53 protein-coding genes and 4 tRNA genes (2 of these 57 cut by a window edge) are annotated in these 57,671 nt (G+C 33.9%); 39 read left to right on the forward strand and 18 right to left on the reverse strand.

Annotation, left to right across the window (positions count from 1 at the left end; genetic code table 11):
- From murG to yfbR, 8 genes are all read left to right on the forward strand, one after another.
- Nucleotides 1-1,038: the 3' portion of an undecaprenyldiphospho-muramoylpentapeptide beta-N-acetylglucosaminyltransferase gene (gene murG / locus DKK70_RS03140; protein ID WP_110432694.1), read on the forward strand. Its footprint begins 15 nt before the window's first position; only the last 1,038 of its 1,053 coding nucleotides appear in the window; the start codon falls outside the window, past its left edge; it ends in the stop codon at nucleotides 1,036-1,038.
- 131 nt (nucleotides 1,039-1,169) lie between these two features.
- Nucleotides 1,170-2,618 (forward strand): UDP-N-acetylmuramate--L-alanine ligase, encoded by a 1,449-nt coding sequence (murC, locus tag DKK70_RS03145; RefSeq protein WP_110432695.1) that lies wholly within the window; start codon nucleotides 1,170-1,172, stop codon nucleotides 2,616-2,618.
- Between the two features lie 2 nt (nucleotides 2,619-2,620).
- The gene (locus DKK70_RS03150) at nucleotides 2,621-3,529 is read left to right on the forward strand and encodes a D-alanine--D-alanine ligase (protein ID WP_110432696.1); all 909 of its coding nucleotides are present in this window, start codon (nucleotides 2,621-2,623) and stop codon (nucleotides 3,527-3,529) included.
- A gap of 14 nt (nucleotides 3,530-3,543) precedes the next feature.
- Entirely contained in the window at nucleotides 3,544-4,377 is an 834-nt protein-coding gene (locus DKK70_RS03155) for an FtsQ-type POTRA domain-containing protein (protein ID WP_110432697.1), read from the forward strand.
- Between the two features lie 21 nt (nucleotides 4,378-4,398).
- Complete coding sequence (gene ftsA / locus DKK70_RS03160; RefSeq protein WP_110432698.1) at nucleotides 4,399-5,652, forward strand: cell division protein FtsA; 1,254 nt, start codon at nucleotides 4,399-4,401, stop codon at nucleotides 5,650-5,652.
- A 92-nt stretch (nucleotides 5,653-5,744) separates the two neighbouring features.
- A complete protein-coding gene (gene ftsZ / locus DKK70_RS03165) occupies nucleotides 5,745-6,878 on the forward strand; it encodes a cell division protein FtsZ (RefSeq protein ID WP_375334966.1) in 1,134 nt (377 codons plus the stop codon).
- 67 nt (nucleotides 6,879-6,945) lie between these two features.
- Nucleotides 6,946-7,860, forward strand: a complete 915-nt coding sequence (lpxC, locus tag DKK70_RS03170) for a UDP-3-O-acyl-N-acetylglucosamine deacetylase (protein ID WP_110432699.1) — start codon at nucleotides 6,946-6,948, stop codon at nucleotides 7,858-7,860.
- A gap of 80 nt (nucleotides 7,861-7,940) precedes the next feature.
- Entirely contained in the window at nucleotides 7,941-8,534 is a 594-nt protein-coding gene (gene yfbR, locus DKK70_RS03175) for a 5'-deoxynucleotidase (RefSeq protein WP_110432700.1), read from the forward strand.
- 78 nt (nucleotides 8,535-8,612) lie between these two features.
- Here the strand turns inward: yfbR and DKK70_RS03180 are convergent, their stop codons facing one another.
- The 7 genes from DKK70_RS03180 to DKK70_RS03210 all read right to left on the reverse strand — a co-directional run bounded on the left by DKK70_RS03180 (nucleotide 8,613) and on the right by DKK70_RS03210 (nucleotide 18,909).
- Nucleotides 8,613-9,284, reverse strand: a complete 672-nt coding sequence (locus tag DKK70_RS03180; protein WP_110432701.1) for a response regulator — start codon at nucleotides 9,282-9,284, stop codon at nucleotides 8,613-8,615.
- 4 nt (nucleotides 9,285-9,288) lie between these two features.
- Nucleotides 9,289-10,905: a DcuS/MalK family sensor histidine kinase gene (gene dcuS / locus DKK70_RS03185; RefSeq protein WP_181415896.1), complete on the reverse strand. Its 1,617-nt coding sequence runs from the start codon at nucleotides 10,903-10,905 to the stop codon at nucleotides 9,289-9,291.
- 119 nt (nucleotides 10,906-11,024) lie between these two features.
- Entirely contained in the window at nucleotides 11,025-12,182 is a 1,158-nt protein-coding gene (locus DKK70_RS03190; protein WP_110432703.1) for an NAD(P)-dependent malic enzyme, read from the reverse strand.
- Between the two features lie 111 nt (nucleotides 12,183-12,293).
- Nucleotides 12,294-13,589, reverse strand: coding sequence for a 2-hydroxycarboxylate transporter family protein (locus DKK70_RS03195; protein ID WP_110432704.1), 1,296 nt, complete (start codon nucleotides 13,587-13,589; stop codon nucleotides 12,294-12,296).
- 236 nt (nucleotides 13,590-13,825) lie between these two features.
- Nucleotides 13,826-16,270: an autotransporter family protein gene (locus DKK70_RS03200; protein ID WP_110432705.1), complete on the reverse strand. Its 2,445-nt coding sequence runs from the start codon at nucleotides 16,268-16,270 to the stop codon at nucleotides 13,826-13,828.
- A gap of 1,170 nt (nucleotides 16,271-17,440) precedes the next feature.
- Nucleotides 17,441-18,025: a hypothetical protein gene (locus tag DKK70_RS03205; protein WP_110432706.1), complete on the reverse strand. Its 585-nt coding sequence runs from the start codon at nucleotides 18,023-18,025 to the stop codon at nucleotides 17,441-17,443.
- Nucleotides 18,026-18,204: 179 nt separating this feature from the next.
- Entirely contained in the window at nucleotides 18,205-18,909 is a 705-nt protein-coding gene (locus DKK70_RS03210) for a lipopolysaccharide core heptose(II) kinase RfaY (protein ID WP_110432707.1), read from the reverse strand.
- Nucleotides 18,910-19,330: 421 nt separating this feature from the next.
- On the opposite strand from DKK70_RS03210, the gene DKK70_RS03220 reads away from it, so the two are divergent.
- The 9 genes from DKK70_RS03220 (at nucleotide 19,331) to DKK70_RS03260 (ending at nucleotide 27,299) form a co-directional block, all read left to right on the forward strand.
- Nucleotides 19,331-20,065: a GntR family transcriptional regulator gene (locus DKK70_RS03220; protein ID WP_110432708.1), complete on the forward strand. Its 735-nt coding sequence runs from the start codon at nucleotides 19,331-19,333 to the stop codon at nucleotides 20,063-20,065.
- 9 nt (nucleotides 20,066-20,074) lie between these two features.
- On the forward strand, nucleotides 20,075-20,923 hold the full coding sequence (locus DKK70_RS03225; RefSeq protein ID WP_110432709.1) for a class II aldolase: 849 nt from the start codon (nucleotides 20,075-20,077) through the stop codon (nucleotides 20,921-20,923).
- 22 nt (nucleotides 20,924-20,945) lie between these two features.
- Entirely contained in the window at nucleotides 20,946-21,404 is a 459-nt protein-coding gene (locus tag DKK70_RS03230; protein ID WP_110432710.1) for a PTS sugar transporter subunit IIA, read from the forward strand.
- Between the two features lie 11 nt (nucleotides 21,405-21,415).
- Nucleotides 21,416-21,703, forward strand: coding sequence for a PTS sugar transporter subunit IIB (locus DKK70_RS03235; protein WP_110432711.1), 288 nt, complete (start codon nucleotides 21,416-21,418; stop codon nucleotides 21,701-21,703).
- A 2-nt stretch (nucleotides 21,704-21,705) separates the two neighbouring features.
- Nucleotides 21,706-23,052 carry a PTS galactitol transporter subunit IIC gene (locus DKK70_RS03240; protein ID WP_110432712.1) on the forward strand — a complete coding sequence of 449 codons (1,347 nt, stop codon included), beginning with the start codon at nucleotides 21,706-21,708 and terminating at the stop codon, nucleotides 23,050-23,052.
- A gap of 200 nt (nucleotides 23,053-23,252) precedes the next feature.
- Nucleotides 23,253-24,761: an FGGY-family carbohydrate kinase gene (locus DKK70_RS03245; RefSeq protein ID WP_181415897.1), complete on the forward strand. Its 1,509-nt coding sequence runs from the start codon at nucleotides 23,253-23,255 to the stop codon at nucleotides 24,759-24,761.
- 1 nt (nucleotide 24,762) lies between these two features.
- A complete protein-coding gene (locus tag DKK70_RS03250) occupies nucleotides 24,763-25,797 on the forward strand; it encodes a zinc-dependent dehydrogenase (protein ID WP_110432714.1) in 1,035 nt (344 codons plus the stop codon).
- Nucleotides 25,798-26,256: 459 nt separating this feature from the next.
- On the forward strand, nucleotides 26,257-26,895 hold the full coding sequence (locus DKK70_RS03255) for a histidine phosphatase family protein (protein WP_110432715.1): 639 nt from the start codon (nucleotides 26,257-26,259) through the stop codon (nucleotides 26,893-26,895).
- A 95-nt stretch (nucleotides 26,896-26,990) separates the two neighbouring features.
- Complete coding sequence (locus DKK70_RS03260) at nucleotides 26,991-27,299, forward strand: GIY-YIG nuclease family protein (protein ID WP_110432716.1); 309 nt, start codon at nucleotides 26,991-26,993, stop codon at nucleotides 27,297-27,299.
- A gap of 11 nt (nucleotides 27,300-27,310) precedes the next feature.
- On the opposite strand, the gene DKK70_RS03265 is transcribed toward DKK70_RS03260, so the two are convergent.
- From DKK70_RS03265 to DKK70_RS03275, 3 genes are all read right to left on the reverse strand, one after another.
- A complete protein-coding gene (locus DKK70_RS03265) occupies nucleotides 27,311-28,297 on the reverse strand; it encodes a serine/threonine protein kinase (RefSeq protein WP_110432717.1) in 987 nt (328 codons plus the stop codon).
- A 9-nt stretch (nucleotides 28,298-28,306) separates the two neighbouring features.
- Nucleotides 28,307-28,909: a ribosome biogenesis GTP-binding protein YihA/YsxC gene (yihA, locus tag DKK70_RS03270; RefSeq protein WP_110423294.1), complete on the reverse strand. Its 603-nt coding sequence runs from the start codon at nucleotides 28,907-28,909 to the stop codon at nucleotides 28,307-28,309.
- A gap of 76 nt (nucleotides 28,910-28,985) precedes the next feature.
- Nucleotides 28,986-30,197 carry an aspartate aminotransferase family protein gene (locus DKK70_RS03275; protein WP_110432718.1) on the reverse strand — a complete coding sequence of 404 codons (1,212 nt, stop codon included), beginning with the start codon at nucleotides 30,195-30,197 and terminating at the stop codon, nucleotides 28,986-28,988.
- 199 nt (nucleotides 30,198-30,396) lie between these two features.
- Here DKK70_RS03275 and DKK70_RS03280 point away from each other — a divergent pair, with 199 nt between their 5' ends.
- From DKK70_RS03280 to pflA, 22 genes are all read left to right on the forward strand, one after another.
- Nucleotides 30,397-30,666 carry an oxidative damage protection protein gene (locus tag DKK70_RS03280; RefSeq protein WP_110432719.1) on the forward strand — a complete coding sequence of 90 codons (270 nt, stop codon included), beginning with the start codon at nucleotides 30,397-30,399 and terminating at the stop codon, nucleotides 30,664-30,666.
- Between the two features lie 9 nt (nucleotides 30,667-30,675).
- Nucleotides 30,676-31,746, forward strand: coding sequence for a membrane-bound lytic murein transglycosylase MltC (mltC, locus tag DKK70_RS03285; RefSeq protein WP_110432720.1), 1,071 nt, complete (start codon nucleotides 30,676-30,678; stop codon nucleotides 31,744-31,746).
- Nucleotides 31,747-31,945: 199 nt separating this feature from the next.
- Complete coding sequence (focA, locus tag DKK70_RS03290; RefSeq protein WP_034902976.1) at nucleotides 31,946-32,794, forward strand: formate transporter FocA; 849 nt, start codon at nucleotides 31,946-31,948, stop codon at nucleotides 32,792-32,794.
- A gap of 64 nt (nucleotides 32,795-32,858) precedes the next feature.
- Nucleotides 32,859-35,141: a formate C-acetyltransferase gene (gene pflB, locus DKK70_RS03295; protein WP_110432721.1), complete on the forward strand. Its 2,283-nt coding sequence runs from the start codon at nucleotides 32,859-32,861 to the stop codon at nucleotides 35,139-35,141.
- 469 nt (nucleotides 35,142-35,610) lie between these two features.
- Nucleotides 35,611-36,249, forward strand: coding sequence for a vWA domain-containing protein (locus tag DKK70_RS03300; protein ID WP_110432722.1), 639 nt, complete (start codon nucleotides 35,611-35,613; stop codon nucleotides 36,247-36,249).
- 35 nt (nucleotides 36,250-36,284) lie between these two features.
- On the forward strand, nucleotides 36,285-36,935 hold the full coding sequence (locus DKK70_RS03305; RefSeq protein ID WP_110432723.1) for a TerD family protein: 651 nt from the start codon (nucleotides 36,285-36,287) through the stop codon (nucleotides 36,933-36,935).
- The gene (locus DKK70_RS03310; protein ID WP_110432724.1) at nucleotides 36,935-37,573 is read left to right on the forward strand and encodes a vWA domain-containing protein; all 639 of its coding nucleotides are present in this window, start codon (nucleotides 36,935-36,937) and stop codon (nucleotides 37,571-37,573) included. The genes DKK70_RS03305 and DKK70_RS03310 overlap by 1 nt, the downstream gene beginning before the upstream one ends.
- Before the next feature lie 18 nt (nucleotides 37,574-37,591).
- Nucleotides 37,592-38,623 carry a TerY-C metal binding domain-containing protein gene (locus DKK70_RS03315; RefSeq protein ID WP_110432725.1) on the forward strand — a complete coding sequence of 344 codons (1,032 nt, stop codon included), beginning with the start codon at nucleotides 37,592-37,594 and terminating at the stop codon, nucleotides 38,621-38,623.
- A complete protein-coding gene (locus DKK70_RS03320; RefSeq protein ID WP_110432726.1) occupies nucleotides 38,623-40,143 on the forward strand; it encodes a PP2C family serine/threonine-protein phosphatase in 1,521 nt (506 codons plus the stop codon). Before DKK70_RS03315 ends, DKK70_RS03320 begins: the two co-directional genes overlap by 1 nt.
- Before the next feature lie 36 nt (nucleotides 40,144-40,179).
- Nucleotides 40,180-41,679, forward strand: a complete 1,500-nt coding sequence (locus tag DKK70_RS03325; RefSeq protein WP_110432727.1) for a helix-hairpin-helix domain-containing protein — start codon at nucleotides 40,180-40,182, stop codon at nucleotides 41,677-41,679.
- A gap of 97 nt (nucleotides 41,680-41,776) precedes the next feature.
- On the forward strand, nucleotides 41,777-42,376 hold the full coding sequence (locus DKK70_RS03330; protein WP_110432728.1) for an HAD family hydrolase: 600 nt from the start codon (nucleotides 41,777-41,779) through the stop codon (nucleotides 42,374-42,376).
- A gap of 61 nt (nucleotides 42,377-42,437) precedes the next feature.
- Entirely contained in the window at nucleotides 42,438-43,499 is a 1,062-nt protein-coding gene (locus DKK70_RS03335; RefSeq protein WP_110432729.1) for an ATP-grasp domain-containing protein, read from the forward strand.
- Nucleotides 43,496-44,617 (forward strand): phosphoribosyltransferase domain-containing protein, encoded by a 1,122-nt coding sequence (locus DKK70_RS03340; protein ID WP_110432730.1) that lies wholly within the window; start codon nucleotides 43,496-43,498, stop codon nucleotides 44,615-44,617. The genes DKK70_RS03335 and DKK70_RS03340 overlap by 4 nt, the downstream gene beginning before the upstream one ends.
- A 1-nt stretch (nucleotide 44,618) precedes the next feature.
- Complete coding sequence (locus DKK70_RS03345; RefSeq protein WP_110432834.1) at nucleotides 44,619-45,395, forward strand: hypothetical protein; 777 nt, start codon at nucleotides 44,619-44,621, stop codon at nucleotides 45,393-45,395.
- 2 nt (nucleotides 45,396-45,397) lie between these two features.
- The gene (locus DKK70_RS03350; protein WP_110432731.1) at nucleotides 45,398-46,480 is read left to right on the forward strand and encodes a cysteine protease StiP family protein; all 1,083 of its coding nucleotides are present in this window, start codon (nucleotides 45,398-45,400) and stop codon (nucleotides 46,478-46,480) included.
- Nucleotides 46,473-47,381, forward strand: a complete 909-nt coding sequence (locus tag DKK70_RS03355) for an HpcH/HpaI aldolase/citrate lyase family protein (protein ID WP_110432732.1) — start codon at nucleotides 46,473-46,475, stop codon at nucleotides 47,379-47,381. The genes DKK70_RS03350 and DKK70_RS03355 overlap by 8 nt, the downstream gene beginning before the upstream one ends.
- A 74-nt stretch (nucleotides 47,382-47,455) precedes the next feature.
- Nucleotides 47,456-48,058: a TerD family protein gene (locus DKK70_RS03360; protein ID WP_110432733.1), complete on the forward strand. Its 603-nt coding sequence runs from the start codon at nucleotides 47,456-47,458 to the stop codon at nucleotides 48,056-48,058.
- The gene (locus DKK70_RS03365; RefSeq protein ID WP_110432835.1) at nucleotides 48,058-49,248 is read left to right on the forward strand and encodes a TerD family protein; all 1,191 of its coding nucleotides are present in this window, start codon (nucleotides 48,058-48,060) and stop codon (nucleotides 49,246-49,248) included. Before DKK70_RS03360 ends, DKK70_RS03365 begins: the two co-directional genes overlap by 1 nt.
- A 150-nt stretch (nucleotides 49,249-49,398) precedes the next feature.
- Complete coding sequence (locus DKK70_RS03370; protein ID WP_110432734.1) at nucleotides 49,399-50,421, forward strand: TerC/Alx family metal homeostasis membrane protein; 1,023 nt, start codon at nucleotides 49,399-49,401, stop codon at nucleotides 50,419-50,421.
- Nucleotides 50,422-50,464: 43 nt separating this feature from the next.
- On the forward strand, nucleotides 50,465-51,043 hold the full coding sequence (locus tag DKK70_RS03375; protein ID WP_110432735.1) for a TerD family protein: 579 nt from the start codon (nucleotides 50,465-50,467) through the stop codon (nucleotides 51,041-51,043).
- Nucleotides 51,044-51,061: 18 nt separating this feature from the next.
- Nucleotides 51,062-51,637 carry a TerD family protein gene (locus DKK70_RS03380; RefSeq protein WP_110432736.1) on the forward strand — a complete coding sequence of 192 codons (576 nt, stop codon included), beginning with the start codon at nucleotides 51,062-51,064 and terminating at the stop codon, nucleotides 51,635-51,637.
- A 282-nt stretch (nucleotides 51,638-51,919) separates the two neighbouring features.
- Nucleotides 51,920-52,696: a pyruvate formate lyase 1-activating protein gene (pflA, locus tag DKK70_RS03385; RefSeq protein WP_219999672.1), complete on the forward strand. Its 777-nt coding sequence runs from the start codon at nucleotides 51,920-51,922 to the stop codon at nucleotides 52,694-52,696.
- Nucleotides 52,697-52,743: 47 nt separating this feature from the next.
- Here the strand turns inward: pflA and rarD are convergent, their stop codons facing one another.
- The 8 genes from rarD to alaS form a co-directional block, all read right to left on the reverse strand.
- Nucleotides 52,744-53,640, reverse strand: coding sequence for an EamA family transporter RarD (rarD, locus tag DKK70_RS03390; protein ID WP_110432737.1), 897 nt, complete (start codon nucleotides 53,638-53,640; stop codon nucleotides 52,744-52,746).
- Nucleotides 53,641-53,709: 69 nt separating this feature from the next.
- The gene (serS, locus tag DKK70_RS03395) at nucleotides 53,710-55,002 is read right to left on the reverse strand and encodes a serine--tRNA ligase (protein ID WP_110432738.1); all 1,293 of its coding nucleotides are present in this window, start codon (nucleotides 55,000-55,002) and stop codon (nucleotides 53,710-53,712) included.
- Nucleotides 55,003-56,431: 1,429 nt separating this feature from the next.
- Nucleotides 56,432-56,508: transfer RNA gene (locus DKK70_RS03400), tRNA-Arg, on the reverse strand.
- Nucleotides 56,509-56,526: 18 nt separating this feature from the next.
- A tRNA-Arg gene (locus DKK70_RS03405) sits at nucleotides 56,527-56,603 on the reverse strand.
- A 17-nt stretch (nucleotides 56,604-56,620) separates the two neighbouring features.
- Nucleotides 56,621-56,697, reverse strand: a tRNA-Arg gene (locus tag DKK70_RS03410).
- Nucleotides 56,698-56,715: 18 nt separating this feature from the next.
- Nucleotides 56,716-56,808: transfer RNA gene (locus DKK70_RS03415), tRNA-Ser, on the reverse strand.
- A gap of 123 nt (nucleotides 56,809-56,931) precedes the next feature.
- Nucleotides 56,932-57,132, reverse strand: coding sequence for a carbon storage regulator CsrA (csrA, locus tag DKK70_RS03420; RefSeq protein ID WP_110432739.1), 201 nt, complete (start codon nucleotides 57,130-57,132; stop codon nucleotides 56,932-56,934).
- A 141-nt stretch (nucleotides 57,133-57,273) separates the two neighbouring features.
- Nucleotides 57,274-57,671 carry the final stretch of an alanine--tRNA ligase gene (gene alaS, locus DKK70_RS03425; protein ID WP_110432740.1) on the reverse strand. It continues 2,236 nt past the right edge of the window, so only the last 398 of its 2,634 coding nucleotides appear in the window; its start codon lies off the right edge, out of view — the gene reads right to left on this strand; its stop codon occupies nucleotides 57,274-57,276.

The following is a 57,671-nucleotide window of genomic DNA, read 5'->3' on the forward strand; positions in this document are numbered from 1 at the left end:
GTTATGGCTGGCGGTACTGGTGGACATGTATTCCCGGGAATTGCCGTCGCACATTATTTAATGGAACAAGGTTGGCAAGTAAGGTGGCTAGGTACAGCTGATCGTATGGAAGCTCATCTAGTACCGGAAAATGGAATTGAGATAGATTTTATTCAAATATCAGGTCTACGTGGAAAAGGTAAACTAGCATTATTAAAAGCGCCTTATAAAATATTAAAAGCCGTTTTGCAAGCAAGAAAAATTTTAAAAGCTTATCGTCCCGATGTTGTGTTAGGTATGGGGGGATATGTTTCTGGACCAGGTGGTATCGCTGCTAAAAGTTTAGGTATCCCAGTTGTATTACATGAACAAAATGGCATTGCTGGATTAACCAACAAATATTTGGCTAAAATTGCGACAAAAGTATTACAAGCTTTTCCAACTGCATTTCCCAATGCTGAAGTGGTGGGAAACCCGGTACGTAGTGATTTATTAACAATTGAAGATCCGAGTGAAAGATTTAAAAATAGACAAGGTCCTATTCGAATATTAGTTATGGGCGGAAGTCAAGGAGCCAAAGTCATCAATACAGTTGTGCCTCGAGTAATTGCAAAATTGTCTGATAAGTTTGTTGTTTGGCATCAGACGGGTAAAGGAATGTTAGATGAGGTAGTCAAATCTTATCAGTTCTGTGATATGACAAAAAACCAAATCACAGAGTTTATTACTGATGTTAAAGAAGCTTATAATTGGGCTGATATCGTAATTTGTCGAAGTGGTGCGTTAACGGTAAGTGAAATAGAAGTTGTTGGTATTGGTGCTATTTTTGTGCCATTTATGCATAAAGATCGCCAGCAATTTTGGAATGCAAAATCTTTAGCTGATATTGATGCGGCTAAGATTATTGAACAACCTGATTTCAATGATGACTCTTTATTTCAATTACTTGCAAACTTAAGCCGTGAAGATTTAGTTGATATGGCGGTAAAAGCGAAAAGTTTATCAATTACAAATTCGACAGAAAGGGTGGCAGAAACGTTGATTTCAGTGGTAAAATAGCTAATTTTATTTATAATTTTAACTAATGTTCTGATTAAGTTTATAAGATTTAAAAATACAGTTATTTAATTGATAATTGTCTAATAACTTTTCAAGACCTAAACAAAAAATAACTAACTAGGGGTTTAAGAGTGAATACTAAGGAATTAGCAGAATTAAGAGCAATCATTCCAGAAATGAAACGTGTCAAGCATATCCATTTTGTGGGTATTGGTGGCGCAGGAATGGGTGGTATTGCCGAAGTTCTTGCTAATGAAGGATATCAAATTAGTGGATCAGATATTGCTGAAAATGCGGTAACTGAGCATTTAGAAACATTAGGTGCCAAGATAGTGATTGGGCATGCCGCTGAAAATATTCTTAGTGCAAGCGTGGTGGTTATCTCATCAGCGATTTCTCAAGATAACATTGAAGTTGTTGCCGCTAGAGAAGCTCGTATTCCTGTTATCCAACGGGCGGAAATGTTAGCTGAATTAATGCGTTTTCGCTATGGCATTGCTATTGCAGGAACTCATGGTAAAACCACGACCACAGCAATGGTTACCGCTATTTATGCAGAAGCAAAACTCGATCCAACTTTTGTTAACGGTGGTTTAGTTAAAGCAGCTGGAACACATGCTAGATTAGGCAGTAGCCGTTATTTTATTGCTGAAGCAGATGAAAGTGATGCCTCATTTTTACATTTGCAGCCAATGGTGTCGATAGTAACCAATATTGAACCTGACCATATGGATACCTATCAAGGAAGTGTTGAAAATCTCAAACAAACTTTCATCTCTTTTTTGCGTAATATTCCTTTTTATGGTTTGGCTATTATGTGTTATGACGATCCTATTAACCGTGAATTATTACCAGTTGTAGGTCGTAAAATTATTACTTATGGTTTTAGTGACGAAGCGGATGTTGTTATTAAAAATTACCGTCAAGAACGCGGTATAAGTTACTATACAGTTTGTCGACCTGATCGTGATGATTTAGAAATTGAATTAAATGCGCCAGGTAAACATAACGCATTAAATTCAGCCGCAGCAATTATAGCTGCAACTGAAGATGGTATTGATGATGAATCAATTATTCAAGCATTAGCAAAATTTGCTGGGACTAGTCGACGGTTCGACTTATTAGGTGTTTTTCCATATGGAAATAATCAAGATATTATGATGGTTGATGATTATGGACATCACCCAAGTGAAGTTAATGCTACGATTCAAGCAGCTAGAAATGGTTGGCCAGATCGACGTTTAGTTATGTTATTTCAACCGCATAGATATACGCGAACTCGGGATCTATTTGACGATTTTGCCCAAGTGCTTTCTCAAGTAGATGCGTTAGTTATGTTAGATGTCTATTCTGCTGGAGAACAACCTATTGCAGGTGCTGATAGTCGTTCACTTTGTCGTTCAATTCGAAATCGTGGCAAAGTTGATCCAATTTATGTTTCTGATTTAGATCTTTTACCTGAAATAATGAAAGAAGTATTACAAGGTGGGGATTTGTTGTTAACCCAAGGTGCTGGAAGTGTTGGTCGAGTAGCTCGTCAACTAGCCAGTAACCCATTATTTTCAAAAGAGGTTTTATAATAATGATTGATAAGGTTGCTGTATTATATGGTGGGACCTCAGCTGAAAGAGAAGTGTCCCTAAAATCAGGTCAAGCGGTTCTTGCTGGATTGCAAGCAAATGGTATCGATGCGCATCTTATTGATACTAAAGATCATTGTATAACCAATTTGAAGCAAGAAGGGTTTACTAAAGCTTTCATTATTTTGCATGGTCGAGGTGGTGAAGATGGCATAACGCAAGCGATTTTAACTTATCAAAACATTCCTTATACCGGTAGCGATGTTTTGTCATCAGCATTAACCATGGATAAGTTAAAAACAAAATTAGTTTGGAAATCACTAGGTTTACCCGTTGCTGATTATGTTACGGTTGATAAATCGCAAGCAATTAATATTGATAATATTGTTACACAGCTTGGATTACCGTTATTTGTTAAGCCGAGTCATGAAGGCTCAAGTGTTGGTATGACACGAGTTGATAAGGCTGAAGAATTAAAAGATGCAATTGATATTGCGTTCAAATATGATAATAACGTAATGATTGAATCATTCTTAGCTGGCGCCGAATTTACGGTTGCGATTGTTGGTGAAGAAGTTTTACCTGCAATTTACATTAAACCCGCTACCAATTTTTATGACTATGATGCAAAGTATCTATCAGATAAAACCCAATACTTCTGTCCAAGTGGATTATCTGATGAGAAAGAACAAGAAATTCGTAAACTAGCTTTGGATGCTTATAAAGCAGTTGGTTGTCGAGGATGGGGTAGAGTAGATATTATGTTTGATGAGAATCAAAAGCCATATTTACTTGAAGTAAACACGGCTCCTGGCATGACAGATCATAGTTTAGTGCCGATGGCGGCTAAAGAGTATGGATGGTCATTTAGTGAATTAGTTAAACGTATTTTACAATTAGCAACCGTTTAATTGGCTCTGTTTTTATGAAAAAAGTACAACAAGCAGCACATAAACGAGAGAATCAGAAAAAAAGGAAGCTGCTTGTTTTTCATAATTTAGAACAAATAATAGGTTTTTTGTTCTTTATTATCATTATTAGTATTAGTGTTTGGACAATAAATTGCGTTAAAAATTGGCTGGAAGATCCAGATCAAATGGTTTTATCACAATTAACCTTTAGTGGGGATCATGCATTTACAACCGAAGGTGATCTTAGGCAAGCGATTTTAGGATTAGGTTTGCCAAATACCTATATAGGACAAAATGTTGATGATATTCAGCAAGAAATTATGCGATACCCTTGGATTAAACAAGCAAGTGTACGTAAACAGTGGCCAGACAGATTAATTGTTTATATAGAGGAATATAAACCTGCATTTTACTGGAATGACTTATATTTACTTGATGAAGCTGGAAATGTATTTAGTGTACCATTTGATCGTTTGGGTGAGTTGCAATTACCAAGAATTTATGGACCTGAAGGTAAAGCGAAATCAATGTTGGAAATGTATGCTAAGTTAGATGCAATTTCTAAAAAGTTAGCTAATAATAAGTTTGCATCAGAAATTAAAGTTGCAATAGCTGATGATCGTAATGCTTGGCAATTGATGATTAAACAATGCACAGCTGATTTGTGTTCTGAAAGTCAGGATATAAAATTGATAATTGGCACTGAAAACATAGAACAACATTATTACCAATTTATCAAATTATTCCCTGAAATTCTTTCAAGAATGCCAGCTGATGAAAAAATAACGGCTGCTGATTTACGGTATGAAAACGGTATCTCAGTGCAACGCGAAAAAATATCGCAATGAGGAATAAATAAAGGCTGAAGTATGAAAACAACAGAGAAAAAATTAGTTGTTGGACTTGAAGTGGGCACATCCAAAGTCCTCGCCCTCGTTGGTGAAGTACTTCCTGATGGTGTGGTCAATATTATTGGTGTTGGACATTGTCCATCAAAAGGTGTTGATAAAGGTGGGGTAAATGACCTTGAATCCGTCGTTAAATCAATACAACGAGCCATAGACCAAGCTGAATTAATGGCTGATTGCCAAATATCTTCTGTTTATTTAAGCCTGTCTGGTAAACATATTCGCTGTCAAAATGAAATTGGTATGGTGCCAATCGCTGATGAAGAAGTGACAGAAGAAGATGTTGAAAATGTTGTGCATACAGCTAAGTCAGTTCGTATTTTAGATGAACATCGTATTTTACATGTCATCGCGCAAGAATATTCAATTGATCTTCAAGAAGGCATTAAAAACCCGATTGGATTATCTGGTGTAAGAATGAAAGCTAAAGTTCATTTGGTCACCTGTCATAATGATATGGCAAGAAATATAGTGAAAGCCGTTGAACGTTGTGGTTTAAAAGTTGATCAACTTATTTTTTCTGGGTTGGCATCGAGTTATGCGGTATTGACTGATGATGAAAAAGAATTAGGGGTTTGTGTTATTGATATTGGTGGCGGAACAATGGATGTCACGGTTTATACCGGTGGTGCATTACGTCATTCTGTTGTTATTCCTTATGCTGGCAATGTCGTCACTAGTGATATTGCTTACGCATTTGGTGCCCCGCCAATGGATGCAGAAAATATTAAAATTCGTTATGGATGTGCTGTTGGTTCACTCGTTGGTAAAGATGAAGTCATTGATGTACCTAGTGTTGGTGGACGCCCATCTCGTTCATTGCAACGGCAAACTTTGGTTGATGTGATTGAACCACGTTATTCAGAACTTTTATCATTAGTGCAAAAAGAGTTACTAATGTTACAAGATGAACTTAAGAAGCAAAATTTTAAATATCAATTGGCAGCAGGGATTGTTTTAACCGGTGGAGCTGCGCAAATTAAAGGCATGGTTGAATGTGCTGAAAAAGTATTTCAAAATCAAGTACGTATTGGCTATCCTTTGAATATTTCAGGATTAACTGATTATGTACAAAAGCCATATTGTTCAACAACCGTGGGGTTATTGCATTATGGTAAAGAAAGTTTATTAAATGATGATAATAAAAATAGTAATAAATCATCTTTTAAAGGGATAGCTAAAAAATTCACCAGTTGGTTTAAAAAAGAATTTTAGCTATTATATCTGATAACTTCGTAGACATTGTAGCTTGATATCTGTACAATGTCCTAAGATCTTAAATTTGGAGATAAGTTATGTTTGAGCCTATGGTTGCAGATGATGAGCCAGCAGCAGTCATTAAAGTTATTGGTGTCGGTGGCGGCGGCGGTAATGCTGTTGAGCATATGATTGCTGAACATATTGAAGGCGTTGAGTTTTTTGCAGCAAATACTGATGCACAAGCATTAAAAAGAATAAAAGTTAGTCAAACTATCCAAATCGGTAATAATATCACCAAGGGACTTGGTGCCGGAGCTAATCCAGAAGTTGGGAGAAATTCAGCAGAAGAAGATCGTGATGTTATTCGTAGTGCGATTGAAGGTGCCGACATGGTTTTCATTGCAGCCGGAATGGGTGGTGGAACAGGAACCGGTGCAGCCCCAGTTGTAGCAGAAATAGCAAAAGAACTTGGTATTTTAACTGTTGCTGTTGTTACCAAGCCTTTTGGATTTGAAGGTAAAAAACGTATGGCTTTCGCTGAGCAAGGTATTGCTGAGCTTGCTAAACATGTTGACTCTCTTATCACAATCCCAAATGACAAATTATTAAAAGTATTAGGTCGTGGTGTTAAACTATTAGATGCATTTGCTGCAGCTAATGGTGTTTTAAAAGGTGCTGTACAAGGTATCGCAGAATTAATTACTAAACCCGGTCACATCAACGTTGACTTTGCGGACGTTAGAACGGTAATGTCTGAGATGGGATATGCGATGATGGGTTCTGGTCGTGCAAGTGGTGATAATCGTGCCGAAGAGGCTGCTGAAATGGCAATTTCAAGCCCATTACTTGAAGACATTGATCTATCTGGTGCACGTGGGGTTTTAGTTAATGTCACAGCTGGACTTGATCTTGGGTTAGAAGAATTTGAAACGGTTGGTAGCACGGTTAGAGCTTTTGCTTCTGATAATGCAACAGTGGTTGTTGGTACGACATTTGATCCTGACATGTCAGATGAAATTCGTGTTACAGTGGTTGCTACTGGTATCGGTATGGATAAACGTCCTGAAGTTAAAATTACTAAACCAGCAGCACAACATGGTTCATTATTTGGCCAAACAAATCATATACCACCACAACAAGAAGAGCCAATGCCTAAAGTGGTTAATGAACCAGCAGTTTCGCCATTAGAAGAACATAAAATTTTAGATATTCCTGCTTTTATTCGTAAGCAGGCTAATTAGTATTGAACTTATTTGATTTTTTATTGTCTAATAGGTAATAGAAGCAAATAATAAAAGTAGGTGCAAAGTGAAACAGAGAACCTTAAAAAAGACAATTCAAGCAACTGGTGTCGGCTTACATACTGGCAAAAAAGTTACTTTGACATTACGTCCTGCGCCAGAGAACACAGGTGTTATTTATCGTCGTACAGATTTAAATCCGTATGTTGATTTTCCTGTAGATGCTAAATCAGTGCGTGATACAATGCTTTGTACCTGTTTGGTTAATGAAGAAAATGTTCGCATTTCCACTGTTGAACATATCAACTCAGCATTAGCAGGGCTTGGTATTGATAATATTATTATTGAAGTAAATGCGCCCGAAATTCCAATCATGGATGGTAGTGCTAGCCCATTCGTCTACTTATTGTTAGATGCTGGTATTACTGAACAAAATGCACTGAAAAAATTTTTACGAGTTAAAGAAACAGTTCGTGTTGAAAATGGTGATAAATGGGCAGAAGTAAGACCATATAGTGGTTTTCGTTTAGATTTCACTATTGACTTTCGTCATCCAGCTATTGATAACAGTTCACAACGTTATCAATTGGATTTTTCTTCTGAGTCTTTTATTCGTCAAATTAGCCGAGCAAGAACTTTTGGTTTTATGCGTGATATTGAAGCGTTGCAATCCAAAGGTTTATGTTTAGGTGGAAGTTTAGATTGTGCAATAGTGGTTGACGATTATAAAGTTCTTAATGAAGATGGTCTTCGTTTTGAAGATGAATTTGTACGTCATAAAATGCTAGACACCATCGGTGACTTATACATGAGTGGTCACAATATGATTGGTGAAGTAGTTTGTTATAAATCAGGTCATGCTTTAAATAACCAGCTATTGCAAGCGTTACTCGCTAAACAAGATGCATGGGAATATGTAACCTTTGATGAAGAACAAAATGTTCCAGTTGCTTTAGGCACAAGACAACTTGTTTTAGCATAAGTAATTAAAATCGTATAGTCAATTTACTAACGCTTCCGCAACGGAGGCGTTTTTTATTTTGTAATTAATGAGATAATCATATGAATAACAGTCATTTTTTTGCTCACTTATCGCGGTTAAAATTGATTAATCGTTGGCCTTTAATGCGTAATGTGAGAACAGAAAACGTTTCAGAGCATAGTCTACAAGTTGCTTTTGTTGCCCATGCTTTAGCGATTATCAAAAACAAACGATTTAATGGTAATGTTAATCCTGAACGTATTGCATTATTGGCGATGTATCATGATGCATCTGAAGTATTAACCGGAGATTTACCGACACCAACTAAATATTACAATCCACAAATCACCTGTGAATATAAAAAGATTGAAAAAATCGCTCAGCATAAACTAATTAATATGTTGCCAATAGAGTTGCAAGATGATTTTAAAATACTAATTGATGACGATTATTATGATGAAACTGAAAAAAGTATTGTAAAACAAGCGGATGCACTGTGTGCTTATCTTAAAACAATTGAAGAACTTAGTGCTGGTAACAATGAGTTTAAACTGGCGGAACAACGTTTGAAAAAAACGTTGTCAGAACGAAATACCCCAGAAATGGATTACTTTTTAGAAATATTTGTACCAAGTTTCAGTTTATCTTTAGATGAAATAACGCTAGATAAATAGTTTTAACCCTAACGTGTTTACCTACTACAATATTTAAATAATTTGTAATAAGATAGATAACTAACTAATTAATATTAATTATTTTTGGTAAATATAACGCTTTACTGGACGACCAATTGGTAGATAAGTTAAATGGCTTTCTATTTCACCTAACTCTTCTAAATAATCCAGATACTTCTTAACCGATATCCGAGATAAGGGAATTAATTCAATAATATCGCTCATCGAAAAATCTTGTTGATAGTTGACAATAACATTACGTACCGATTGTAAAGTTTGCGCATCGATACCTTTTGGTAATCGATTTGCAGTATTAAAATTCTTAGTAAAAATACGATCATCTAATTGATTTTGATTAAGTATTTCAGCAGATGATAACAGTCTAATTCGTTCTTGATAGGAAATTAAAGCGGTGCGAAATCTCTCAAAAGTAAAGGGTTTAACAATATAATCAATGACTCCCAAACGTAATGCTGTTTGGATGTCATTGGTATTACATGCAGCGGTCACCATAATGATATCTATTTTAGGGTAACTAATCCGAATATATTTTAGCAGATCAAGACCATTCAGTTTTGGCATGAAAACATCAAGCAACAACAGATCTATATGGTTATCATGAATAAAATGCAGTGCTTGCTCTCCATTAGTAACCGTTGCCGCTAAATTAAAGCCGGTAAGTTTCTGTAAATATTTTTTATTGAGCTCCGCTACCATTGGATCATCTTCAACAATTAATACTTCTACCATATGACTATTTCTTCCTATAGATCTCTTTTAGTGGTAATAATACCTTAAAGCAAGTCCCTCTTTTATTATCAGAATCACATAATTGAATATGTCCATCTAACTCATCAATACTAGCTAACACTAAATATAGCCCAAATCCTCGATTATCCCCTTTCGTTGAATAACCTTTTTGAAAAATATACTGAATATCGTTTTCAGAAATACCTTCACCATTATCATTAATTTCAATTTCAAAATTGGTATTATCAATGACTAAACTTACTTTGATCTGTTTATCATCCAAAAATTGAACTGCATCAAGACCATTATCAATTAAATTACCAAGTATTGTCACTAAACTATGGGTCACCGATGTATCTATTATTGGCGCTAAAATACCATCAATGTTAAATGTTAAGGTTACATTTAGTTCTCGTGCTCGGCTAAATTTGCTATTTAAAAATCCTGCAATAATCGGATCTTTGATATATTGACTAACCAGTTTAGATTCAGCTTGTTGATTACCGATAATTTCTTCAAGATAATCAATTAATTCTAATTTATTATCATTAAAAGCTAAACCATAAATAACATGTAATTTGTTATTAAATTCATGAGATTGTGAACGTAAAGCATCTGCATAACGATTAACCCCAGTTAAATTTTCAGCCAATTTACGAACTTCAGTCATATCTCTAAACGAAGCAATCGCACCAACTAAAGCATCATTAACGAATAACGGAGTTCGATTGGTTAGTATCACTACCCCATTGATATTTTGTTCACAATCATATTCTGCATTACCACTTATCATCACTTCGTATAATCGAGTATTGGGAATAAAGTCACCAACAGGTAAACCAATAATAGTTTGTTTATCTTTTTGGATGCGTAAAATTCTAATCGCTTCATCGTTGATCTGAGTGATTAAACCCTCTCGATTGATGACCACTATTCCTTCTTTTACCGTTCGAATAATGGCATTTCGCTCAGCAAACAGTTGTGCCATCTGAATAGGTTCAAGACCGTATAAAATTTTCTTTATATTACGGGATAATAAATAAGCTAAAAGAATGGCAATTGATAATAAAGCAAATAAGGATAACCAAATCGGCTGGCTTGTTCTTGATGCTAAATGATTAATTTTTTGCAAGGTCTGACCAACCAAAACGGCACCAATTTGTTGATTTTTATCATTCATAATTGGCTTAAATGCCCGAACAGAATCTCCTAAGGTTCCCTTGGCAATTGAAGTATAGGATTCACCCTTTAACGCGCGTTGTTCATCGCCTCCGACAATAGTTTGACCGATTTTCTGTTCATCAGGATGTGAATATCTTACGCCTTGCATATTGAATATCACAATAAAATCGGTTTGCGTTAAAGCTCTGGATTGTTCTGTGGTTGCCTGGATGGCGGCGATATTTCTCGGCGTAGGGTTCTGTATCGCTTCAATAATACTTTGTGATGTCGAGATAATATTAGCAATATTCTCGACGCGTTGGCGAGAATTGATAAGATACTCATTATTCACCACATGAACAATATAAATATTTTGAGCAATAACCGAAAGTATAAACACCAAGCAAATTAAGCTTATCAACTTAACTTTGAGAGGTAATTTGTTAAATAAATATCTCATTATCATTCGTTGTATAAAAAGCGATCACTTAACTATCATAACTGATTAGTCAAGAAAACCTACTAATAAATTTCGTATTAGTAGGTTTTTAGCTAATTTAATCGATTTTTAAACACTCATTATTGTTTAGCTGCATTTTTTACACTTTCGGCAACTACCTTAGCTACATTAGGTTCGAAAGCGTTCGGTAATATACAATCAACCGATAGTTTTTCAGGTGTAATAATGTTGGCTAACCCTTTGGCCGCCGCAAGTTGCATGGCTAATGTGATATTTTTTGCTCTAGCATCTAATGCCCCTCTAAATATGCCGGGAAATGCTAAGACATTATTAATTTGATTTGGATAATCACTGCGTCCCGTCCCGACAATATAAGCACCAGCTGCTTTAGCCTCATCTGGAAATATTTCTGGTGTCGGATTTGCCATAGCAAAAATAATCGATTTTTCCGCCATCGTTTTAACCCAATCCGCTTTCAATACTCCCGGAGCCGATACACCAATAAATACATCAGCGCCGTTAACTGCATCTTGTAAAGTACCTTTTTGTCTATCCTTATTGGTTCTTTTCGCCATAGCTAAATGGTGTGGAGGTAAAGAAAGATCATCTTCGGATAATATACCAATTTTATCGACAATTTTAAGATCGGTAACGCCAGCAGCTAATAACATATCGGCGATCGCTAAACCAGCAGCACCGCCGCCATTAATCACTACCTTGACCGATTCTATCGACTTACCAGCAACTTTAAGAGCATTATATAGCGCTGCTAATACCACTATTGCTGTACCATGTTGATCATCGTGAAATACCGGAATATCTAATAGCTCTTGCAATCGTTTTTCAATTTCAAAACATCTTGGTGCACTGATATCCTCTAGATTGATACCGCCAAATGAAGGTGCTAATGCTGCAATATGTTTGACTAGCTCATCTGGATCTTGAGTATTAATTGATAAAGGAATGGCGTCCACATTAGCAAATTGTTTGAATAAAATTGCCTTGCCTTCCATGACAGGAATAGCTGCTTCTGGTCCAATATTTCCTAATCCCAAAACAGCAGAACCATCCGTGATAACCGCAACTAAATTGCGTTTACTGGTATATTCATAAACTGACTCAGGATTTTTAGCAATTTCAGTGCACACCGCAGCAACACCAGGTGTATAAGCAACACTAAGATCTGCCATTGAATTAACCGGCACTTTCGAATGAGTTTCAAATTTACCGTGCATTTGTTTACTAATTGCTAACGCTTTCTCTTGTACTGTTGTCATAATGCTTACCTTTTTAAATATTTAATCTATGTTTGGATATTTTGTGATACTAAATCAATATCTATCTCAAACGGTTTATCAAACGGTTAATTGATGCTATTTTGTATAAAATTACATATGCAAATAACGCATTAGTGCGGTGGTACCTATTACCATTAAAGCTCCGCCTAATCGTGTTGCAACTTGGGCAAAAGGCATTAAGTTCATTCTATTGGCGGTAGAAAGGATTGCGACGTCACCAGTTCCCCCCATACCACTTTGGCAAGATGAAATAATCGATGCCTCAACAGGATACATTTTTAAGAAGAAGCTACAGACAAATCCAGTCATCGAAACGGTGAAAACAATCGCAATAATGGTAATAAAATATGGGATAGTTAATACTTTAACCACACTTTCTAAATCGATGTAAAGCAGACCTAAACCAGCCATTAATGGGAAGGTAAAATTGCCGGAAATAAATTTGTACCATTGTTGGCTACCGCGTTCGACGCTCGCTGGTAATAGACGAAAATATTTAACCACCGCAGTTGCAATAATCATTAAAACCGGACCAGGAAAATGAGTTACTTTTTCTAAAATCATGCCGAAAATAAATAGCGTCGCTAAAATCATTACTGCGCCACTCATTGCTCTTGCATCAAGTGGTGTCTTATCATCTTTTAACGCTTCAGCTAAACCATCAAACTCAATTTTTACTAACTGACCATGACCACTCAAGTGAGGTTTAACTTCACCAATTCGGCTCATAATTGCTGTAAAAGTGATTGCAAAAAAGTTACCTACCACAGTTGCAGGAATTAATGCACTAACGAAAGTATTATAATCTTGATTAAGGATGTTGCTATAAGCATTGGAGAGCTGTAAAACACCTTCACCAATTCCTCCCGCCATTACCGGTGAAACCGTATAAAAGAAGGCGTGCTCCCAATCATCCCCAAAAGCGACAGCAACAGAGACACCAACTAATGCAGCTAAGCACATTCCTAATAACATTGGTATCATCATTCGAATAAAGCCTTGAACTAGAATGACTCGATGCATACCAAGAATGCTACCGCACACTAAACTGGCGATATAAAAGAGTAAAAAGTTAGAATCCTTCATTAGCATCTTGGCTGCTGATAAGGTATTTTCATCAAAAACACGGTAGTAAACCAATAATGAAGGAACAATAAGTGATAATATCGCAGGGGCGCCAAATTTTTTGAAAAATGGAATATTCTGCCCGAGAGTTCCTAAAAACCAACCTAAAGGCAATATCACTGCAAAACCACCAATTAGGGTTTTAGGTAGCATATCTAATTGGGCAGCAATAATAACGATAATGGAACAAACTAGAAATAGGGGAAGGGGGAGTGAACCTATATAAATTTTGTTTTCTTTTATATCTTGGAGCATGCTCATAACTAAACCTCTTTATGTTTTTTTATAGTACATATGCAGTATAGTTATGCAGTTAGAAATCAGAAGAATAAGAAAGTTAACTAACTGATTTTGTAATTAATGTAAGCAATAATCAGAAATTTATATAAATTATTTATTTAATTTGAAAGGTTTTAAAAATTTAAATATTAGAAAAAGATTATGAAGAACATTTAGGTGTAAATAAATATCACCTAAATGTTTATTAGTAATAAATATTAGAATGTTATATTAGCTGTAGCACCAATGTAATTAGTATTCCTTTTACTTTGACCAACATATTGATAGTCAAGATTTAAATCAATAATATTGTATTTATATTTAATGCCTGTACCCAAACTAAACTGATTTTTTGTGCGATTAGGAGCATAACTTTCCATTTTAGACAATCCATTAATTCCATTAATCTTGATGTCACTATCAAACTTATTTCGGTTAAAGTTGAATGTATAGCCTACGTTACCCGTTAAAACTAGCTGATTATCTTTATTATTTAAAATAAAATAATCTGAGGTTAAATTCATAGGCATTAAAAGAGCAGAATTAGATGCTTGTCCATATTTAACTAACTTTAAATTATTATAGCTAGCATTATGGGCACTATTTTCAGTGTGAATATAAGTTAATCCTACACTTGGTGTTATTACCAAATCTTCAATGTTTTGCCAATTATAGCCAACTGTTCCACCCAAATTCCAAGTTTTACTATGAAATTTTTCTTTTATTTTATAATAGTTATCATTTGTACTTAGATGATTTTTCCCATAATTATAACCAGCATAAGTGGATGTAAAAATATTCGTCGGAAATTTGTAGTTTGAATATAATTGAATTTGATATTGTTTGATATCCGAATCATTAGATGATGCAGCTTTATCTTTATATTCTCCTGTAGAATAACCAATAGCTGTACCAATTAAAAAATCTTCTTTTATAGCTTTATCAAATCCCATAATAAAGCCATTAGATGAATATTTATATCCTGAAATGCCATGATTACTGTCAGTATTTTCGTGATAACGCGTTAGATTTATCCATAACTCGTTATCCATATTTTGTGATTGATTAAATTGGCGAATTCTTTTATCTAAAGTTGCTTTAGTATAATTAACAGAATTAAGGGCTATTTCGGTTAAATGTAAACCATGATTATTATTATAAAGCCCAGCTATATTTCGATTAAAATTAAACGAAGTACCATTCGATTCAACGGCTAAATTACCTCTGGCTATATTACTTAAAATTTGCCAGTTCAAATCACCTGCTTTTGATTTATCTGAGCTTGTATTTCCATTTTGAGTTGGATTATATAATGACTCATAAGCTACTTTACTTAAATTTTCAGCAAAATGTTTAGCGACATTTTTTGAATTGGTGCCGATTTGCTGATAATAACGCGAAATTTGCCTTGTTGTCGCGGCTTTGGCATTTTGGGAATCAGCAAAATTGGTCACATTACTTGCATTAACAAAAATTAAATCGTTACCGGATTGCTTGAAATTTAAATCACCATAGATATTTTGAATAAGTGCTTTAGTTTCAGATTCGTTTATATTGGCAATTTTTAAGCTGTTATTTGCTGATAATACGACGGCATTTAAATCAGTCGACGTATATTGTAAGCTTTTTAATAAAAAATCATCAGTAGCAGAAAATCGAGCTATTGATGATACATTAATCTTATCACCCTTTATTATATTGGGTTGTTTATTATCAGCGACACCAAAACTTATAGTGCCATCAACATTTAGCTGTGAGGTATTGTTCGTTTGATCACTTATAAACAAAGAACCTTTTGATGATTCTAATGTAGCATTTTTACCAACATTTAATTGTCCGTCAGAGGCAAGTTTAATATATCCATTACCTCGGCTCGCACTTAAAATAGCTTGATCAACCACATCAAAATTACCACCATGACTGACATCAACAGTGCCTTCACGCATCACAATCATTTTTCCCGTTTTACCAATTAAAACAGAAGATCGGTTTTTATCATCATTGGTTGTTGCTAATACCGTTCTAGCACCAATAATTTCAATGTCACCACCTGTTAGATTAAATGTACGAGTAGTTAAGCGAGCTGGTGCTGATGCGGTACCTGCTAGATGGTTATCGCCACTACGAATGTTAGTATCACCATCTACGGTCACAGTGGTTTCTCCTGAGGTATTTTGACCAGTTCTCATGACATTACCTGCTAATATCATCAGTCCGCCTCTTTTTTTATCGGCACTCAACTCGACATTAATATCGCCTGTAACATGAACGTTGATATCATGATCAATAGGATCAAATGGAAAATCTTCATGTAAACCTAAGTATTGGGTAAAAAATTTAGTATCGAATTTTCCTATCCATGTATCATTATAAATTTGAAAATTCCCTAATATATTCATATTGATATCACCTTTAGAAAGTGAAGGTGATTGCGTTGCTGTTTTACCACCAAAACCAAGATGAAAAGAACCTTCACTATTAACGGTTAACCCATTGTTGGCATTAATCGTTACTGGCGCGGTACTAGTATTTGTTAAGAAGTAACGGTCATTAACATGATTAAAAGGTAAGGCTAGATCTGAGGATATCTCTTGATTGACGGCTTGCACATAATTGATGCTACAAACACTAATGAGTAATGATGTGATTAATTTAAGTTTCATAGTTTTAGAAAGATTTTATTAAATTGTAAAGATAGTGATAATATACCATCAAGAATGATAATCAATACTATGTTCAATTTTTAATGCAAAATAAGCATAAATCACTAAGATTATTCAGGTCTATCAATGAGTAACTTTTTATTTAATCTGATATTATTTGTTTCATTAATAGCTCCATAATAAAAAATAGATTCACACTTATAAATTAACGAAATATTGTAAATTCATTTAGTTTCATCTGAATCTTAGTGTATCTTTTAGATAGTAGTATGCTGACAGTAAAATTATTCTAAAAAGGGATTTTCTGGGAAAGTTCTTAGGAGGATCCGTGATATGAAAAATTTTTTCATACTTTTGCGTCCCTTCATAAATAAGTTTATCTAAGCTAACAAAGCTTATTGAGCAATACCTTCTCAATTCTTCCACTACCATTATCAATAATATGGAGTTAGTGTTTTCACACTTGATAGGATTAATAAACAATTAAACAATATAAAATTTTGTTTCAGTATTGGAAATTGATTAAACAACACTCTAATTTTTATTAATGTCGCGTTTTGCCATTGTCATTTGATTCAATCAATTGATTGCCATTTATAGTCGGTATAATTTTAAAAATACCTAAATTTCGAAGAGTTTTATCCGCTATCTGTTGGTAATTTTTTAAAGCTCCCTTTGTGTGAATAAATCAATTTTTAATCTTAGATGTGTTTTATCAATTTTCTCAAATGTTTCTTCAGAACCGGTAAAGCAAGAGTTACCCTAATTATCAAAGTATTTTGAGATAAACGTACCATCAGCATTAACCTTTAAAGAATTACCATAAATATATCTCGTTCCAACTGCATTTTGTGTAGTCTTTTAAAATTAGAAATTGATGACTCAAATAAATTTACTTTATCAGTTATCAGTTGATTAATTTTCCAAAAGTCTTTTTAGCAAAAATGACCGACGCTATTTGCTGTAAAGCGAGTAAATGGAAACAATAGTAAAAAAGGATTTTTTTGATGGTTATTTTTTATGCTTTATGGATAAACGATCTTACTTAATATCTAATATTAGATAAGTAACATAATAAAATTTTACTCAGATTTAAAAGTTAATAAAATTTCATACGAGCTCTAGATTTAAAAAACGTTTCTCAATTTTTTATTGAGAAGCGGGATTTTATTAACGTAATAAGCAGGCTTGAATTTTATCCACTTCGTTATTAAGCGCTTCAATAACTAAATCTGGGTGGACTCTTTCTATGGTTTTTACATTTTCAAAACCCTCATTGCTAAAAGATCCAGTATTCTGCTGAGCTTGTTTGATATTGCTAAATAAATAACGGATATTATTGGCATTGCGGGTTGTAGTTAAAGTATAACTGACAAAATATTTAGATTGAGACTGATAACTAGTAACAGCATTGGCAACAATGTTATTGCCTTCAACTAATTTGATGGTTTCTCCACCATTGATAGTAATTGCCTGTTGGGTTGGCATATTATAATACGGCCACCATGCAGAACCTAAATAGTTTTCACTGTTCAAAACTACTGGGCTATTATCAAGTTCTTGTGCTATACAGAGTGATAATGAAGAACGAAGTAAGGTAATAGGACGAGAAGTGCTGTATTTATTTATAATATCTTCACCCGAAGAGTTTTGCGCGATCTCCACACCTTGTGTTTGATAGATTGACAGCATTTTGTGAGAAGCACAACTAGTTAACAACGTGACTAGTACAGTAAAACCAATTAACTTTCTCATAACTCATCCTTATTCGTTAGATTAGTTCAATTCTATATGGTTATACAAGGATTTACTAGTATTTAGAAGAGAAGGGTTTAAATATTTTAAACTATCAAAAAACAGACTATTTATTACATTAGATTAATTATGGTTTTGCAGGAAAACGAGAGAAGTTTGTCCTTCTCTCGTTTTCATTATTAATCCTCTTTGCCACGAATTTTTCGAGATAATCGTTTAAACCCGTGAGTGAATTTTTTAATGGCCATTGCCATAACCGGTACTTTTATCTTAATACCAAAACGTTCGCGTAATTCGATGGCATCATTAGCTTTAGTTAGCCAAATGAAACCAGAGTTGGTTAAGTCGATAGCTTTGATTTTACCTTCAGGTGTTAAAATAAAATTACCACCATGAACATCGTTAGAAACTAGATTATAGCTATGTAACTTCTCAATGCAGTCTTTTATCTGTTCACCATAGGTTTTCATCTCTTCCCATTTTAAAGAGCGGCCTTCAATAAAATTGAAAATCATATAATGGCGTTTAGTCACTTTATCAAATGCAACCAGATAAAGTTCATAAGCAATATCACATTTGTCTAAAGCGATTTTGGCTAACTTATGAATTAAATTGAAATAAAAATCACCTGTAAGTTTGGCAATCAAACGACGCTCTAAGCGGTGTTCAACTCCGCCATCAATTTTAAAAATGAATTTGCTTTGACCGTGATCGATTAAATAGGTATATCGCTCAATTCTATCACTTGGATCGAGTAATTCATGATGGCCTTCTTCTGCCAAAAATTGGTCAAAAAGGTCTAGATAATTGATTTCATCGTTTTCAACGTAGGAAAATTTCATGTTGCCACGTTCAATTTCAATAATTTTTGCAAAGTTATTCAAATTTTGTCGTCCTAAGATAGATCAAAAAAATTAAGTTATCTTAAACATTATCCCCATTAAAGTAAATCCATCAACCCTATTAAAATAAACAACAAAGCTTTATCTAGTGGTAGTTTTTAACAATAGTTATTTTTAAATTAATCATAGATGGATTTATAACTTGCGATTTTAAGTTATAAATATTTCATTAATAAATTTAACCACTACTTTTTAATTGCAAGATCACATTATTTCTTCAATAATTACATGTTCTTATTGAATAAGAATTATAGAAAAAACCTTAATTTATCCAAGTTCAGCAGACAACCATAAGATATAAAATTGTGATACTTCTCACAATTTTAGTAATTCATAGATGTATATAGTTGTACATAGTTGTCTATGGATGTATATTTAACTTAACCAATATTTGAGGTAACAAATGCATATAAATAAATTTTCTAGCACACCACTGTATGTACAAGTGAAAGAATGGATCAGAAATCAGATATACCGAAAAGATTTAAAGTCTGGAGATAGAATTCCTTCTGAAAATGAAATTATGAATATTCTCTCTGTTAGTCGTGGCACGGTTAGAAAAGCAGTTGAATTACTTATTAATGAATCAGTCTTGGAACAGATTCAAGGTAAAGGGACATATGTGAAAGCTGAAAATATATCTTATCAATTAGGTTATGGTTTACAGTCATTTGCAGAATCACTAGAAATGCAACATGTTAAATTCACTACAGAAGTGATTACCAGACGAGTTGAGAAAGCCAATGAATATATTAGCGGCAAATTACAAATCCCAGTTAATTCTAATATTTTTTATATGGAACGAGTACGAAGTGTTAATGGCGAAAAAATTATGTTTATTGAAAATAGAATCAATTTGTCTTTATGTCCTGAAATAGAACATGTCGATTTTACAAAACATAGTTTATTTAATGAATTAGAGCGGATTACTCAAAAGAAAATTGATCACTCGGAATGTCGTTATTCAGCTCGAGTGGTAGGCAAAGAACGGGCAGATATATTAAATATTAGTGATATATCTCCAGTTCTTCATTTAGAACAATTAGTTTTCTTTGATGATGGTCATCCAATCGAATTTGGAAATGTCTGGTTAAAGTCAAATGTTAACTACTTGGGGACAACACTAAGACGAAAGTAGGAGTAAGTTATGGCATTAGTCAATGGGTATACTTTAATAGGTGAAGCTAAAAAACAGAAAACTTTAGCGGGAGCATTTAATACGACAAATTTGGAAACAACATTAGCCATATTAGATGCAATTGAGGAAAGTAATATTCCAAGTATGGTTCAAATTGCACCAACAAACATTGTGTTATCTGGCTACAAATATATTGTTGATATGGTACGAAATCGAGCTAGTACGATGAAAACACCATTTTGTTTACATTTAGATCATGGAAAAACCTTTGAAGATGTTAAACAAGCAGTTGAAGCCGGCTTCACTTCAATTATGATTGATGGTTCTCACTTGCCTTTTGAAGAAAATATTCAATTGACGAAAAAAGTTGTCGACTTTTGTGGCGGATACAATATTCCTGTCGAAGCTGAATTAGGAGCAATAACTGGAAAAGAAGATGATGAAGTTAATGAAGCAGATCGCAAAACCGATCCTAATCAAGTTCAAGAATTTGTCAAAAGAACAGGATGTGCAACTTTAGCTGTTTCTGTTGGTAATGTCCATGGGTTTGAACAACAGCCAAAAATTGATTTTGATCTGTTAGGTAAACTCTCTGAAATTTCGCCAGTATCGCTTGTTATTCATGGTGGTTCGGGAATAGATGATAAAACTTTACAAAAAATTAGCCAATACAACGTAGTTAAACTCAATATAGGTGGCGATCTACGCAGAGCTTATATTAGTTCAATTGGTAAACAATATGTTGCTAATAATAATGAATACAATCTGATTAAAGTTTTGCTTAAAGCAAAAGGTGATGTTCAACAAGTTGTTTATAACAAAATCCTATCTATGAATTTATTAAATATCCATCGATAAAATAACAATATAGGTGGTAATTATGGAATTAGAGCAATTGGATAACAATATTATATTTTTAAACCAAGAATTCGCAAGTCGTGAAGAGATGTTTAAATTTATAAGTCATGAATTATTAAAAAATAATTATGTGACCGAACAATATTTAGAAAAAGTTATTCAAAGGGAAAACAACCATCCAACAGGATTCAAATTGAAAACACTAAATGTTGCCATGCCGCATGTAGATTGTGAATTTGTTAGAAAAAATGGCATGTTTATCTTAACCAGTAAAAAAGGAATTATTTTCAAAAATGCCGAAACTGATGAAGACTTGTCTATCAACATAGTTTTTGGACTATTACTTAAGGAATCAGACACGCATTTAACTTTTTTGATGAAATTGGCATCATCATTTGGCAATGATTCGATCTTGCAAAAAATAGTTGAAAGTAATAACAAAATTGAAATCAAAAATATCTTAAAAGATATTTTGAAATAAGGAGATGTATTATGAAAAAAAGAGTTATTTTTGCCTGTACTAGTGGTATTGCCACTTCAACTATTGCTACAGAAAAAGTTAAAAATTATTGCGCGCAACATGGTATTGAAGTTGAAAATATTCAATCTGATGTTGCAACCGTGCAATCTCAAGATGGAATGGCTGATTTAATCATTGTGACATCTAAAGTCTCTTATAAATTGGAGAAAACACCGATTATTAATGGTGTACCTTTGATTACAACTATAGGTGAAGAGGACCTTTTAGAAGAAATCGTTAGGATCCTAAAAGGAGATTGATCATGGCTGATAAATTACTTGAAATTGTTCAATACATATTAGGTTTCGGGCCTACAGTGATGTTACCTGTTGTGATATTTCTTATGGCGATTTGCTTAGGTGTTAAAGTCGGTAGGGCAATTCGTTCATCTTTAACGATAGGTATGGGATTTGTCGGTATTTTTGTTATTTTCGATTTATTAGGCACCAGTCTTGGTAGTGCAACAACTGATTTAGTTGAACATGCTGGAATTCATTTACCTGTTATTGATCTTGGTTGGCCTCCATTAGCTGCAATTGCATGGGCATCGCCAATTGCTCCATTTGTTATTCCAATGACGATTATCATCAATATTGTGATGTTAACACTCAACTGGACTAAAACAGTTGACATTGATCTATGGAATTTCTGGCACTTTACTTTTGTCGGAGCTTTAGTGTATAGCAGTACTGGTAGTTTTATGTATGGATTAATTATCGCTGGAGTAACAGCCGTAATTACCTTTGTTCTGGCCGATTGGTGTGCGCCGATGATTCAAAAATATTTTGAGCTTCCGGGTATTTCACTACCGACGCTATCATCTGTGATTTTCTTTCCTATTGGTGTTTTAGGTAATCTTATTTTAAATAAAATTCCGGGATTACAGAAATTACATGCTGATCCTGAAACCATTCAAAAAAGATTTGGTATTTTTGGTGAGCCAATGATGATTGGTTTTGTTATCGGTGCCACAATTGGTATTGCTGCTGGTTATGATATTAAAGGTATTTTAAATCTAGCCATTAATTTAGGTGCTGTGATGTTAATTATGCCAAGAATGGTCAAATTATTGATGGAAGGTTTACTACCTTTATCTGATGCCGTTAAGCAATTTTTAAATAAAAAATTCCCTAATAGAAAAAATCTCTATATAGGTTTAGATATTGCAGTTGCTGTTGGACACCCATCTGTATTATCTACTGCGTTGTTACTTATCCCTGTAGGATTAATTTTATCAATTGTTTTACCTGGAAATCGATTATTACCTTTAGGTGATTTAACCAATATTTGGGTGCCTATTTCGATGGTAGTATTAGCTTGCCGAGGTAATATTGTTAGATCATTTATAATTGGTATACCTTGCTTAATTGTGAATCTTTATGTTGCATCTTCAGTAGCGCCAATTATTACTAATATTGCAAGAAGTATTAATTTTCCGGTTAAAACTGATGGTGAATTTTCAAGCCTCTTAGATGGTGGTAATCCGTACCGCTTTTGGGCAGTAAAAGTGTTTGAAGGAAATTATATCGCCTTAGCATTAATTCCAATTATCTTTATTACTTGCTTCCTTTTATATCGTCATACTAAAAAAACATGGGATATAACCTAGAAAAAAGAGCGCGCTCAATATAATTAACCCTATTTATGAAATGAAATAATCTGATAGCTGCTGTTATCTAGATAAGGATAAAACTATCAAAAAATTGGTTACCAAAAAAATAACCATATGAATAAATAGAATTTTATTTGAGGGCGCTTTGGGTTTGTTTAAGTATGATAATTAAAAGAAAAGTAAATAAGGAGGTTTATATGTACTCGATCGGCATTGATATCGGTACAACAAATTGTAAGTTATGCGTTTTTGAATTGCTATCATTAAAACTGATTGATAGCTACTCTTTTGCGACACCAAAAATTAATAGCAAATATGGTTATGACTTTGATATTGAAGCATTATATAGTCAACTGGAACAGGGGCTTATTCAAACCATAAACTCTCTTTCATATGCAGAAAAAGTCAAAAATATCGTAATTGCAAGTGTTGGTGAGTCAGGTGTACTTATCAATCAAGAAGGTGAGGTTGTTGGTCCTTGTATCACTTGGTATGACACTCGAACACAGAAAAATTTAGCAGATATTAATCAGAAATTTTCTGATGAAGAACTTTATTCTATTACTGGTATTCCTATTCATAGTAATTATAGTTTGACTAAAATTTTATGGATTAGAGAAAACTGTAATATCAATTTGCAACAAGTTAAATGGTTATGCATTGCGGAATATATTGCATATAAATTAACAAATCAAAAGCGAGCAGAGTGTTCATTAGCTTCGCGAACGCTTGCTTATGATTTAAAAAATCATTGTTGGTCTGAAAAAATTCAATCGGCTTTTGCTATCAATCATCTATTTGCTGATTTTACTCAATCTGGCAAAAATATAGAAGTGTTAACCTCAACTATATCCACTAAACTGAATTGTAATCAGCCTATTTTTGTTGCTATAGGTGGACATGATCACATGTGTGGTTCAATTGCTGCTGAATTAAAACCTGGTGAAATTCTAAACTCAACAGGTACAACTGAAGGACTCCTTTTATTACTTGAAAAAGTAAATTTCAATAAATCGTTTTTAACTAGTCAGTTATCGTTTGGCAAATATGTTAAAGATGATTTATACACTCTTTATGCATCACTTCCTTCTGCTGGATATAGCATAGAATGGTTCAAGCGCACTTTTTCGGTAACCGATGAAAATTTTGATTTATTAATTGAATCGCTTTTAAACAAACTTGACGACATAAATTATATTAAAAATAGTCTGAATATATTTATACCACATCTACGCGGAAGTGGTCCACCGAAACGAAATATTGACTCGAAAGGATTGTGGTATGGTTTGGGGGAAAACTCGACTTTAGCTGATATTTTATTAAGTATTTTTCAAGGATTATGCTTTGAATTAAAAAATACACTTATAACTATTGAGCAATTAACCGTAACTCATCACCCCATTATAAAAGTAATTGGTGCTGCAGCTAAAAATCCACTCTGGTTACAGCTCAAAGCAGATATTCTTGGTAGGGAAATACTATCTTGTAATATTAAAGAAGCGGTTTGTAAAGGTGGTGTAATGTTAGCAGGGTATGAAAATCATTATCTAGATAAAAATGCGCATATTCAATTTGATAACCCAATAGCCCGCTATATACCCAATCCTAAAATGACGGAATATTATCATCAAATATTTGCCGATTATTACCAACCATTTTTTGAGTTTAAGACCAGTTTAGAGTTTAAATTAAAAAAGGATAATTAAGATGAAAGCATCTGTATGTTATAAAAAAAATGATCTTAGAACCGAAGATCTTCCTACTCCCGAAATTTCTGATAATGAAGTATTAATTAAAATGCTTGCATGTGGTTTATGTGGAACGGATATACAAAAAATAAGGGGGGATTCGGTAACTAAACCTACTGTTCTTGGTCATGAGGTTGTAGGTCAAATCGTAAAAAAGGGCAAAAATATCAATAATTACCAGTTAGGCGATAGAGTAATCACAGCAATACATGTACCTTGCTTTACATGTCATTATTGTAACAAAGGCCATTATACAATTTGTGAGCAATTTAGAACAAATAATATCGATCCCGGTGGTTTTGCTGAATTTATTCGTATTCCTGAATTACATTTAAAGCATCTCACTCATAAAGTTTCAGATAATGTAACCGATGAAGAAGCGACATTGATTGAACCTATTGCTTGTTGTTTGCACGGTTTAAAACAAGCTGATATTAGGCCAGATGATAGTGTACTCATTATGGGGGTAGGGACGATAGGAATATTACATGCTCAATTGGCAAAAATAAAAGGAGCTAATAAAGTTATTGTTAGTGATATGTCAGAATATAAATTACAAAAAGCACTTAAAGTTGGCTGTGATTATGCAATTAATATAACCGAAAAAGATATTATTAGTGAAGTAAATCAGATAACTAATGGACAAGGTGTAGATGTAATTGTTATAGCTGCTGGCGTCTCCTCTTTAGTTTCTGATGCCGTTAATATGGTAAGAAGAGCTGGTCGAATAATTGTATTTTCTGGTTTTGATAAAAATAAATTAGTAACCCTTGATGCAAGTCGTTTCTTCAAAGATGAAATCTCAATAATTGGCACATATTCAGTTACACCTTATGAGTTTCCAGAGGCATTGGATCTTCTTGAAAAAAGAAAACTCAATACTGATGAGATGATAACGCATGTATTTCCATTAGATAAATTAAGTGAAGCAATAGATTTATCAACAGACCCTAAACAATCAGTTTTAAAAGTGATTATTAAGTCTGAAATATAATAATACAAAGCGATTTTCAATTGTTACCTAAGTTCTATAGTTAGTAGAGTAAAATTTAAAGTGAGGTGTTAATTATGAAAAAAATATCAATTAGTTTAATTTTAATCGTGTTAATTGTTAATTTTTTCTCAATTAGTTATGACTTATATTTAAATTTTACTCAATTTCAATTTGATCTATTTTCTACGTTACTTTATATAAGTCTTTTATCTTTTATTAGTTTGCTTATCTTTTTTATTGTGACCAAAAATATTAAGACACCTATCTATTTGTCTTTTTATTTTATCTTATGTCTCATTACTACTATTGTTGAAATTGTTTATTTGTCTTCCTATAAAGTGGGAACCAAAATAAATATGGTTTATTTTCTGATCTATTTTTCACTATTTATATATGTAACTAAATCGATACATATAAAAAAGTATTTCACCGATCAGTAAAATTAGAGGTTATAGTCTTATGTTGAAAAATTTGAGTATCTATTTTGTACGCCATGGAGAAACAGAATTCAATCAATTACAACTTTTTCAAGGTTCATCCGATTCACCACTAACAGCAAAAGGAATAAAACAAGCCAAACAAACAGGAATTGCTTTGAAAAATATAGATTTTAATTTTGCTTATTCGAGTCCACAAAAAAGAGCAGTTGATACCGCTAACTATATTATTGCTAATCGCAATATTAATTTAGATTTTCATGATGGATTAAGAGAAATTAGTTTTGGTAATTGGGAACAAAAATTTGTACCCGATTATTATTCCAATGAAGATTTTATCAATTTCGAACAGAATGCCCAAAAATATTCTACATTAGATAATAAAGGTGAAAGTTTTAAAGAGCTACTTGATCGCTCAACTCGTGTAATAGCGGACATAGTTGAACAACATTATCATGGCAATATCCTTGTTGTTTCACATGGTTCATTATTAAGACAGCTTATATATGTTATTACAGGAGGCGCATGGCAAGATCATCTAGAAAAAACGACTATATTAGGTAATTCAAGTATTAGTATCGTAAATTATCAACAAACTGATTTTGATGCACCAGGCATTTTTAGTATCGAAGTATTAAATCAGATAGATCATTTAAATTAGTGTGAGATTTTTCTTGATTAAGATAGTGAATTATCTCATTGTAGAAAAAATTAATACTATTATCCGGTTAGTTTATTGGATTAACATCAATTTTTATGGAAAACAACAATTCAATATGGTTCTTATATATCATCCGAACCGCCAAACAATCATTGTATACCGGCATTACTACTGATGTAACTCGTCGTTTACATCAACATCAGATGGGGAAAGGAGCGAAACATTTAAAAGGACACAAGGATCTTACTGTTGTTTACCAGCTGAGTGTAGGGCAGAGATCTACCGCCTTGAAGTTAGAGTATCGTATCAAGCAGTTATCTAAAATTCAGAAAGAAAAGCTTGTTTTATTATCGCCGAATTTAGATGAGTTATTCACTTTTTTGAATCTAAAAAAGATTGAATAATATGTTAAGTTTTACATTATTGATATTAACTTTAATGCTGGCGCTTTAATTGCTTCAATTTGTTGGTTAAATTGTTTTAACTGTTGTTGCCAAAAGTCAATATCAGTCAACCAAGGGAAGGCACGAGGAAAAGCCGGATCTTGCCAACGTTGAATAATCCATGCCAGATGGTGCACGATTCGCATTGCTCGTAATGGTTCGATTAATTTCAATTGGTTATTATCAAATAAGAAAAATTCTTCGTAAAGTTCAATAAAACTCGTTAACTGAATTTGTTGTTGGTGGTGATCACCATTTAGGAGCATCCAGATATCTTGAATTGCAGGACCGTTTCTCGCGTCATCAAAGTCAACCATGATGGCTTTATCCCGCCATAAAATATTTCCGGGATGACAATCGGCATGTAGTCGAATTGGTTGCCAATCGTTATGCCAATGTTGTTCAACAGTTTTAATTAAATCACGGAGGATGATGTTAAGATCTGTTTGGATTTTATTCGGTATGATGGCGTTAGATAACAAAATTTCTTGAGGTTGGTAAAGATATTCTTGCAAACCTATGGTTGGACGATGTTCAAAAGGTTGTTTTGCGCCAATTTGATGAATTCGACCAAGCATAGTTGCAACTGAATCAAATTGCTCTAAATTATCGGTTTCATATTGTCTTGCGCCAACACTTGGAAATAATGCAAAGAGATAGCCTTGATATTCATGCACACTACTGTTGTTAATTATCAGTGGTGCAATAACTGAGATATCTGCCTGTGATAATTGTTGAGTAAATTGATGCTCTTCAATAATTTGTGATCTATTCCAGCGATGTGGCCGATAATATTTAACGACATAACGAGTGCGATTTTCGTCGGAAAATTGATATACGCGGTTTTCATAACTATTTAACGCGGTGAGGCCTGAATCAACGTTGATACCGATAGTTGCTAAACTATTAAAAATGAGTTCAGGTGTTAAAGTTTGAAAAGAAAATGCACTGTTATTCATTATGTTCCTTTATTGTTGGCTAAACCATTCATCTAATTTTTGTTTTAGAGCTTCTAAACCTACACGTTTTGGTGATGAGAATGGTGCAACCGTTATATCGCCTTGAAATGGTAAGATGGCTTCTTTAACCATATTCACTTGTTTTTTTTGGGCGCCGGAAGCCAGTTTATCTGCTTTTGTTAATAGCAGCATTACCGGGATATTGACCGACACTGCCCACTCAATCATTTGTTGATCTAAATCTTTTAGAGGATGTCGAATATCCATCAATACGACCAAACCTTTTAGACTCTCTCGTTTTTGCAAATATTCACCAAGAGACTTTTGCCATTTGCGTTTGATCGCTTCTGGTACTTGGGCATAACCATAGCCCGGTAAATCAACTAAGCGGCAGTTTTCTGCAACTTCAAATAAGTTTATTAGTTGAGTTCTTCCCGGTGTTTTGCTGGTTCTTGCTAACGCTTTTTGGTTAGTTAACGTATTGAGTGCACTTGATTTTCCTGCATTTGATCGTCCAGCAAATGCAATTTCAACGCCGGTATCTACTGGTAAATGAGTAATGTCTGGAGCACTTAAAATGAAATGCGTTTTCGCATAATTTAATGGTCGAATGTCGGTCATAAACAATATCCTTTAAGTGCATTAACGGCACTTAATCACTTAAAATGCCGTTACTGTATAGAAAAACTTAGGAATTGACAACTTTTTCGACTGCGGTACTAAGTCGGTTCATTCCCTCTTTTATTTCGTCTTCAGATATGATTAGTGAAGGGGTAAAACGTAGTACATTTGGCCCAGCATTTAGTATCATTACTTTACACTCAGAAGCCACATTTAAAAACTCGCGAGCCTTACTATGGAATTTTGGTTGTAATTCAGCACCTAAAAGTAATCCTTTACCTCGATATTCTCGAAATACTTTGAATTTATCATTAATACTTTCAAGTTGTTCAATAAAGATTGCCCGACGTTTTTCTACGCCTTGAATTACCTCAGGTGTGTTGATAATATCAAAAGCCTCACAACCAACAGCACAAGCTAATGGGTTACCGCCATAAGTTGTACCGTGGACACCCGGATGCATGACTGATGCAATCTCATTGGTTGTTAGCATTGCGCTAATTGGGAAGCCGCCGCCAAGTGCTTTGGCGGAAGTTAAAATATCAGGCACAACATCATATTGTTGATAAGTGTACAAACTACCTGTTCGTCCCATACCACACTGCACTTCGTCAAAAACTAATAAGGCGTTATATTGATCGCAAAGTGCTCTTACACCTTTTAAAAATTCTGGTGTTGCTGATGTTAATCCACCTTCTCCTTGTACAGGCTCTAACACCACGGCACAAGTATGATCATCCATTACCGCTTTAACGGCATTTAAATCATTAAAAGGGACATGAATAATATCAGCCGGCTTAGGTCCAAAACCATCGGAATATTTAGCTTGCCCGCCAACGGAAACGGTAAAAAAGGTGCGACCGTGAAAAGATTGATAAAATGCGATAATTTTAGTTTTATAGGGACTATATTTTTCAGCCGCATAGTATCTTGCTAATTTAAAAGCGGCTTCATTTGCTTCAGCTCCTGAATTGGCAAAGAAAACACGATCAGCGAAGGTATTATCGATAATTTTTTTGGCAAGGCGTAAAGCTGGTTCATTGGTAAAAACATTACTGACATGCCATAATTGTTCACTTTGTTGGTGTAAAGCATTAATTAATCTAGGGTGGCAATGACCAAGGGCATTAACCGCTATTCCCCCAGCAAAATCGATATATTCGTTACCATCTTGATCCCATACTCGACTACCTTTTCCTTTCACCGGTATAAATTTAGCTGGTGAGTAAACCGGGAGAATGACTTTATCAAACAGTTCTCTTGTTATTTCTGGCTGCATTATTCAATCCTTATATTAACCAACAGTCATGATATATTTTATGTTATTTGCGAAGATAGTAAAGTAAATATTTATTCATAATTATTGAATTTATATTCACTTAAAGTGATAAATATTTTATATATTTTACTCTTTTTTGTAATTATTTTCGGGTATAATTGGCAACTAATTAATAATTGTTAATAAAGTAGGAATAAATATGAGTCGTATTATTTATTGCCATTTTCTAAAAGAAGAGTCCCAAGGTCTAGATTATCAGCTTTATCCAGGAGAGCTAGGTAAGCGTATTTATAATGAAATTTCTAAGTTAGCTTGGCAAGAGTGGCTTAAAAAACAAACAATGTTAATTAATGAAAATAAGTTTAATATGATGAATTTAGAACATCGTAAAAAAATTGAAAATGAGATGGTTAAGTTTTTGTTTGAAGGTGAAGATGTGGTGATCGATGGGTATAAACCTGAAAATTGAGAGCTAACAATGAAAACCAATTTTAAAATCCTTGCATTACTCATTTCAGTAAGTTTATTAACAGCCTGTCCCGGCTCAAATAACAGAAAAACTGACAAAGATTATTATGTAAAAGACACCAACGCGTTTAATATTTTAATCAGTCAGTATGCTAATAATATAGAGGAAATCTGGGGACCTAAAGAGGTCCTTATTGCTGGACCAAAAGATTATGTTCAGTATGAGGATAATTTACAAACTCGAGTGCATATCAACTTTGTTTCAGGGATAATCACCATTGAGACACTATCTGATACGCCTATTGAAAATTTGAAAGAAGCGATTGTTTCAACATTGCTCATGCCTGAACCGGTTGACATCATAAGGCGAGATAAAATAAGCCAGAATTTATCCGAAGAGCCTTTTTTATATAATCAGGTTCTAGACCAAGAAAGACAACCAATCCGTTGGAGTGGTAGGGCGAATAGTTTTGCTGATTATTTACTGGCCAATAATTTGAACGTTCGTTCATCTGGATCGCATAATATTACTTATGTTGAAATTAAACTTGTTGCAAATCATATTAACCAGCGAGCAAGAAAATTCTTACCTTTAGTTACCGAAGCGGCAAATCGTTACTCCATTGATGAACGATTAATTTTAGCGATTATCGAAGTTGAATCGGCATTCAACCCTTATGCTGTTAGTCGTACCGATTCGTTAGGATTGATGCAAGTACAACAACATACCTCCGGGCGTGATGTCTTCATATTTCGAGGAAAATCGGGAGAACCAAGTCGACAATTTCTACTCGATCCTCGTAATAATGTTGATATAGGAACCGCTTATTTATCCCTACTGAAAACTAAGTATTTAGCTGGCATCAAAAATCCAATCTCATTACGCTATGCAATGATCACTTCCTATAATGGTGGTGCAGGTAGTGTATTGCGGACGTTTTCAGATGATCGAAATGAAGCCATTAAAATTATTAATTCAATGACACCGCAACAAGTTTACCGAAAATTAGTGACTTCACATGTTTCTCAAGAGTCACGCAACTATTTGGTGAAAGTCAGTAATCTTTTAGGTAATCACTAATAATTAAATTAATGATCAATAGCCACTTTTCTAACCTAAAGTAAAATGTTCAAAAGTGGCTAATTTATAGACGACGCAAATAATCAGTAATTAATGTTTTTTTAGTTTTCAAGTTTTTTAATAAAAAAAACGTGATCTACGTTAATTTTGGAGTATACTATGCGCCTCATAAAAGCATAGTTTTTTTGAGGATGTCAACTTGAGTAATGATAAGCTTGTGGACTCGTTTTCTCCCGCACAAATGACCCAAATCGCCGAAGAACTTGGCAATTATAAAGTTAATAAACACCCTAGTAGTACTATCTTATCTGCTATTCTTGCAGGTGTTTTTATCTCCATCGCCTTCGTATTCTATATTACTGCAACCACTGGTACAGCAACCGTTGCTTTTGGACTTGCTAAACTAGTTGGCGGTATCTGTTTCTCGCTTGGTTTGATGCTTGTTGTTTGTTGTGGAACGGATCTATTTACTTCAACCATTTTAACTATTTTACCTAAAATGACGCATAGAATAAGTTGGGTAAAAATGTTTCGTAACTGGATTTTTGTCTATATTGGTAACTTTATTGGTGCTATACTGTTTGTAGCAATTATTTGGTTTTCTGGGCAATATATGGTTGCCAATGGTTTGTGGGGATTAAATGTCTTACAAACTGCAGATCATAAATTACACCATACTTTCATCGAAGCGGTGTTCCTTGGTTTATTAGCTAATTTAATGGTGTGTTTAGCGGCTTGGATGAGTTATGCAGGTCGCAGTTTACTCGATAAAATGCTAATTATGGTGTTACCTGTGGCAATGTTTGTCGCCAGTGGTTTTGAACATAGCATTGCAAATATGTTTATGATTCCTATGGGAATTGTAATTAATAATTTTGCGTCACCTGAGTTTTGGGCTGCTGTCGGGGTCGCTCCTGATACCTTTAAGGCACTAACAGTTGAGCATTTTATTGTAAATAATTTAATTCCTGTTACTATCGGGAATATTTTAGGGGGCTTATTAGTCGCCGTTCCTAATTGGGCTTTACATTTACGTAAGCCACATTGATTTTATAATATTTACCCTTATGTAAGAGTAGATAGATATTTTTGTAAACCTGAGGTTAATAACTATGAGTAATTTAAATGAAGTACAAGCAAAGGCTTGGAAAGGATTTAAAGAGGGTGATTGGCAAAATAATGTCAATGTTCGCGATTTCATTCAAAAAAATTACACACCTTATGAGGGTGATGAATCTTTCTTAGCTGGCGCTACAGAAGCAACCACTAAATTGTGGGATAAAGTGATGGAAGGTATCAAATTTGAAAACTCCACTCATACGCCAGTTGATTTTGATACAAGTGTAATCTCTACTATCACTGCTCATGATGCAGGTTATATCGAAAAGGATTTAGAGAAGATTGTCGGTTTACAAACTGAAAAACCATTAAAACGTGCAATTATCCCGTTTGGTGGTATCAAAATGATCGAAAATTCTTGTAAAGCTTACGATAGAACTTTAGATCCATTAGTTAAAAAAATCTTTACTGAATATCGTAAAACTCACAACCAAGGTGTATTTGATATTTATACTCCAGATATTCTACGTTGTCGTAAATCAGGTGTAATCACTGGTCTTCCTGATGCTTATGGTCGTGGTCGTATCATTGGTGACTACCGTCGTGTTGCGCTTTACGGTATCGATTACTTAATGCAAGATAAATTTGCACAATTCACTTCATTACAAGCTGACTTTGAAAATGGCGTTGATTTACCAATGACTATGCAACGTCGTGAAGAAATTGCTGAACAACATCGTGCACTAGGTCAAATTAAAGAAATGGCAGCGAAATATGGTTTCGATATTTCAGCACCAGCAACTACTGCACAAGAAGCTGTTCAATGGACCTATTTTGGTTATTTAGCTGCGGTTAAATCTCAAAATGGTGCGGCGATGTCTCTTGGTCGTACTTCTACTTTCTTTGATATCTATTTCCAACGTGATTTAGCAGCTGGTTTAATTACCGAAAAAGAAGCGCAAGAAATTGTTGACCACTTCGTTATGAAATTACGTATGGTTCGTTTCTTACGTACTCCTGAATATGATGAATTATTCTCAGGTGACCCAATTTGGGCAACAGAATCTATTGCCGGTATGGGTGTTGACGGACGTACACTTGTTACTAAAACATCTTTCCGTTTCTTAAATACTCTATATACAATGGGTCCTTCTCCAGAACCAAATATGACAATTCTTTGGTCTGAACAATTACCTTCTGGATTTAAAGAATTTGCATCTAAAGTATCTATCGATACTTCATCTTTACAATATGAAAATGATGACTTGATGCGTCCTGATTTCAATAACGATGACTATGCTATTGCATGTTGTGTAAGTCCAATGATTGTTGGTAAACAAATGCAATTCTTTGGTGCTCGTGCAAACCTTGCTAAAACTCTTCTATACGCAATCAATGGCGGTGTGGATGAGAAATTAAAAATGCAAGTTGGTCCTAAAGAAGATCCAATTACTGACGAATATCTTGATTTTGACAAAGTGTTCGCTCGTTTAGATCACTTCATGGATTGGTTAGCAAAACAATATGTGACTGCATTAAATGCAATTCACTATATGCACGATAAATATAGTTATGAAGCATCATTAATGGCGCTACATGACCGTGATATTATTCGTACTATGGCTTGTGGTATTGCTGGTCTTTCTGTTGCAGCTGACTCATTATCTGCAATTAAATATGCGAAAGTAAAAACTATTCGTGATGAAGATGGTTTAGCCGTTGACTTCGAAATCGAAGGTGAATATCCACAATTTGGTAACAATGATCCACGTGTTGATGATATTGCAGTTGATTTAGTTGAACGTTTCATGAAGAAAATTCAAAAACTTAAAACTTATCGTAATGCAATTCCTACTCAATCTGTGTTAACGATTACTTCAAACGTAGTATATGGTAAGAAAACAGGTAACACTCCAGACGGACGCCGTGCTGGTGCGCCATTTGGACCTGGTGCTAACCCGATGCACGGACGTGACCAAAAAGGTGCGGTTGCTTCATTAACTTCTGTAGCTAAATTACCATTTGCTTATGCGAAAGATGGTATTTCATATACTTTCTCAATCGTTCCTAATGCATTAGGTAAAGACGATGATGCGCGTAAACGTAACTTAGCTGGCTTAATGGATGGTTACTTCCATCACGAAGCTACAGTTGAAGGTGGTCAACATCTAAATGTTAACGTTTTAAATCGTGAAACATTATTAGATGCGATGGAACATCCAGAAAAATATCCACAATTAACTATTCGTGTATCTGGATACGCAGTACGTTTCAATTCGTTGACTAAAGAGCAACAAAAAGACGTTATTACACGTACTTTTACTACAACCATGTAAAATACGTACTTAAATAATATCGTTGATATAATTTAAACTAATTTAAAGCGGCGTAATATTAAATTACGCCGTTTTTTTATTTCTAATAAAATATTCTATTACTTATTAATTTAATTAAATTTTATCGAAAGGTTAGTTTTATTTTATATAAAAATACTCGGGGCAAGATACATCAAAAGTTATTGAAAATTAATTTTTTGCTATAAATGGAAAAATCTAATAGATTTTGAATAAAAAAATATGTTAGGATTTTGAATTGTTAACAGATAATTTACTATAAAATTACTGTATTTAAGCGGTTAGCAATGATGTTAATCAGCTTAATTTATTTTAATAGGTAATTAATAAAAGATTTATTTAGTAATAAATTGATAAGATAAAAGCAATATAAAGCTTCATTTAAGTAATTATATAAATAATAACATATACTAAATAAATAATAATTCCCTCTTTATTTAAGGAAAAATAGATGAGAAGACTACCTGTTTATCTTGTATTAGACACATCAGGGTCCATGTATGGAGAAGCAATTGAAGCGGTTAAAAATGGTGTACAAACTCTATTAACTACTCTTAGACAAGATCCTTACGCCCTTGAGACAGCTTTTATTTCAGTAATTACATTTAATACTTCCGCCACCCAAATTATACCATTGACTGATTTATTAAGTTTTAAAACTCCAGAACTTGTAGCTACAGGTACAACATCATTAGGTGAGGCATTAAGCCTTACCGCAGATTGTATTGAGAAAGAGGTTGTTAAGACAACCTATGATACAAAAGGAGATTGGCGACCTCTTGTCTTTATAATGACGGATGGAATGCCTACTGACGATTGGGAAAAAGGGTTAAAAAAATTCCAAAACGTGAAGAAAGGTATGGTTATAGCATGTGCTGTAGGGGAATCAGTTGATAGTTCCATTTTAAAAAATATCACAGAAATAGTCATGCAATTGGAAACTGCCGATTCAAGTTCAATTAAATCGTTCTTTAAATGGGTATCTGCTAGTATTTCTACTGGAAGTGAAAAAGTTGAATCAAATCGAAAAGAAGTCATAGGTTTAGAGGATTTACCTCCACCACCACCTGAAGTTAACATTGTTTTATAATCAAAAAATATATATTTTACATCTGAGAGGAAATTATGTCTGTTAGTTTAAAAAAAGGTCAAGGCGTTAGTCTATCAAAAAGTCAATTTGATCTTTCTCAAGTGACAATTGGTCTAGGTTGGGATGTAGCTGAAAATCGGCAATCTATTTCTGGATTTTTCAAAAAATTATTTAGTGGTAATAATGAAGATTATGATTTAGATGTTATCGCATTCTTATGTGATAAAAATGGCAAAATTGGCAAATTAGGAATGGTAAAAAATGGTAAACAAACGTTAGACAATGGCGATATTATATTTTTTAACAATATGATTCATGAAACAGGTAATGTTTGGCTTACTGGTGATAATCGAACCGGTGAAGGCGATGGTGATGATGAACAGATTATTTTAAAATTAAATGCCTTAAGTGATCAGTATCATAAGATTGTTTTTATTGTACAAATATATGATGGTACTCAACGTAAACAGCACTTTGGTCAAATACAAAATGCATTTATACGTGCAGTAGATGCTAATAATATAGAAATGGCACGCTTTGACCTTTCAACCGGTAGCGAATTTGTTAATAAACGTTCAATGATTTTTGCTGAATTAAATCGTGAAGCAAGCGGCTGGCAATTTAAAGCAATTGGTAATGCAAGTGAATCTGATACATTTGTATCATATATAGAATGGTACTCGTAATGAGAAGGCTTCCTGTATATCTAGTCATTGATACATCAGGTTCAATGCGTGGCGAGTCAATTAATGCGGTTAATGTTGGGATACAATCAATGCTCAACGCGCTTAGACAAGATCCCTATGCTCTCGAAAGTGTTTATATATCAATCATAACCTTTGATAATGAAGCTCGAGAAATTGTCCCTTTAACCGCCTTAGAACAATTTCAATTTCAGGATTTATCCGTTCCCAGTTCGGGAGCAACATTTACAGGCGCAGCATTAGAATGCCTAATAAATAGGATAAATCGTGATGTTAAGCGATCAAACAGTGAACAAAAAGGTGACTGGCGACCAATGGTTTTCTTAATGACAGATGGAAAACCATCAGACATGTTTGCTTACACGGAGGCCTGTAAAGCAATTAAGAATATTGCCATTGCTTCTATAGTTTGTTGTGCGATCGGAAAAAAAGCAGATACAGAACATTTAAAATTACTTTCATCACAAATTGTTGCCCTAGAAACCTTAGATTCAAGTGCTTTTGCTGGGTTTTTTAAGTGGATTTCGGTCAGTGTCGCATCAGGAAGTTCCAGTACGGGTATTAATGTTAGTTCAGATGATCTGCCTCCCCCTCCGCCTGAAATACAATTAGTTTTATAAAAATAAAAGTATAACTTTATGAGAAGATTACCCGTTTTTTTTCTACTAGACTGCTCCGAATCAATGATTGGGGGGAATCTGGATAAATTAAAGAAAGGACTACAAGATATCGTTACGGATCTTAGAAAAGATCCACATGCACTTGAAACAGTTTATATTTCTATCATTGCATTTGCCGGTAAAGCTAAAACAATTGTTCCTTTAATTGATTTAATTTCATTTTACCCGCCAATGTTACCGATTGGTGGCGGAACATCATTGGGAGCAGCTTTACGTGAGTTAAGGTATCAAATTGATAATAAATTACTTAAAACAACTCCAGACCGTAAAGGTGATTGGAAACCAATTGTTTATCTCATAACAGATGGTCGCCCTACTGATATAGTTGGTAATGAATTGCGTATTTGGCGAGAAAAATATGCTCAAAAAGTTAATTTTATTGCAGTAAGCTTAGGAAATTCAACTGACATAAGTATATTACATCAACTAACAGAAACAGTCATAATATTAAATGATAATCATCAAGAGAACTTTACGCATTTCATTAAATGGATTACGGCTTCCGTTTCTTCTCATAGTCAAAATATAAATAAAGATATTGCATTATTAAATGATTATAACAATGTATTAAACTTGTCTGATGCTAGGAATTATAAATCATATGATGAAAATTGTGTGGTACTTGTCGGTAAATGCTCAAATACAACTCGTCCCTATTTAATCAAATATAATCTAGCTGATAATGTAGTCAATCTTTATACAGATCAACAACAAAAATACCAGCTAACTGGGTGTTATCCTATTGATAACGAATATTTTGATTGGAGTGATGAAGTAAAAACAAGCTTATTAGTTAATACTAACCAACTAATTGGAACACCGACGTGTCCACATTGCAGTAATCCTTCTGCTTTTGCAATGTGTTCATGTGGTAACCTTTTATGCATTGACCATACTGGCTTAGTAACATGTCCTTGGTGTGATAGATATTTACAATTTAATATGAGTATGCCTGATGAGGATTTTGATGTAATAAGAGGGAAAGGATAATGACGAGTTCTGGTAATATTTATCAAAAAATTATCTCTGCAATTATTACTGATATTTCCCAAGATCTGCTAGAACAACTAATTAAAACCAATTCAATTACGGTTCTTATTGATCAGGCAATCGAAACGATCACTACTACATATCAACAATTAAAATCGGATAATAGTAGTCAAAACGATGATAATCAATCTAATTTTACCCTGCCTTTAGCTTATGTTGTCCCTATAACACATTGGCTTGAGTTAAAACCTGAAAAAGATGTGCAATTATTGAAATTTAAAGAATTACAGAAGCAAAATACTAGTAACGATTCATCTGAAAATCTAGTCAGCGATAGAAAAAGTCCAATATCTTATTCACCTCGGTTTCATTTACCAAATATGAAAGTAGGTAATAACTATTCAGCTAAAATAGAAATTGATTCTCCATATACTGATGCAGAAATCATTATTGAGAATATTTTAATTAATCAACCAGATTTAAATCTTACTTTTAATAAACAAACTAATACCATTGAGGGTACTCCAACAATATCAGGTACTTTTACTCTGGATATCATTTGGAAAGTTACAGACGGTGTAGCGCAAACAACTAAAATAGATATTATCATTAATCCAGATCCTGATAGTTTGTGGAAAAATATTCCTGCTGATGAAAATGACATTTACTATAAACCAAGTTTAGCCCATCAGTTTATCGAAACAGAACAACTGAAAATTGCTGCGGCTAGTTGCCGAGGCCGTTCACATGCTCATGTAGGTTCTTTTAGAGATGATGATTTCTTTATTGATAGTTTATCTAATGGATGGAATATCACTATTGTTGCAGATGGCGCTGGAAGTGCTAAAAATTCAAGAAAAGGGTCACAATTAGCAGTAAATACGGTTGGACAATATCTTAAACATCAACTATTAGATAGTGCGAACCAAGATCTTTTAAGTTGTGTAAAAAAATGGGATCATGCTTCTACCCAAAGCGCTGGTACTCAATTTAAAACTTGGTTTCGTGATGCTATATTACTCGCAATCAAACAACTAGAGGTAGAGGCGGATAAAACTAATCGCCCTCTCAAATCATATTCAACGACGTTATTAATTGCTGTAACCTTAAAAATGGATAATGACTTATTCGCTGCCACATTTTCCGTTGGTGATGGCGCTATTGCCGCCTTTAGCTATAAAGATAATATTCGTTTATTAGCAAACACAGATAACGGTGAATTTGCAGGACAAACACGTTTTTTAGATAATTCTATTTTACGAGAAGCTGATTTCTATAGTCGAATTCGCATAGGAAAATGGCCAGAAATAAATTATTTCCTATTAATGACCGATGGAATTTCTGATCCTAAATTTGAAACCGATTTTCAGCTAAATAATAAAGATAAATGGCTACAATTAATCGACGAACTTAATCCATACTTAGCAACACCAGTTAATCCTGCAGAGGCGTTATTAGATTGGATGAAATTCTCATCTCCAGGCCATCATGATGACCGAACTTTAATTGTAATTTGGTAAATTTCTTAGATTAAATTGATATTAGATATAAAAGATATGGCTAAAATTATTAATTGTGTAACTAAAAGCGGTAAACATGTTAATTATGTTGATGAAATAATTGGCGCAGGAACGATGAAGAATGTTTATTTTTCATCAGATAAATCCTATGTTATCGCTTTTTATCAAAAAACACCAAATCAACAAGCTCGTGAACGCATTGAGATGATTACTGGGTCTTATTACCAAAATATATTTAACCAACAAGGTGGAGATTATTGGCATGAATTATTTTGTTGGCCGACAGATATTGTTGAACATATGGGACAGTTAGGTTTAGTTATACCAACTTATCATAAACATTTCTTTTTTAAATATGGTTCCAAAAATAATGATTTTCTTAACATTAAAGGGAGGGAAAAGGAAGGTAAATGGTTTGCCAGTGCCAGTAACCGTAATAAATTTCTTGATCCTCGTGAAAAAGGAACATTATTAACTTATCTAAAAATCTGTCTACAGTTATCGCGTGCGGTAAGAAGATTGCACGCTACAGGTTTATGTCACAGCGATTTAAGCTATAAAAACGTATTAATTGATCCTGAATTAGGTCATGCTTGTATTATCGATATTGATGGATTGGTTGTGCCGGACAAATTTCCCCCTGATGTGGTTGGTACCCCAGATTTTATCGCGCCGGAGGTTGTAAAAACAGCACATCTAGATAAAGATGATCCAAAACGGATATTACCTAGCATAACAACCGATCGGCACGCATTATCGGTTTTAATATATATGTATTTGCTTTTTCGTCATCCTCTAAGAGGTGGGAAAGTTCATGATATCAATGATGAGATACGTGACGAGTCAATGACCATGGGTGAAAAAGCGCTTTTTATAGAACACCCTTCTGACAAAAGTAATAGAGTCAATACTAATCAAATCTCACCAGATGCATTACCATGGGCAGATCCTACTAAAATTCCATATACTGTTATGGGGCCTTATTTATCTAAATTATTTGAACGAGCGTTTATTGATGGATTACATGATCCACTAAAACGTCCTACTGCTGATGAATGGGAAACCGCACTAGTTAAAACTATCGATTTAATTCAACCATGCCAAAATAAACAGTGTGAACAACAATGGTATGTTTTTGCTGGTAAAACCGCGCCTTCTTGTCCTTATTGTGGCACAGCTTACAAAGGTAAATTACCTATTTTAAATCTTTATTCCTCTCGTATCGCAGGGAGTTATCGACCTGATGACCATCGACTTATGGTCTGGAGTGGGCAATCACTCTATCCTTGGCATATCAATCGATTGATCGCGCCTAATGAAAGACTGAGTGACCATTTAAAAAAACGGGTCGGCTATTTTATATTTCATAATAATCAATGGTGGTTAGTGAATGAAGGTATCAAAGATTTGATATCGTTGCCCGACCAAACAAAAATAGCGATTGGCGATAAAATCGAACTTAATGATAATCGCCAAATCTTATTGTCCCGTGAAGATGGGGGACGATTAGTAGTCGTACAATTAGTGGATAATTAACAATTATATTAAATATAAATTAATCTATCTATTAATTATGATTTGAATAGTCTATCCTAAAACGTCATGGAATATGTTAAAGGGTTTTTTTTAAGTTATGAAAGTTTTTTTTGATTTTGATGGTACTCTGACAACCAAAGATTCATTAATACCATTTCTTATTTATACCGTTGGTTGGCCAATGGTTATCTTTAAAGCTATTTTACTTGTTCCATTATTATGTCGGTATTTATTTAATCGAGAATTACGTGGTGAAGTTAAAAATAGAGCACTTCAAATCTATCTTTCGAAATTTTCAAAACAAGAAATTGATCATTCTGCTTCACAATTTGTTACGAAAATTTTACCTAAAATGATGCGTCCGCAAGCAATTGCCCTACTAGAGAAGCACAAGGCTAACGGTGATGAGTGCATTTTGGTGAGCGCATCAATCGATCTTTATCTATTACCATGGGTAAAACAAAATGGTTTCGCCAAACTTATATCGACACCTTATATCGGTAATTATCCAACAATGATAGGCAAAAATTGCTATGGCGAAGAAAAAGTCCAGCAAATACTAAAAAACTATCCAGATCTCTCAGAAGAAGATAGTTGTGCATATGGCGATACCATTGGTGATATTCCAATGCTGAAGTTAGTTAAAAAAGGTTTTATGTGGTCGAATAAAGCGCAAAAATATTTACCTTTAAGTTAAATATTACTTAAATATTGATTTAATTTTAACCAAAGGAATGAATAAGGAAATTAAATATAAAATGATAACTAGAATTTGGTTTATGGAGAGCTTTTCATCACAACGAGACATAATTTTAGCGGTAAAAGATTTTGCAAAAAAAAATCATGTAAAAATCGAAGTTTTTGCTTCTCACCGGGAAAATCGAAAAGAGATCCTATCCACAGCTGATTTCGCTATTATTGAACCTTCAGAAGAGACACAGAGATTATCCTTTATTACTGAAGTTATTAGCCAATATAAAATTGATGTGGTATATGTTGTTAAAAACGCACTTTGGTATGAACAACATCGTTATGAAATAGAAGCAACTGGAGTAACCTTAATTACCGGTGCAAGTAATATAGATTTATTAAAGCTTTCAAATAGTAAGATAGATTTTGCCCTATTTATGGAGCAGCAGCAATTACCGGTTGTTCCTTCAATATTAATTGATAATGTTGAACAATTACAAAAAAATATTGCTCATCCGCCCTTTGATAAATTATGTATTAAACCAGTTCATGGTATTTATGGCATGGGATTTTGGCGATTCGAGAACAATATATCCCCATTTAGAATCTTGTCCAATCCGGAAGAAAGAGGTATTCGACCTGATATTTTTCTGCAATTATATGCCACTTTAGAACAACCTACACCAATGGTTTTAATGCCATATCTATATTCACCCGAATCGTCTGTCGACATTTTCGCTAGTAAAGGTGAAGTTCTCTGTGCTATAGCTAGAGAAAAGCATGGTAGCAAGCAGATAATTAGAAATGAAGGTGTGGCTTTTGAACTTGCCTGTCGTTGTGCAAGTGCCATGCAAGCTGATGGCTTAGTAAATGTTCAAACACGTAATGATAAAGATGGTCAACCATTATTACTGGAAATTAATATGAGACCTTCGGGCGGTATTGGCAATACTTTGCATAGTGGGGTTAATCTAGCCGGTTTAATGGTCATGTATCATTTAAATTTGCTAAATAAAACTCAAGTTAAAGATCTATATAAACAACATTTTAAATACGCAGAAGTTATTTCTACATCATCCGTTATTCAATATCCAAATAATTTAACCAACTTAATCACTATATCGTCATGATCAATCTAAAGAAAACATTAAAACGAGGAACCCTTTCTATTAATTATAAAATGGGGAAATTCTCTACAGATGAATTATTTGATATCGCTGAAAGGAATAATCCAAAACGAGCTTTTTTATTTGTTAGTAAAGTATTAGGTAAACATATCCCGGTATCACCAGCAAAAATGCGAAAAAGTTATCGCGAACTAAGCCAAATGTTACCGGATAATATTAATGGCGAAGCAATTTTTATCGGTATGGCCGAAACAGCTGTTGGATTAGCCGCAGGTGTTTTTCATGAAGCAAAAAGTAAGTTTGATAAGGCATTTTTATTAACATCAACCCGTCATGCCATGAACGCTGAATTATTATGTGAATTTAAAGAAAACCATAGTCATGCCACGGATCATTTAATCTATCTTCCTCAAGATAAAGCAATGCGCGCCAGTTTGAATAATGCCGAAAATCTAATTCTAATTGATGATGAAATGACAACAGGAAACACTTTTACAAATCTTATTCAGGCGTTGTGGAATACTCATTATTTTAAAAATATAAAACGTATCATTATTTTGACACTTGTTAATTGGAATCAAGAACCAATAAGCTATCCTGACATAGAGGTTCAATGTTATGCATTGCTAAATGGTAATTGGACTTGGCAGCCAGATTTAAATGCTCCACCACCTACAATGCCAGAGGTCAATATTACCAATCAAAATGATAACGTTATAATTGGTCCTCAAGATTGGGGAAGATTAGGTAGTCACGAAAGTCATGATAATTTGGGACAGCAAATCGCCGTCCAACCGGATAAATCCATATTAGTTATTGGTAGTGGAGAATTCCTGTGGAAACCTTTTTTATTAGCTGAACGTTTAGAAAAACAAGGAGCAAACGTATTATTTGGTTCAACAACACGTTCACCTATTGCTATAGGTTCCGCTATAAAGTCAGCGATTTCTTTTACTGATAATTATGGTCAAGGTATTCCTAATTTTATTTACAATATTGCTCACCAAGAGTTTGATAAAATCTTATTATGTGTTGAAACCGCAGAACACAGTATAGACCAAAGTTTTTTAAAACAATTGAAAGCAATAACATCTGACGTTGAGGTAGTTTGTTATGCTTGATATGACCTCCAATAAACCGGTTATATTAACCGATTTAGATGATACGTTATTCCAAACTAAACGGAAAATGCAAGAGGAATTACATATCTCGCCTAACCATATAGCTGCGCTTGATCGCTCGTTAACGCCTCGTAGTTTTATGAGCGATGAGCAGTTTTTATTTGTCAATTGGATGTTACAAAATGCAGAAGTGATCCCTGTTACCGCACGGGGAACTGAAGAAATAAAACGAGTTAAATTACCGTTCACCTCTTGGTCAATCACCACTCATGGTGCAGTAATTTTAGATGCTAAAGGACAAAATGATATTACTTGGCAACAAAAAATTTTGCATGATATCCACCCTTATCGAAGCCAGTTACTTTTATTGCAGCATGATATTGAACAGATGATGATAAAACAAAAATTGAATGCTTGGGTAAGAATCAATTATGAATATGATGATGTTCCTATCTATTTCGTTATGAAACATCGTGATAGTAATCAGCTTGCTGAGCTTTATCAATTTGATGATGAACTTCAACAAAAGTTTGATACAAGTCAATTCTATATTCACCGCAACAATAACAATATTGCTTGGATCCCAAAGCCAATTGAAAAAGGCAAAGCTGCAACATGGTTAATTAATAAACTAAAAACTCAAAGGGGTACTTTTCCACTAATAGGAATGGGTGACAGCTTAACAGACTTTAGTTTTATGCAACTTTGTACTTGGTTTTGTATTCCACAAAAAAGCCAATTCAGCGATGCAATTAAACAAACAATATTTGGAAAATAATAATGATTAATATCGAACCGTTTTCAGGATCATACACCTCTTGTGATGTCCAATTTTTACTAAAACGTGTTGAAATGGAAACTACACCTGTTGAAATAAAAGAACAATTAATTCAATCAGGAAAGAAACACTATTCGGAAATGATTAGTCGTGAAGATGAACCGACAAGCTGGCACTTAGATTTATTCGAAAAATCAATACAACAAGAAGGTCAACGTTTAGCCAAAGAAGTATTACAACTTGCTATTTTTTTAACTCAACAAATTCAAACACCGATTGTACTCATAAGCTTAGTTCGTGCAGGTGTACCACTAGGTGTAATGTTACAAAGAGCACTAAAAGATCTTGGTAAAGAAACTTACCATTACGGTGTCAGCATTATTCGCGATCGTGGTATTGATACCGTTGCGATGGATTGGATTGAAAATAAACACGGTAAAAACAGCATTGTTTTCGTAGATGGCTGGACTGGTAAAGGCGCTATTACCAATCAACTTCAGCAGTCTTTAGCTTTAAGACAAGGCTATCAAGATAAACCAAAATTGATTGTTTTGGCGGATCCTTGTGGTTGTGCTTGGGCTTCCGCCAGTGATGATGATTGGTTAATTCCATTTGGTATTATGGGAGCACCTGTTTCAGGAATGATATCTCGTTCAATTTGGTTAAATGGCGATTTACATGGTTGTATTCAATGCAACCATTTAGAGAAATATGATTGCAGTCAATATTTAGCCGATATCGTCGATCAACATCGACGCCAAATTGACGCCACAAAATTACCAAATGTCAGCTTCAATCCCGATAAAAAACATGAGTTATTCCAAATTAGTCAACAAGTTATTCAACATTTTGCTGAAAAATATAAGATTACTAATTTAAATCGAATTAAGCCGGGTATAGCAGAGGCAACAAGAGCCGTTTTAAGAAGAATTCCTGATTACGTTTTAGTTCGAGATCGTAATGATCCGGATGTAAAACTACTTATTTATTTGGCCGAAAGTAAAAACATAAAAATTATAGAAGATAATAAAAATTTAGGGAATTATCGAGCAATTACAATTATAAAGAAGGTCTCTGATGAATAAAAAAATATCACCTTGGAATATTGGTTCAAGTTTATATATTCCGGCGAATAATCCAAATATTGTTGATATTATAATTCATAATAAATATTCAGGCTTAAAATCAGTCATTATCTGTTTAGAAGATTCGATTAAAGTAGAAGATTTTGCCTTCGCTAAAGATAATTTGCTAAAAAGTATATTACATATTACAGATCATCTGAATCAAACATCAGATGAAAATGTACCTCTTATTTTTATACGCCCTAGAAATATCGATAACGCAAATTGGATAATTACTAATTTAAACCTAACCTATGTTGCTGGTTTTGTTATAGCAAAATTTGATCAAAATTGCCTAAATGATTGGTGGTCCATTTTACAAAATACACAGTTATTAATGATGCCAACCTTAGAAACACCAGATGTTTATAATGTGGTTAAAATGCAACAACTATCGGATATATTATCAGTTCATCCTTGTCGTGATCGAATCCTTTTATTACGTATTGGCGGTAATGATTTAATGAATGGACTACGATTGCGACGTCATAAAAATATGACCATTTACGATGGACCTATTGGCTATCTTATTAAAATGTTAGTTGTAACCTTCGCCCAAAATGGATTTTATCTTACAGCGCCTGTATGCGAACATTTTTCAGATAATGATTTATTAGCAAAAGAAGTAGCCTTAGATATTTTGCATGGTTTAGTCGGAAAAACACTCATTCATCCTTCTCAATTAGATATCATTAATCAGTTTTATCGGGTCACAGAACATGATTATGCAGAAGCCAAACAGATTTTATCTGTTCCCCAAGGCGGAGTATTTAATATTAATGGTTCAATGTGTGAACCGTCTACCCAGCATCGCTGGGCAAGCGATATTATTGAAAGGGCACAATCTTTTGGTATGGATTAATTAGTCATTTTCATTAAATAAAAATTAATCGTAAAAAGCTATTTATTATAAGAATATTTTTGAATGGAGAAAAAATGGTATCACTTAAAAAAAATCAAACAATTTCACTTAAAAAAGAATCATCAGCATTAAATCAATTACATTTTGGTCTAGGTTGGGATCCTGTTAGACGTAATAATCAAGCTAAAAAAGGATTTTTAAGTAGTTTATTTTCTTCATCGGAGAAGTCCATTGATTTAGATGCTAGTTGCATCATGTTAGATGTTATAGGTAAAAAAATTGATGAAGTTTGGTTTTGTAATCTTGAATCTGAGTGTCTCTCAGTTCTGCACAGTGGTGATAATCTGACAGGAGAAGGAGATGGTGACGATGAAGTTATTTATGTTAACTTACCAAAACTCCCTTTTGATGTTGAATATTTAGTATTTACGGTTAATAGCTTCAGAGGACAGACATTTAATGAAGTGGATAATGCTTTTTGCCGTGTCTTAGATCAAAATAACAAAGAGCTTGCTCACTATAAATTATCTGAGCAAGGTTCACATACCGGAATTATCATTGCTACTCTCAAACGTAATGGTGGTTCCTGGGACTTTACTGCACAAGGTTTTCCTTGTAGTGGTAGAACAATTCAAGATATGTACCCACAAATTGTTGATAAGGTGATTGGCAGATGATAAATTTAACTCTAGGTGCAAATACCGTCATTAACCATAATGATATTATGGTCAAAATTAGTTCGGGTTTACCAGTTGATGCTTCAGCATTTCGACTATTTGCTAATAATAAGGTAAAAGATGATCTTGATATGGTTTTTTATGGACAGCCAAAGAATGAAAATGGTTCGATTTTATGGAAACAAGACCAAAACAAAAATCATGAATTTATTGTAAACCTATCAAAATTAGCCAATGATGTAACAAAAGTTGCCTTTACGATTACTTGTGATAAATATCAACCAATTAGTCAGTTATCAAATTTATCCATTGAAATTATAGCCAATAATCAAGTTATTGCTATCGGAGAAGTGGATATTGTTGGTCGCCAAGAAAAAGCATTAATTATGGGTGAAATTTATCGACGAAATTCGGAATGGAAATTCAGATTTATTGCTCAAGGATTTAATGGTGGGTTGAAACCGTTAGCGGAGAATTATGGCGTTAATATCGTTGATGAAGAAAATTCCTCAGAGACTAAAACCAATCAAGTAAGTAATGCCAATCAAGTAAATAATCCCAATCCTTCAAGTAAAGTCAATCTTAACAAAATATCTTTATCTAAAGATAAAACTACGGTTAATTTAACCAAACAAGATAATTATGGAATGATTGGTATAAATCTAAATTGGAATAAGTTAAATAAAGAACAAAAACGCGGATTTTTATCAAACTTTTTAAACACAAACAAGAATATTGATCTTGATTTAGCTGCATTTGTACGATTAAAAGATAATAGTATTTACGTCATTCAAGCATTAGGTAACACATTTGGATCTTTAAATTATCCTTGCTATGTACAGTTGATGGAAGATGATCGTAATGGTTCCAATAAAGATGGTGAATGGATATATATAAATGGGGAACACTGGAATAAGATTGATGAAGTACTTATTTATACCTTCATTTATGAGGGAGTTCCAAATTGGAATCAAACCGATGCCATCGTTAAAGTTCAAGTACCTGGGCAACCTGAAATTGAGACCCCGCTTACTGAAGGTGATAACAGAAATAGGTTATGTGCTATTGTGCATTTAAAGAATGATAAAGGAGCAATAAAGATACAACGCCTTAACAGATACTTTAGTGATCAACAGGACTTATCTCAAGCTTACGGTTGGGAATTTAGATGGCAAGCAGGTCGTAAATAAGATAATTTATAGAGCGCCACTGCAATTTGCTTTAAAATAATAAAATAAAAAGTATAAAAACGTCAGTTATATGGCAGTTCTAGACATAAGTATGATAATAAAACATTATGTTAGAGCTAAAAGCAATGTAAATATGTAATTAGGATGAAAATGATAAAATTTCTCGGTTTTCCAATACAAACAACGATTGTATTTGTATGTTTATTAGTAGGTGCCTTATTTATCGATTTATTTACCCATCGAAAAGATAAGGTTATTAGTTTAAGAAGCGCTATATTATGGTCGGTATTTTGGATCGTCATATCACTGTTATTTGCAGTTTATCTTTTCTATAGCTATGGTTCAGAAGTTGGTAGCTTATTTATAACAGGCTATGCATTAGAAAAGGTGTTATCCATTGATAATTTGTTTGTAATGATGGCTATTTTCTCTTGGTTTTCAATACCTAGCAAATATTGGCATCGAATTCTTTATTGGGGAATCATTGGTGCTATTATATTCAGAGGAATTTTTGTTATCATCGGAACAGGACTGCTTAGCTTGGGTTCTTATGTTGAATTAATCTTTGCTGTTGTGGTCGGTTGGACAGCTGTTATGATGCTTAAAAATGATGATAATGATGAAGAAATAGAGGATTATTCTCAACATTTAGCTTATCGTTTAGTGAAACGAATTTTTCCTGTTTGGCCTAAAATCTATGGGCATAACTTCTTTATTAATAAAAAACAAGTTAACGAGGAGTTAGCTAAGCCAGAAAATAAAGATTTAGTAGTTAAGAGTAGTGCAAAAGCAACCATTTTCGCTACCCCTTTATTTCTCTGTTTAGCTGTCATTGAAATTTCTGATGTTATGTTTGCATTTGACTCTGTACCTGCGGTCATTGCCGTGAGCCGTGAACCATTGATCATATATAGTGCAATGATGTTTGCAATTTTAGGTCTACGTAGTATGTATTTCGTATTAGATGCTTTAAAACGATATTTAGTACATTTAGAAAAATCAGTAATGGTGATATTATTTTTCATTGCGCTAAAATTATTTTTAAATGCAACTGATCATTTATGGGGTCATGGTTATAACATTTCAGCTACAACAAGCTTAATTATCGTACTGACAATTTTAGCACTCGGCATCATAGCCAGTTTGCTATTCCCTTCTAAATCAGAAGAGTAAATAAAAATAAGTTAATATAAATAAATCAAACAAGGAGTTAAATATGGGTGTTTCTCTTTCTAAAGGTGGCAATGTCTCTTTAAGCAAAACCGATCCGGGTATGAAAAATGTATTAATCGGATTAGGATGGGACGTACGTGCCACTGATGGTCAAGATTATGATCTTGATGCATCGGTTTTTCTTTTAGCTGAAAATGGCAAAGTTCGTAATGATTCAGATTTTATATTCTATAACAATTTACGTTCAGCAGACGGCTCCGTTGAACATACCGGGGATAATAGAACAGGCGAAGGCGATGGTGATGATGAATCAATTAAAATCAAACTTGAGAAAATCCCTGCGGATGTTGCTAAACTCGTTTTCGTCGTTACTATTCATGATGCAGCAGCGAGAAGACAAAGTTTTGGTCAGGTAGAAGGTGCTTTTATTCGATTAGTTAATGATGATACCCAGATCGAAGTTGCGCGATATGATTTAACTGAAGACGCTTCAACTGAAACGGCAATGTTATTTGGTGAACTATATCGCCATAATGGTGAGTGGAAGTTCCGTGCTGTTGGTCAAGGTTATGCAGGTGGTTTAGCTTCTGTTTGTGCTCAATATGGTATTAACGCATCTTAAAGTTAGAAGGAATTAAAAATGGCTGTATCACTAGTAAAAGGTGGGAACGTATCATTAACAAAAGAAGCACCAACTATGACAGTGGCAATGGTTGGTTTGGGCTGGGATGCACGAGTTACTGATGGAAAAGAATTTGACTTAGATGCATCTCTATTTATGTTAAACGAAAATGATAAAGTACTATCGGATTCTCATTTTATTTTCTTTAATAATAAAAAAAGTCCATGTGGTTCTATAGAACATCAAGGGGATAATAGAACCGGAGAAGGAGATGGCGATGATGAACAAATTAAAATCAACTTATCTCAAATCCCTGATAATGTTAAAAAGCTAGTTTTTAGCGTTACCATTTATGATGCCGAAAATCGCAAACAAAATTTTGGTATGGTTTCTAATAGTTTCATTCGTATATATAATAATGATAATGAAGTAGAAATCGCACGTTTTGATTTATCTGAAGATGCATCAACAGAAACAGCAATGGTTTTTGGTGAACTCTATCGTCATGGTTCAGAGTGGAAATTTAGAGCTGTTGGTCAAGGATTTGCTGGTGGTTTAGCCGCAATGGCATCACAATATGGTGTTGCTGTTTAAATTAATAATTATTTATATGGCTAGTTACCATTCTTGTATAAACTAGCCTGTATATAATAATTAAAAAGACTCAACATAATTGAATCCTCAAATTTGATATAAGAATAACACTCTATAAGTGTTATTCTTATATATTTGTCATAACAATCTAATATTGCCTAACTAAATTCGCTATAATTAATAAATATTAACTAATATTTAATTGATGCAATTGGTGTAAGCTAATTTTAAGTGAGTTAAAATATACAAAAGAATGATGTGAGCAACTATTAGAGAATTGTTATGGAACAAAATATTATTATGACAACTGAACAACCCATCAAAGGCCGAATTCACTCTTTTGAATCATTTGGTACTGTCGATGGACCTGGTATTCGTTTTATTGTCTTTTTTCAAGGTTGCTTAATGCGTTGCTTGTATTGTCACAATCGTGATACATGGGATTTAAAAGCTGGGCGTGAAGTCACGGTTGATGAATTGATGAAGGAGATTGTCACTTATAAAAGCTTTATTATGCCTAACGGTGGCGGTGTAACGGCATCAGGTGGTGAAGCTACTTTACAAGCAGAATTTATTACTGAATGGTTTAAAGCTTGTCATGCAGAAGGAATTCATACCTGTTTAGATACCAATGGATATGCTCGGCAGCTCGATCACACTATTGAAGATTTATTGGAAGTAACCGATCTTGTCATGTTAGATTTAAAGCAAATAAATGATGAGATACATAAAAAATTAGTTGGTGTTCCTAATAAACGCGTTTTAGATTTTGCCAAATATCTACAAAAGATTAATAAAAGAACCTGGATCCGCTATGTGGTTGTACCTGGTTGGACCGATGACGATAATTCAGCACATTTGCTTGGTCAATTTATTCAGGGAATGGAAAATATAGAACGTGTAGAGTTACTACCATATCATAAACTTGGTGCCTATAAATGGGAGACTATTGGTGACAAATATATGTTAGAAGGGGTAGAAGCACCACCAAGAGAAACGTTGGATCGAATCCAAACAATTATAGAAAGTTACGGACATTATGTAACATTTAGCAAATAAAAAACTTCAACATAAATAAGGCGCTTAAAATCGCGCCTGTTAATCTTCTATTTTAATCTTTTCCTTCTCACCGCCCGTAACAGATAGAGGATGCCTTCAAGCGCTAGGACACAAACAGATAGCCAAATCAGTCCGTAAGACACAATATGTTCACTAGATACTGATTCATGCAAAAATAATACTGAAACAAGGGTAAGTAAGACTGGCTCTACATAGCCTAGTAGTCCAAATAATCCGAGCGGTAATAGTCGTCTGGCAACGAAATACATGGCAAAAGCGATAGCCGTAATAATTCCTAGCATTGGAATAAAAATATGAAAGTGTGATAGATCACTAATAACGCGATTGAAAGGATAATTTAGAATAAAATAAATAAGGCAACCAAGAAATATAAAAAAGAAATCTGAAAAGGTTCCAGAAATGCCCTCTATTTGTAGTTTACGGCGGGTCATAAAATAGATAGGGTAACCCAAGGCAATAACCGCGGTTTCCCACGAGAATGCACCAGTAATGTAGATTTCTAGAATAACACCAATACCGGCGAGAACAACGGCAATTTTTTGAAAAATACTCAGTCTTTCTTTATAGAAAATTTGGCCAAAAACAACCATACTTAATGGTAATAAAAAGTAGCCAAGCGAAGCAGATAATCCATGGCCATTTATTGGCGCCCAAATAAAGATCAACATCTGGATAGTAAGTAAAAATGAAGAAAACAACAATCCTACTAAAAGGAATGGTTGATTTTTAATTCGAGTAAATAGGGCTGATATTGATGACCACTGCTTTTCAATAAAAATTAATACCACAATAGCGGGAAAAGATGTTAATAACCGCCAACAAAAAATGTCGACGACTGATAAAGGTTGTAATAATACCGGGTAGTAATAAAGTAACCCAAAAAGACATGATGCCAGTATTGATAGTGCAACGCCTTTTATCATCTTATTCACCTACATTAATAAAAAAATAGCGCTAATTGATAGCGCTATTACGAATATAACAAATTCATGTTAGCCAATGAATTCAAGACCATTCATATATGGTACTAATACAGATGGTACTTTGATTGTGCCATCGGCTTGCTGGTAGTTTTCCATGATGGCTACAAGAGTTCGTCCAACCGCTAAACCTGAACCATTTAGGGTATGTACTAAATAAGTTTTATTATCAGTTTTATTGCGATAACGTGCTTGCATTCGACGAGCTTGGAAATCCCACATATTTGAACAAGAAGAGATTTCTCGATAAGTATTTTGTGCAGGAACCCAAACTTCAAGATCATAAGTTTTACAAGAACCAAAGCCCATATCACCTGTACAAAGGATAATTTTACGATATGGTAGTTCTAATAATTGTAAAACTTTTTCTGCGTGAGCGGTTAGCTCTTCTAACGCTTTCATTGATTCTTCAGGTTTAACAATTTGTACCAATTCAACTTTATCAAATTGGTGCATACGAATCAAACCGCGAGTATCTTTACCATAAGATCCGGCTTCAGAACGGAAACAAGGTGTGTGTGCGGTCATCTTCATTGGTAAAACACTTTCATCAAGAATCTCATCACGGACTAAATTTGTAACAGGAACTTCAGCCGTAGGAATCAAGGCATAATTACTACTTTCAGATTCTTCATCAAGAGGTTTTGTATGGAATAGATCACCAGCAAATTTAGGTAATTGACCAGTACCAAATAGGGTTGCATGGTTCACAAGATAAGGAACATAAATTTCCGCGTAACCATGTTGTTCGGTATGCAGATCTAACATAAATTGCGCAATGGCTCGGTGTAAGCGAGCTAATTGTGATTTCATCACCACAAAGCGTGCACCAGTAAGTTTTACACCGGCTGCAAAATCCAGACCACCAAAACGTTCACCTAAAGCGACATGATCTTGAATTGGAAAATCAAAGCTTCTTGGTGTTCCAAAACGAGACACTTCAACATTATCGTTTTCATCTTTACCATCAGGCACCGAGTCATCAGGAACATTTGGAATGTTGGAGGCGATATCTTTAATTTGATTTAGGAGGATATCTAGCTCTGCTTTAGCACTGTTAAGCTTTTCCCCTAATTTGTTTACTTCTTCTCGTACTGCTGAAATATCTTCACCGCGAGCTTTAGCTTCTCCAATTGCTTTAGAGCGAGCATTACGCTGTGCTTGTAAGTTTTCAGTTTCAACTTGTAATGTTTTGCGCTTCTCTTCTAATTGTCGAATAGTTTCGACATCTAATTTAAATCCACGACGTGCTAGTTTGCTAGCAACAAGATCTAATTCGTTTCGAAGTAAATTTGGGTCCAACATAAAAAAAGTCCATTATCGTTTATTAATGTTATCTGATTAATTTTTTATTTCAGTTATATATAAATAAAAAATATGATGAATATGAAATTTGTGAGCTTAGTATACTAGAATTATATCGGGATTCAACCGAAGTGCTATACCCGAAAAACTCAAACTGATATTCATAAATCTATTTAGTTCAATTGGATAAATAATAATTATTCTTTATATGTGCAAATCTTAACCATATAAAAATTTAATTATTATTTTTTGTTGCTTATATTGCCGAATATTTTAACTTGCCTATTATTAATAAAAGACATAACAAATACAAGTTATTAACGATCATTTTTTAATAAATTTTACAATAAAGATAATTTACTACTTTCTAAATCGATTTTGCTATTTTTTATAAAAGTAAATCAAATTGTAAATCAGCTATTTATTACCATTGGTATATTCTGTTGATAAAGATCTTATTAACATTTTTAAATGAAAATCTTTGAATGGCTGTTATTCGTGATGGATAGAGTAAACCATATCTTATATTAAACTGCTAAACCGATAATATTATCGCTTTAACGTTTTGAATTTTTACCTGCCAAGAGATAAATTGATCAATAACCAGATAAAATAACAAATATTTCAATTGTCGCTGGAATCAATTGCGAGTTATATCGTTCATTCCTCCAAGCATTATAACTATTGTATTCGTTATTGTTACTTTACTGTTAAGTATTGTTGCTAAGAGTAATATGAAAATTGTGATAAACGTGGTTGAGGTTTTGCAACGACAATAATCGTTTGTAACATTATCGTTTTTAAATCATGATTTTTCATGATTGTCGTCCTCGACATCATTTTTTTATCAGCTTCTGATGAATCTCAATAAATAAAAGAAATGTTGTGATGAGATTAGCACTGACAGAGTTAGGTTGTTATGATTTAGAAAACATGATTAACTACTTAGTAACCATTACATCCTTTCTGCAATAAAAACATTTTATATCCAATATTCTAAACTAATATGTGTTGCTAATAGTTTTGTTTAGTTCTTCAATTTTATTATTGAGTATGTAGATAAAACAACTAAGCTATTATATTTAGCTACTTCTCAATGTTCTTTTTATGAATCTTCAGTTTTAAAGTTGCTGCACAAATTTTATTTTGCTTTAAAAGTGTGAATATTAGCTTTTAATCTTGCGTAAAACGCATTTTAAGGCATAGTTAGGGTTTTGAATAGGGTAGGGGATAGGTGAACCTAAAAAATCGTTGTAGTACGTTCTATATTGGTATTATTAAACGTTGTTAAGATAGGCAATAGGTTAGATATAACATTGAGTAAAAGTAGATTCTGTTTTAGTGTAGGTATTATTTTTAAGGTTGTTATTATTCAATGCGATTGTTTGATTGATTATTATAAATCGAAGAATAGTTTAGGATGCTTAAATGGCGCACCCGAAGGGATTCGAACCCCTGACCGCTCGGTTCGAAGCCGAGTGCTCTATCCAGCTGAGCTACGGATGCTTGTAAGTTCGTAAAAAATGGTGCATCCGAAGGGATTCGAACCCCTGACCGCCCGGTTCGTAGCCGGGTACTCTATCCAGCTGAGCTACGGATGCACATTAGGTTTTTAAAATGGTGCATCCGAAGGGATTCGAACCCCTGACCGCCCGGTTCGTAGCCGGGTACTCTATCCAGCTGAGCTACGGATGCATATTTTAATTTTAAAAATGGCGGTGAGAGAGGGATTCGAACCCTCGATGCAGCTTTTGACCGCATACTCCCTTAGCAGGGGAGCGCCTTCAGCCTCTCGGCCATCTCACCAAAACATTATGACTCTGCTTTAACGACAAAATCATAATGTGTGGCGCACATATTACGTTCTCCAAAAAATAAGTCAAACATTTTTTTGCGAACACGTGCTAGTTGTTTATTTAGTGCCCAATATTACTCTTTGGGTTGAACTTTTTCATCAATTTTGTCTTGCGATTGATGAATTCTGTTGTAGATCTCTTCTCTATGAATAGAAACTTCTTTAGGTGCGTTAATACCGACTCTGACTTGATTACCTTTTACGCCCAAGACGGTAATAACAACATCGTCACCAATGATAAGTGTTTCACCTATTCTCCTAGTTAAAATTAACATTAGATCTCCTAATATCAGTTAAGTATATATCCAAACAATTTTAAGATATAGCTTCGTCAGCCCCCCATCGGATAAGGCAAAAAGACGGAATTTTACAGAAATACACTAATGCCCAATTAAACAACACAGGAGTATTTCTGGCTAACTTGCTTGTAATTTATGACTGATTTCCTTTTTTACAGAAGATAAAGCTTCTGGTAACGCCGAAAGATCCATTCCACCTGCTTGAGCGAAATCAGGCCGCCCACCGCCTTTACCACCTACTTTTAATGCTAATTGAGATACTAATTCGCCAGCTTTAACAATGTTTAATAAATCATTGGTTACACCAGCTGCTAAATTAATTTTGCCATCATTGACAGCAGCCAAAATAATTACACCACTTTTTAATTGATTTTTCAGATCATCAATCATTGTACGTAACATTTTAGCTTCGACGTTATCGACTTTAGCAATTAGTAAGTTTTTATTATTAATTTTTTCACATTGATTAAGCAATTGCCCACTTTGTTGGCTAGCTTGTTCGGCTTTCAACCGTT

The organism is Gilliamella apicola (assembly GCF_003202655.1).
Lineage (GTDB): Bacteria > Pseudomonadota > Gammaproteobacteria > Enterobacterales > Orbaceae > Gilliamella > Gilliamella apicola_R.

Excerpts from the sequence above, each read along its gene's own strand:
- DKK70_RS03150 (WP_110432696.1), top strand. The coding sequence starts at position 2,621 with ATGATTGATAAGGTTGCTGTATTATATGGTGGGACCTCAGCTGAAAGA.
- DKK70_RS03155 (WP_110432697.1), top strand. The coding sequence starts at position 3,544 with ATGAAAAAAGTACAACAAGCAGCACATAAACGAGAGAATCAGAAAAAA.
- ftsA (WP_110432698.1), top strand. The coding sequence starts at position 4,399 with ATGAAAACAACAGAGAAAAAATTAGTTGTTGGACTTGAAGTGGGCACA.
- ftsZ (WP_375334966.1), top strand. The coding sequence starts at position 5,745 with ATGGTTGCAGATGATGAGCCAGCAGCAGTCATTAAAGTTATTGGTGTC.
- yfbR (WP_110432700.1), top strand. The coding sequence starts at position 7,941 with ATGAATAACAGTCATTTTTTTGCTCACTTATCGCGGTTAAAATTGATT.
- DKK70_RS03180 (WP_110432701.1), bottom strand. The coding sequence starts at position 9,284 with ATGGTAGAAGTATTAATTGTTGAAGATGATCCAATGGTAGCGGAGCTC.
- dcuS (WP_181415896.1), bottom strand. The coding sequence starts at position 10,905 with ATGAGATATTTATTTAACAAATTACCTCTCAAAGTTAAGTTGATAAGC.
- DKK70_RS03190 (WP_110432703.1), bottom strand. The coding sequence starts at position 12,182 with ATGACAACAGTACAAGAGAAAGCGTTAGCAATTAGTAAACAAATGCAC.
- DKK70_RS03195 (WP_110432704.1), bottom strand. The coding sequence starts at position 13,589 with ATGAGCATGCTCCAAGATATAAAAGAAAACAAAATTTATATAGGTTCA.
- DKK70_RS03200 (WP_110432705.1), bottom strand. The coding sequence starts at position 16,270 with ATGAAACTTAAATTAATCACATCATTACTCATTAGTGTTTGTAGCATC.
- DKK70_RS03205 (WP_110432706.1), bottom strand. The coding sequence starts at position 18,025 with ATGAGAAAGTTAATTGGTTTTACTGTACTAGTCACGTTGTTAACTAGT.
- DKK70_RS03220 (WP_110432708.1), top strand. The coding sequence starts at position 19,331 with ATGCATATAAATAAATTTTCTAGCACACCACTGTATGTACAAGTGAAA.
- DKK70_RS03225 (WP_110432709.1), top strand. The coding sequence starts at position 20,075 with ATGGCATTAGTCAATGGGTATACTTTAATAGGTGAAGCTAAAAAACAG.
- DKK70_RS03230 (WP_110432710.1), top strand. The coding sequence starts at position 20,946 with ATGGAATTAGAGCAATTGGATAACAATATTATATTTTTAAACCAAGAA.
- DKK70_RS03235 (WP_110432711.1), top strand. The coding sequence starts at position 21,416 with ATGAAAAAAAGAGTTATTTTTGCCTGTACTAGTGGTATTGCCACTTCA.
- DKK70_RS03240 (WP_110432712.1), top strand. The coding sequence starts at position 21,706 with ATGGCTGATAAATTACTTGAAATTGTTCAATACATATTAGGTTTCGGG.
- DKK70_RS03245 (WP_181415897.1), top strand. The coding sequence starts at position 23,253 with ATGTACTCGATCGGCATTGATATCGGTACAACAAATTGTAAGTTATGC.
- DKK70_RS03250 (WP_110432714.1), top strand. The coding sequence starts at position 24,763 with ATGAAAGCATCTGTATGTTATAAAAAAAATGATCTTAGAACCGAAGAT.
- DKK70_RS03255 (WP_110432715.1), top strand. The coding sequence starts at position 26,257 with ATGTTGAAAAATTTGAGTATCTATTTTGTACGCCATGGAGAAACAGAA.
- DKK70_RS03260 (WP_110432716.1), top strand. The coding sequence starts at position 26,991 with ATGGAAAACAACAATTCAATATGGTTCTTATATATCATCCGAACCGCC.
- DKK70_RS03265 (WP_110432717.1), bottom strand. The coding sequence starts at position 28,297 with ATGAATAACAGTGCATTTTCTTTTCAAACTTTAACACCTGAACTCATT.
- DKK70_RS03275 (WP_110432718.1), bottom strand. The coding sequence starts at position 30,197 with ATGCAGCCAGAAATAACAAGAGAACTGTTTGATAAAGTCATTCTCCCG.
- DKK70_RS03280 (WP_110432719.1), top strand. The coding sequence starts at position 30,397 with ATGAGTCGTATTATTTATTGCCATTTTCTAAAAGAAGAGTCCCAAGGT.
- mltC (WP_110432720.1), top strand. The coding sequence starts at position 30,676 with ATGAAAACCAATTTTAAAATCCTTGCATTACTCATTTCAGTAAGTTTA.
- pflB (WP_110432721.1), top strand. The coding sequence starts at position 32,859 with ATGAGTAATTTAAATGAAGTACAAGCAAAGGCTTGGAAAGGATTTAAA.
- DKK70_RS03300 (WP_110432722.1), top strand. The coding sequence starts at position 35,611 with ATGAGAAGACTACCTGTTTATCTTGTATTAGACACATCAGGGTCCATG.
- DKK70_RS03305 (WP_110432723.1), top strand. The coding sequence starts at position 36,285 with ATGTCTGTTAGTTTAAAAAAAGGTCAAGGCGTTAGTCTATCAAAAAGT.
- DKK70_RS03310 (WP_110432724.1), top strand. The coding sequence starts at position 36,935 with ATGAGAAGGCTTCCTGTATATCTAGTCATTGATACATCAGGTTCAATG.
- DKK70_RS03315 (WP_110432725.1), top strand. The coding sequence starts at position 37,592 with ATGAGAAGATTACCCGTTTTTTTTCTACTAGACTGCTCCGAATCAATG.
- DKK70_RS03320 (WP_110432726.1), top strand. The coding sequence starts at position 38,623 with ATGACGAGTTCTGGTAATATTTATCAAAAAATTATCTCTGCAATTATT.
- DKK70_RS03325 (WP_110432727.1), top strand. The coding sequence starts at position 40,180 with ATGGCTAAAATTATTAATTGTGTAACTAAAAGCGGTAAACATGTTAAT.
- DKK70_RS03330 (WP_110432728.1), top strand. The coding sequence starts at position 41,777 with ATGAAAGTTTTTTTTGATTTTGATGGTACTCTGACAACCAAAGATTCA.
- DKK70_RS03335 (WP_110432729.1), top strand. The coding sequence starts at position 42,438 with ATGATAACTAGAATTTGGTTTATGGAGAGCTTTTCATCACAACGAGAC.
- DKK70_RS03340 (WP_110432730.1), top strand. The coding sequence starts at position 43,496 with ATGATCAATCTAAAGAAAACATTAAAACGAGGAACCCTTTCTATTAAT.
- DKK70_RS03345 (WP_110432834.1), top strand. The coding sequence starts at position 44,619 with ATGACCTCCAATAAACCGGTTATATTAACCGATTTAGATGATACGTTA.
- DKK70_RS03350 (WP_110432731.1), top strand. The coding sequence starts at position 45,398 with ATGATTAATATCGAACCGTTTTCAGGATCATACACCTCTTGTGATGTC.
- DKK70_RS03355 (WP_110432732.1), top strand. The coding sequence starts at position 46,473 with ATGAATAAAAAAATATCACCTTGGAATATTGGTTCAAGTTTATATATT.
- DKK70_RS03360 (WP_110432733.1), top strand. The coding sequence starts at position 47,456 with ATGGTATCACTTAAAAAAAATCAAACAATTTCACTTAAAAAAGAATCA.
- DKK70_RS03370 (WP_110432734.1), top strand. The coding sequence starts at position 49,399 with ATGATAAAATTTCTCGGTTTTCCAATACAAACAACGATTGTATTTGTA.
- DKK70_RS03375 (WP_110432735.1), top strand. The coding sequence starts at position 50,465 with ATGGGTGTTTCTCTTTCTAAAGGTGGCAATGTCTCTTTAAGCAAAACC.
- DKK70_RS03380 (WP_110432736.1), top strand. The coding sequence starts at position 51,062 with ATGGCTGTATCACTAGTAAAAGGTGGGAACGTATCATTAACAAAAGAA.
- pflA (WP_219999672.1), top strand. The coding sequence starts at position 51,920 with ATGGAACAAAATATTATTATGACAACTGAACAACCCATCAAAGGCCGA.
- rarD (WP_110432737.1), bottom strand. The coding sequence starts at position 53,640 with ATGATAAAAGGCGTTGCACTATCAATACTGGCATCATGTCTTTTTGGG.
- serS (WP_110432738.1), bottom strand. The coding sequence starts at position 55,002 with ATGTTGGACCCAAATTTACTTCGAAACGAATTAGATCTTGTTGCTAGC.
- csrA (WP_110432739.1), bottom strand. The coding sequence starts at position 57,132 with ATGTTAATTTTAACTAGGAGAATAGGTGAAACACTTATCATTGGTGAC.